Origin of the sequence: Pseudomonas sp. BGI-2 (assembly GCF_004310295.1) — a bacterium.
GTDB lineage: Bacteria > Pseudomonadota > Gammaproteobacteria > Pseudomonadales > Pseudomonadaceae > Aquipseudomonas.
Genome location: NZ_SISB01000001.1, coordinates 230,686 through 283,866, shown reverse-complemented (window position 1 = coordinate 283,866; position 53,181 = coordinate 230,686). Strand labels below are relative to the sequence as shown.

Annotated in this window: 52 protein-coding genes and 3 tRNA genes (1 of these 55 only partly in view); 25 read left to right on the top strand and 30 right to left on the bottom strand. The window is 58.6% G+C overall.

The window, feature by feature from the left end:
* Nucleotides 1-192 precede the first annotated feature (192 nt).
* The 3 genes from EYC95_RS01280 to EYC95_RS01270 all read left to right on the top strand — a co-directional run bounded on the left by EYC95_RS01280 (nucleotide 193) and on the right by EYC95_RS01270 (nucleotide 3,302).
* Complete coding sequence (locus EYC95_RS01280) at nucleotides 193-957, top strand: IclR family transcriptional regulator (RefSeq protein WP_131058732.1); 765 nt, start codon at nucleotides 193-195, stop codon at nucleotides 955-957.
* Nucleotides 958-996: 39 nt separating this feature from the next.
* The gene (locus EYC95_RS01275; protein ID WP_131058731.1) at nucleotides 997-2,214 is read left to right on the top strand and encodes an amino acid deaminase; all 1,218 of its coding nucleotides are present in this window, start codon (nucleotides 997-999) and stop codon (nucleotides 2,212-2,214) included.
* A 152-nt stretch (nucleotides 2,215-2,366) separates the two neighbouring features.
* Entirely contained in the window at nucleotides 2,367-3,302 is a 936-nt protein-coding gene (locus EYC95_RS01270; protein WP_131058730.1) for a sugar kinase, read from the top strand.
* A 142-nt stretch (nucleotides 3,303-3,444) separates the two neighbouring features.
* Here the strand turns inward: EYC95_RS01270 and EYC95_RS01260 are convergent, their stop codons facing one another.
* Nucleotides 3,445-3,720 carry a peptidylprolyl isomerase gene (locus EYC95_RS01260; RefSeq protein ID WP_007898282.1) on the bottom strand — a complete coding sequence of 92 codons (276 nt, stop codon included), beginning with the start codon at nucleotides 3,718-3,720 and terminating at the stop codon, nucleotides 3,445-3,447.
* Between the two features lie 66 nt (nucleotides 3,721-3,786).
* On the bottom strand, nucleotides 3,787-6,324 hold the full coding sequence (locus EYC95_RS01255; RefSeq protein ID WP_131058729.1) for a PAS domain-containing protein: 2,538 nt from the start codon (nucleotides 6,322-6,324) through the stop codon (nucleotides 3,787-3,789).
* A gap of 120 nt (nucleotides 6,325-6,444) precedes the next feature.
* Here EYC95_RS01255 and EYC95_RS01250 point away from each other — a divergent pair, with 120 nt between their 5' ends.
* Complete coding sequence (locus tag EYC95_RS01250) at nucleotides 6,445-7,554, top strand: PilT/PilU family type 4a pilus ATPase (protein ID WP_131058743.1); 1,110 nt, start codon at nucleotides 6,445-6,447, stop codon at nucleotides 7,552-7,554.
* Between the two features lie 117 nt (nucleotides 7,555-7,671).
* Here EYC95_RS01250 and EYC95_RS01240 read toward each other — a convergent pair whose 3' ends face one another.
* The 11 genes from EYC95_RS01240 to EYC95_RS01190 form a co-directional block, all read right to left on the bottom strand.
* Complete coding sequence (locus EYC95_RS01240) at nucleotides 7,672-9,627, bottom strand: acetoacetate--CoA ligase (RefSeq protein ID WP_131058728.1); 1,956 nt, start codon at nucleotides 9,625-9,627, stop codon at nucleotides 7,672-7,674.
* Nucleotides 9,628-9,754: 127 nt separating this feature from the next.
* Nucleotides 9,755-10,540 (bottom strand): 3-hydroxybutyrate dehydrogenase, encoded by a 786-nt coding sequence (locus tag EYC95_RS01235; protein WP_131058727.1) that lies wholly within the window; start codon nucleotides 10,538-10,540, stop codon nucleotides 9,755-9,757.
* A 7-nt stretch (nucleotides 10,541-10,547) separates the two neighbouring features.
* Nucleotides 10,548-11,939, bottom strand: coding sequence for a GntP family permease (locus tag EYC95_RS01230; RefSeq protein WP_131058726.1), 1,392 nt, complete (start codon nucleotides 11,937-11,939; stop codon nucleotides 10,548-10,550).
* Nucleotides 11,940-12,236: 297 nt separating this feature from the next.
* Nucleotides 12,237-13,652, bottom strand: a complete 1,416-nt coding sequence (locus EYC95_RS01225; protein WP_131058725.1) for a sigma-54-dependent Fis family transcriptional regulator — start codon at nucleotides 13,650-13,652, stop codon at nucleotides 12,237-12,239.
* Between the two features lie 169 nt (nucleotides 13,653-13,821).
* Nucleotides 13,822-15,396 carry an ABC transporter ATP-binding protein gene (locus EYC95_RS01220; protein ID WP_131058724.1) on the bottom strand — a complete coding sequence of 525 codons (1,575 nt, stop codon included), beginning with the start codon at nucleotides 15,394-15,396 and terminating at the stop codon, nucleotides 13,822-13,824.
* A gap of 27 nt (nucleotides 15,397-15,423) precedes the next feature.
* Nucleotides 15,424-16,446, bottom strand: coding sequence for an ABC transporter permease (locus EYC95_RS01215; protein ID WP_131058723.1), 1,023 nt, complete (start codon nucleotides 16,444-16,446; stop codon nucleotides 15,424-15,426).
* Entirely contained in the window at nucleotides 16,446-17,507 is a 1,062-nt protein-coding gene (locus EYC95_RS01210; protein ID WP_131058722.1) for a microcin C ABC transporter permease YejB, read from the bottom strand. The genes EYC95_RS01215 and EYC95_RS01210 overlap by 1 nt, the downstream gene beginning before the upstream one ends.
* Nucleotides 17,507-19,375 (bottom strand): extracellular solute-binding protein, encoded by a 1,869-nt coding sequence (locus EYC95_RS01205; RefSeq protein ID WP_131058721.1) that lies wholly within the window; start codon nucleotides 19,373-19,375, stop codon nucleotides 17,507-17,509. Before EYC95_RS01205 ends, EYC95_RS01210 begins: the two co-directional genes overlap by 1 nt.
* 135 nt (nucleotides 19,376-19,510) lie before the next feature.
* The gene (locus tag EYC95_RS01200; protein WP_131058720.1) at nucleotides 19,511-19,792 is read right to left on the bottom strand and encodes a peptidylprolyl isomerase; all 282 of its coding nucleotides are present in this window, start codon (nucleotides 19,790-19,792) and stop codon (nucleotides 19,511-19,513) included.
* Nucleotides 19,793-19,875: 83 nt separating this feature from the next.
* Nucleotides 19,876-20,757, bottom strand: a complete 882-nt coding sequence (locus EYC95_RS01195; protein ID WP_131058719.1) for a triacylglycerol lipase — start codon at nucleotides 20,755-20,757, stop codon at nucleotides 19,876-19,878.
* Between the two features lie 289 nt (nucleotides 20,758-21,046).
* Nucleotides 21,047-22,135: a 3-deoxy-7-phosphoheptulonate synthase gene (locus EYC95_RS01190; RefSeq protein ID WP_131058718.1), complete on the bottom strand. Its 1,089-nt coding sequence runs from the start codon at nucleotides 22,133-22,135 to the stop codon at nucleotides 21,047-21,049.
* Between the two features lie 626 nt (nucleotides 22,136-22,761).
* Here EYC95_RS01190 and EYC95_RS01185 point away from each other — a divergent pair.
* From EYC95_RS01185 to EYC95_RS01150, 8 genes are all read left to right on the top strand, one after another.
* Entirely contained in the window at nucleotides 22,762-23,520 is a 759-nt protein-coding gene (locus EYC95_RS01185) for a carbon-nitrogen hydrolase family protein (protein ID WP_131058717.1), read from the top strand.
* Nucleotides 23,520-23,963, top strand: coding sequence for an N-acetyltransferase (locus EYC95_RS01180; protein ID WP_131058716.1), 444 nt, complete (start codon nucleotides 23,520-23,522; stop codon nucleotides 23,961-23,963). The genes EYC95_RS01185 and EYC95_RS01180 overlap by 1 nt, the downstream gene beginning before the upstream one ends.
* A gap of 127 nt (nucleotides 23,964-24,090) precedes the next feature.
* Nucleotides 24,091-24,732, top strand: a complete 642-nt coding sequence (gene uvrY / locus EYC95_RS01175; protein WP_008015884.1) for a UvrY/SirA/GacA family response regulator transcription factor — start codon at nucleotides 24,091-24,093, stop codon at nucleotides 24,730-24,732.
* Nucleotides 24,733-24,734: 2 nt separating this feature from the next.
* Entirely contained in the window at nucleotides 24,735-26,558 is a 1,824-nt protein-coding gene (gene uvrC, locus EYC95_RS01170) for an excinuclease ABC subunit UvrC (RefSeq protein WP_131058715.1), read from the top strand.
* A 32-nt stretch (nucleotides 26,559-26,590) separates the two neighbouring features.
* Nucleotides 26,591-27,151 carry a CDP-diacylglycerol--glycerol-3-phosphate 3-phosphatidyltransferase gene (pgsA, locus tag EYC95_RS01165; protein WP_109632018.1) on the top strand — a complete coding sequence of 187 codons (561 nt, stop codon included), beginning with the start codon at nucleotides 26,591-26,593 and terminating at the stop codon, nucleotides 27,149-27,151.
* A 63-nt stretch (nucleotides 27,152-27,214) separates the two neighbouring features.
* A tRNA-Gly gene (locus EYC95_RS01160) sits at nucleotides 27,215-27,290 on the top strand.
* Nucleotides 27,291-27,336: 46 nt separating this feature from the next.
* Nucleotides 27,337-27,410, top strand: a tRNA-Cys gene (locus EYC95_RS01155).
* A 162-nt stretch (nucleotides 27,411-27,572) separates the two neighbouring features.
* Nucleotides 27,573-27,659: transfer RNA gene (locus EYC95_RS01150), tRNA-Leu, on the top strand.
* 84 nt (nucleotides 27,660-27,743) lie between these two features.
* On the opposite strand, the gene EYC95_RS01145 is transcribed toward EYC95_RS01150, so the two are convergent.
* The gene (locus tag EYC95_RS01145) at nucleotides 27,744-28,580 is read right to left on the bottom strand and encodes an NAD(P)H-binding protein (RefSeq protein ID WP_131058714.1); all 837 of its coding nucleotides are present in this window, start codon (nucleotides 28,578-28,580) and stop codon (nucleotides 27,744-27,746) included.
* A gap of 179 nt (nucleotides 28,581-28,759) precedes the next feature.
* Here EYC95_RS01145 and EYC95_RS01140 point away from each other — a divergent pair, with 179 nt between their 5' ends.
* Nucleotides 28,760-29,425, top strand: a complete 666-nt coding sequence (locus tag EYC95_RS01140) for a TetR/AcrR family transcriptional regulator (RefSeq protein ID WP_131058713.1) — start codon at nucleotides 28,760-28,762, stop codon at nucleotides 29,423-29,425.
* Between the two features lie 150 nt (nucleotides 29,426-29,575).
* On the opposite strand, the gene EYC95_RS01135 is transcribed toward EYC95_RS01140, so the two are convergent.
* From EYC95_RS01135 to EYC95_RS01100, 8 genes are all read right to left on the bottom strand, one after another.
* A complete protein-coding gene (locus tag EYC95_RS01135) occupies nucleotides 29,576-29,860 on the bottom strand; it encodes a hypothetical protein (protein WP_131058712.1) in 285 nt (94 codons plus the stop codon).
* Between the two features lie 305 nt (nucleotides 29,861-30,165).
* Entirely contained in the window at nucleotides 30,166-30,396 is a 231-nt protein-coding gene (locus EYC95_RS01130; RefSeq protein WP_010460746.1) for a hypothetical protein, read from the bottom strand.
* 115 nt (nucleotides 30,397-30,511) lie between these two features.
* Nucleotides 30,512-30,733, bottom strand: a complete 222-nt coding sequence (locus EYC95_RS01125; RefSeq protein WP_131058711.1) for a hypothetical protein — start codon at nucleotides 30,731-30,733, stop codon at nucleotides 30,512-30,514.
* A gap of 74 nt (nucleotides 30,734-30,807) precedes the next feature.
* Nucleotides 30,808-31,848, bottom strand: coding sequence for a DNA topoisomerase IB (locus EYC95_RS01120; protein WP_131058710.1), 1,041 nt, complete (start codon nucleotides 31,846-31,848; stop codon nucleotides 30,808-30,810).
* 77 nt (nucleotides 31,849-31,925) lie between these two features.
* Nucleotides 31,926-33,005: a molybdenum ABC transporter ATP-binding protein gene (gene modC / locus EYC95_RS01115; RefSeq protein WP_131058709.1), complete on the bottom strand. Its 1,080-nt coding sequence runs from the start codon at nucleotides 33,003-33,005 to the stop codon at nucleotides 31,926-31,928.
* Nucleotides 33,006-33,008: 3 nt separating this feature from the next.
* Nucleotides 33,009-33,689 (bottom strand): molybdate ABC transporter permease subunit, encoded by a 681-nt coding sequence (gene modB, locus EYC95_RS01110; protein ID WP_131058708.1) that lies wholly within the window; start codon nucleotides 33,687-33,689, stop codon nucleotides 33,009-33,011.
* Complete coding sequence (gene modA, locus EYC95_RS01105) at nucleotides 33,690-34,457, bottom strand: molybdate ABC transporter substrate-binding protein (RefSeq protein ID WP_131058707.1); 768 nt, start codon at nucleotides 34,455-34,457, stop codon at nucleotides 33,690-33,692. It lies immediately after the preceding gene.
* A gap of 178 nt (nucleotides 34,458-34,635) precedes the next feature.
* Nucleotides 34,636-35,700 carry a nitronate monooxygenase family protein gene (locus EYC95_RS01100; RefSeq protein ID WP_131058706.1) on the bottom strand — a complete coding sequence of 355 codons (1,065 nt, stop codon included), beginning with the start codon at nucleotides 35,698-35,700 and terminating at the stop codon, nucleotides 34,636-34,638.
* Between the two features lie 240 nt (nucleotides 35,701-35,940).
* Here EYC95_RS01100 and EYC95_RS01095 point away from each other — a divergent pair, with 240 nt between their 5' ends.
* The gene (locus EYC95_RS01095) at nucleotides 35,941-36,924 is read left to right on the top strand and encodes an MDR family oxidoreductase (protein ID WP_131058705.1); all 984 of its coding nucleotides are present in this window, start codon (nucleotides 35,941-35,943) and stop codon (nucleotides 36,922-36,924) included.
* Here EYC95_RS01095 and ada read toward each other — a convergent pair whose 3' ends face one another.
* The 6 genes from ada to EYC95_RS01070 all read right to left on the bottom strand — a co-directional run bounded on the left by ada (nucleotide 36,925) and on the right by EYC95_RS01070 (nucleotide 40,594).
* Nucleotides 36,925-37,989, bottom strand: a complete 1,065-nt coding sequence (ada, locus tag EYC95_RS01090; RefSeq protein ID WP_131058704.1) for a bifunctional DNA-binding transcriptional regulator/O6-methylguanine-DNA methyltransferase Ada — start codon at nucleotides 37,987-37,989, stop codon at nucleotides 36,925-36,927.
* A gap of 87 nt (nucleotides 37,990-38,076) precedes the next feature.
* Nucleotides 38,077-38,757, bottom strand: a complete 681-nt coding sequence (gene alkB, locus EYC95_RS01085; protein WP_131058703.1) for a DNA oxidative demethylase AlkB — start codon at nucleotides 38,755-38,757, stop codon at nucleotides 38,077-38,079.
* The gene (locus EYC95_RS01080) at nucleotides 38,747-39,451 is read right to left on the bottom strand and encodes a 2OG-Fe(II) oxygenase (protein WP_131058702.1); all 705 of its coding nucleotides are present in this window, start codon (nucleotides 39,449-39,451) and stop codon (nucleotides 38,747-38,749) included. The genes alkB and EYC95_RS01080 overlap by 11 nt, the downstream gene beginning before the upstream one ends.
* Nucleotides 39,448-39,954: a methylated-DNA--[protein]-cysteine S-methyltransferase gene (locus EYC95_RS01075; RefSeq protein WP_131058701.1), complete on the bottom strand. Its 507-nt coding sequence runs from the start codon at nucleotides 39,952-39,954 to the stop codon at nucleotides 39,448-39,450. The genes EYC95_RS01080 and EYC95_RS01075 overlap by 4 nt, the downstream gene beginning before the upstream one ends.
* 131 nt (nucleotides 39,955-40,085) lie before the next feature.
* On the bottom strand, nucleotides 40,086-40,262 hold the full coding sequence (locus EYC95_RS30085) for a hypothetical protein (RefSeq protein ID WP_165557411.1): 177 nt from the start codon (nucleotides 40,260-40,262) through the stop codon (nucleotides 40,086-40,088).
* Between the two features lie 29 nt (nucleotides 40,263-40,291).
* Complete coding sequence (locus EYC95_RS01070; RefSeq protein ID WP_007946189.1) at nucleotides 40,292-40,594, bottom strand: DUF1883 domain-containing protein; 303 nt, start codon at nucleotides 40,592-40,594, stop codon at nucleotides 40,292-40,294.
* 212 nt (nucleotides 40,595-40,806) lie between these two features.
* Here EYC95_RS01070 and EYC95_RS01065 point away from each other — a divergent pair, with 212 nt between their 5' ends.
* Together EYC95_RS01065 and EYC95_RS01060 are read left to right on the top strand one after the other, a co-directional pair.
* Nucleotides 40,807-41,163 (top strand): hypothetical protein, encoded by a 357-nt coding sequence (locus EYC95_RS01065; RefSeq protein ID WP_131058700.1) that lies wholly within the window; start codon nucleotides 40,807-40,809, stop codon nucleotides 41,161-41,163.
* A 72-nt stretch (nucleotides 41,164-41,235) separates the two neighbouring features.
* Entirely contained in the window at nucleotides 41,236-41,466 is a 231-nt protein-coding gene (locus EYC95_RS01060; RefSeq protein ID WP_109631864.1) for a hypothetical protein, read from the top strand.
* 11 nt (nucleotides 41,467-41,477) lie between these two features.
* On the opposite strand, the gene EYC95_RS01055 is transcribed toward EYC95_RS01060, so the two are convergent.
* Together EYC95_RS01055 and EYC95_RS01050 are read right to left on the bottom strand one after the other, a co-directional pair.
* Nucleotides 41,478-41,759 carry a hypothetical protein gene (locus EYC95_RS01055; RefSeq protein WP_165557410.1) on the bottom strand — a complete coding sequence of 94 codons (282 nt, stop codon included), beginning with the start codon at nucleotides 41,757-41,759 and terminating at the stop codon, nucleotides 41,478-41,480.
* 145 nt (nucleotides 41,760-41,904) lie between these two features.
* Nucleotides 41,905-42,093 carry a hypothetical protein gene (locus EYC95_RS01050; protein ID WP_094467303.1) on the bottom strand — a complete coding sequence of 63 codons (189 nt, stop codon included), beginning with the start codon at nucleotides 42,091-42,093 and terminating at the stop codon, nucleotides 41,905-41,907.
* Nucleotides 42,094-42,351: 258 nt separating this feature from the next.
* Here EYC95_RS01050 and galU point away from each other — a divergent pair, with 258 nt between their 5' ends.
* From galU to gorA, 9 genes are all read left to right on the top strand, one after another.
* Nucleotides 42,352-43,191 carry a UTP--glucose-1-phosphate uridylyltransferase GalU gene (galU, locus tag EYC95_RS01045; RefSeq protein ID WP_010460715.1) on the top strand — a complete coding sequence of 280 codons (840 nt, stop codon included), beginning with the start codon at nucleotides 42,352-42,354 and terminating at the stop codon, nucleotides 43,189-43,191.
* 427 nt (nucleotides 43,192-43,618) lie between these two features.
* Nucleotides 43,619-45,052 carry an FAD-binding oxidoreductase gene (locus tag EYC95_RS01040; protein WP_131058698.1) on the top strand — a complete coding sequence of 478 codons (1,434 nt, stop codon included), beginning with the start codon at nucleotides 43,619-43,621 and terminating at the stop codon, nucleotides 45,050-45,052.
* Complete coding sequence (locus tag EYC95_RS01035) at nucleotides 45,049-45,900, top strand: HemK/PrmC family methyltransferase (RefSeq protein WP_131058697.1); 852 nt, start codon at nucleotides 45,049-45,051, stop codon at nucleotides 45,898-45,900. Before EYC95_RS01040 ends, EYC95_RS01035 begins: the two co-directional genes overlap by 4 nt.
* 22 nt (nucleotides 45,901-45,922) lie before the next feature.
* Nucleotides 45,923-47,188, top strand: coding sequence for an aminotransferase class I/II-fold pyridoxal phosphate-dependent enzyme (locus EYC95_RS01030; RefSeq protein ID WP_131058696.1), 1,266 nt, complete (start codon nucleotides 45,923-45,925; stop codon nucleotides 47,186-47,188).
* Nucleotides 47,189-47,236: 48 nt separating this feature from the next.
* Nucleotides 47,237-47,572 carry a chorismate mutase gene (locus EYC95_RS01025; protein WP_131058695.1) on the top strand — a complete coding sequence of 112 codons (336 nt, stop codon included), beginning with the start codon at nucleotides 47,237-47,239 and terminating at the stop codon, nucleotides 47,570-47,572.
* On the top strand, nucleotides 47,569-49,638 hold the full coding sequence (gene pabB / locus EYC95_RS01020) for an aminodeoxychorismate synthase component I (protein WP_131058694.1): 2,070 nt from the start codon (nucleotides 47,569-47,571) through the stop codon (nucleotides 49,636-49,638). Before EYC95_RS01025 ends, pabB begins: the two co-directional genes overlap by 4 nt.
* Complete coding sequence (locus EYC95_RS01015) at nucleotides 49,635-50,507, top strand: prephenate dehydrogenase dimerization domain-containing protein (RefSeq protein WP_131058693.1); 873 nt, start codon at nucleotides 49,635-49,637, stop codon at nucleotides 50,505-50,507. Before pabB ends, EYC95_RS01015 begins: the two co-directional genes overlap by 4 nt.
* A 91-nt stretch (nucleotides 50,508-50,598) precedes the next feature.
* Nucleotides 50,599-52,128, top strand: coding sequence for an MFS transporter (locus EYC95_RS01010; protein ID WP_131058692.1), 1,530 nt, complete (start codon nucleotides 50,599-50,601; stop codon nucleotides 52,126-52,128).
* A 107-nt stretch (nucleotides 52,129-52,235) separates the two neighbouring features.
* Nucleotides 52,236-53,181, top strand: partial view of a glutathione-disulfide reductase gene (gorA, locus tag EYC95_RS01005; protein ID WP_131058691.1) — the 5' portion only. It continues 413 nt past the right edge of the window; only the first 946 of its 1,359 coding nucleotides appear in the window; its start codon is at nucleotides 52,236-52,238; its stop codon lies beyond the right edge, outside the window.

Genomic DNA, 53,181 nt, shown 5'->3' with positions numbered 1-53,181 from the left:
GTGCTGGAAGACCAGTACCGTGTACGACGAAAAGGTTTATTTACAGGCCTTGCTCCGGCACGGCTCACCGTTGACCAGCGAGCTGGACACAGCAAAACCGCGTTGACGGAAAGGCTCAGGGCGTGATGGCGGCCTAACGGTCAACACAGCACTCTAGGTAAACTCCCGGCACTTTGTATGGGAACTACAGACATGACCGAAGACACTATCAAGCGCCGGGCTCGCGGTCTGGACCGGGCGTTCGATATCCTCGATTTCCTCAAGGAAGTCGGCAAACCGCTGCGCCCGAATGAAATCGCCAGCGGCATCGACAGCCCGAAATCCACGATCTACGAACTGGTCGCTTCCCTGCTGGAACGACGCATTCTCGAACCGGTGGGCAAGGACGGTCACGTCTACCTCGGCCGTCAGTTGTACTTTCTCGGGCAGGCGCACCTGCGCCATTTCGACCTGACCCGCGAGGCTGACCACGCCCTGCAGGAAATCGTCAGCCAGACCCAAGAAACCGCACAGATGTGCCTGCTCAACGGGCGCAAATACACCGTGGCATTGATGAGAGAGGGCGAGCGGCATTTCCGCATTTCCTCGGACATCGGCGAGAACGCGCCAATCCCCTGGACCGCGTCCGGGCGCCTGTTGCTGACGCATTTGAGCGACCAGCAAATCGTCGACCTGATCGACCACGACGACTTCATCCTGCCCGACGGCGAGCGCCTGCCGCTGGAGCAATTTCTCAAGGAAATCCGTCAGGCCGATATCGATGGCTTTTTCTCCTTCGATAGCGTTGCCGACACCTTCACCCATTGCTTCGCCGCCCCGGTCAAAGACCCTAGCGGTGTGGCGATTGCGACCCTGTGCATCGTCGCCCCACGGGACGACGCCAAGAACAATTACAACGACTATCGCCGGGTGCTGATCGACAGCGCCAACAGCCTGGCCCGGCGTATCAACGAATAACAGCGGCTGGCTGCAGCCGCGAATGTGAGGAGTTCGACCATGTCTTCTGCCCAACATACTGCCGCCGTGGAAAAGGGCTTTGCCCAGACCGGCGCCAACCTGGTACGCGACGTCAGCCTGCCTGCGCTGGTGCTGCACCGCGAAGCGCTGGAGCACAACATTCGCTGGATGCAGACGTTTGTCAGCAACAGCGGCGCCGAACTCGCGCCCCACGGCAAAACCAGCATGACGCCTGCGCTGTTCCGCCGCCAACTGGACGCCGGCGCCTGGGGCATCACCCTGGCCAGCGCCACACAAACCCGCGCGGCTTACGCCCATGGCGTGCGTCGGGTGTTGATGGCCAACCAATTGGTCGGTACGCCGAACATGGCCCTGATCGCCGACCTGCTGGCGGACCCGACCTTCGATTTCCATTGCATGGTCGATCACCCGGACAACGTCGCTGACCTGGGGGCGTATTTCGCCTCGCGTGGTGTGCGTCTGAACGTGATGATCGAGTACGGCGTGGTCGGCGGCCGTTGTGGTTGCCGCAGTGAAGAAGAAGTGGTCGCGCTGGCCAAAGCCATCAACGCCCAACCGGCGCTGGCGCTGACCGGCATCGAAGGCTATGAAGGCGTGATCCACGGTGATCATGCGGTCACCGGCATTCGTGAATTCGCCGCGTCCCTGGTGCGTCTGGCCGTGCAGTTGCAGGACAGTGGCGCCTTTGCGATCCCCAAGCCGATCATCACCGCCTCGGGTTCGGCCTGGTATGACTTGATCGCTGAGTCCTTCGAAGCGCAGAACGCCGGCGGACGTTTCCTCAGCGTGTTGCGCCCCGGCAGCTACGTGGCTCACGACCATGGTATCTACAAAGAAGCGCAATGCTGCGTGCTCGACCGTCGCAGTGACCTGCACGAGGGCCTGCGCCCGGCGCTGGAAGTCTGGGCGCATGTGCAGTCGTTGCCGGAGCCGGGTTTCGCGGTGATCGCCCTGGGTAAACGCGACGTGGCCTACGACGCGGGTTTACCGGTGCCGCTGCTGCGTTACAAGGCCGGCGTGGTGCCTGCAACCGGCGACGATGTCAGCGCCTGCAAGGTGACGGCCGTCATGGACCAGCACGCGTTCATGACGGTGGCACCGGGGGTTAAGTTGCGCGTGGGCGACATCATTTCGTTCGGCACTTCGCACCCGTGCCTGACGTTCGACAAGTGGCGCACGGGGTGTCTGGTGGATGAGCAACTGAACGTCATCGAAACCATGGAAACCTGTTTCTAAGGCTCGAGACCGAGGCGCGGCCTTCGCGGGCAAGCCTCGCTCCAAGTGCTGCGGTCGCCGCCGATTTCGCGTCCAACGCGAATCCTGTAGGAGCGAGGCTTGCCCGCGAAGACATCCTCCCAGACAACCGCAATACCAGAGACCCCACAACAATGAACACCATCAACACCCTCGGCCCCAATATTCCGCGCATCGCCCTGATCGGCGAGTGCATGATTGAGTTGCAACAACGCGCCGACGGCAGTCTGCAACAAAGCTTCGGCGGCGATACCCTCAACACCGCGGTCTACCTGTCCCGGGAACTGGGCACGGGCGGCGTCGTCGATTACGTCACGGCGCTGGGCGACGACAGTTTCAGCGATGCCATGTGCCAGACCTGGGCCAACGAAAACATCGGGCTGGGCATGGTCCAGCGCTTGCCCGGCCGACTGCCCGGTTTGTACTGCATCCAGACTGATGCTGCCGGCGAGCGACGTTTCCTGTATTGGCGCAACGAAGCGGCCGTCCGCGACTGCTTCACCACCCCGGCCGCCGCGCCGATCCTGGCCGCGCTGCCGGATTACGACGTGCTGTATTTCAGCGGCATCACCCTGGCGGTGCTCGGCGTACAGGGTCGGGAGAAGTTGCTGGAAACCCTGATCGAAGCCCGGCAGCGGGATGCGCGGATCGTGTTCGACAACAACTACCGGCCACGTTTGTGGGCATCAGTCGAAGAGGCGCGGGCGGCTTATCGCAGTGTCCTGCCCTATGTCGATCTGGCGTTGCTGACCGTCGATGACGAGCAAGCGCTGTTTCATTTTTCCGATTGCGAGGCAGTGTTTGCCGCTTACGAGCAGATTGGCACCCCTGAAGTGGTGCTCAAGCGCGGAGCCGAGGCGTGCTTGATTCGCTGTGATGGCGAGTCGTTCGAGGTGCCGGCACAGAAGGTCGAGCGGGTGGTGGACACGACGGCGGCGGGGGATTCGTTCAGTGCGGCGTATCTGGCCAGTCGGCTCAAAGGCGGGAGTGCGGTTGAGGCGGCTGAAGCGGGGCATCGGTTGGCGAGTCGGGTGATTCAGGTGCCGGGTGCGCTGATCCCCAAAACTTGAAATGCAACCCTGTGGCGAGGGGGTTTATCCCCGTTGGACTGCGCAGCAGTCCCATCTTTTGGGGCCGCTGCGCGACCCAACGGGGATAAATCCCCTCGCCACAAATAAATCCTTCACCTCTCGGGCCTTTAAGCCAACCCGATCAATCCCGGTAAAACACCTGCACCAGGTGATACCCAAACTTGCTCTTGATCGGCCCATGCACCACCCGCAGCGGTTTTTTGAAGATCACCGCGTCGATGACCCCGACCATTTGCCCAGGCCGCACTTCACCCAGGTCGCCGCCGCGCTTGCCGGACGGGCAGGTGGAGTACTTCTTGGCCAGCACATCAAAGGCTTCGCCCTTGGCGATGCGTTGTTTGAGCTGCTCGGCTTCTTCCGAGGTTTTCACCAGAATATGGCGGGCTTGAGCTTTCATTGGCAGTACCTTGCAACGGTGGTGGCTATGTTGATGCCAGCGTGAGGCGCGCGATTATGCCTCAACTCACTCCGGTTGGCCGATCATCGTGCGAATCTTGTTGGCCAGCAGGTCGATGGAAAAGGGTTTGGCGACCATGTCCATGCCTTCCTCCAGAAAGCCTTGGCGTTCGGCGGCTTTCTCCGCGTAACCGGTCATGAACAACACCTTGAGCTCAGGGCGGTGCTGACGAGCGATTTCCGCCAGTTGTCGTCCGTTCATCCCCGGCAGACCCACGTCAGTCACCAGCAGATCGACCCGCAAGTCGGACTCCAGCAAGGGCAGGGCGGCCTTTGCATCTTCGGCTTCGTGGGCGTGATAACCCAGCTCATTGAGCAGGTCGAGCACCAGCATGCGTACCGCCGGGTCGTCTTCCACCAGCACCACGGTCTCACCGGCAATTGCCGCCGGTGCCTCCCCCGTCAACGGCAGCAGCACGTTTTCCGGTTCCGTTGCGTACAACCGTGGCAAGTACAAGCGAACGCTGGTGCCCTTGTCCGGCAAACTGAACAGGCTGACGTGCCCGCCCGATTGCTGGGCGAACCCATAAATCATCGACAATCCCAGCCCGGTGCCCTGGCCAATGGGTTTGGTGGTGAAGAACGGGTCAAAAGCCTTAGCCAGCACCGACGGCGTCATGCCGCTGCCGTTATCGCTGACGGCAATCATCACGTAATCCCCGGCCTTGACCGGTTCCAGCGTCGTGATGTCGCTGCCGTCCAGGTAGACGTTGGCGGATTCGACCAGCAACTTGCCGCCATCGGGCATGGCGTCCCGGGCGTTGATCACCAGATTGAGCAAGGCGTTTTCCAGTTGGCTGACGTCGGTACTCACCCGCCAGACCTCGTCGGCCAGTAACAGTTTGAGCTCGATATGATCGCCCTTGGTGCGGCTGAACAAATCTTCAAGGGAGTGCACCAGGTCATTGGCGTTCAGCGGCTTGCGATCCAGCGACTGACGCCGGGAGAACGCCAGCAGGCGATGGGTCAGGGCGGCGGCGCGATTGGCCGAGGACACCGCGGCTTCGGTGAAGCGACCAATCTCGGCGGCGCGCCCGTCGGCGATATAGCGCTGCATCAGGTCGAGGCTGCCAATAATTCCGGTCAGCATATTGTTGAAATCGTGGGCGATGCCACCGGTGAGCTGCCCGACCGCTTCCATCTTCTGCGCATGGCGCAAGGCGTCTTCCGCGCGCTCCCGCTCGAACATCTCGTTTTGCAGCCGTTGGTTGGCTTCGGCTAGCTGCTGGGTGCGGGCGGCGACCCGTTCCTCAAGGGTTTCGTTGAGATTGCGCAGGGCTTCTTCGGTCTGTTTGCGCTCGGTTTCGTCGATTACGAAGATGTAGAAACCATTCACCGCGCCGTCCGGACCATGCCGTGGCAGGTAATTCATTAGCGCATGCCGAGTGCTGCCATCACGATGGGGAGCATCAATGCTGAAACAACAGGCCTTGCCGGTCAGCGCCTCGGCGATGGGCTCGGCGCGCAGGGCATAAGCGTCCGCGCCCAACACTTCTAGAATGGTTCGCCCGTACAGCTCCTGTGGCGTCAGGCCGTACCAGTCCAGGTACGCGGCGTTGTTGAGGCGAAAACGCTCTTCGCGGTCGACGTAACTGATCAGGATCGGCATGGCGTTGATGATCAGTTGCAGCTCGGTCTGACTCTGGCGCAAGGCCTGCTCGGTGTGCCTGCGCTCGGTGAGGTCCAGTGCGGCGCCGAGGAAACGGATCGGCCGGCCATGGTGGTCCTTGTAGCAACGGCCCCGGGCAAATAGCCAGCGCAGTTGGCCGTCGGGCTGCAGCAACCGATATTCCTCGACGTACTCGGTGCCGTGAGTGATGCAGTGTTTGATGCTGCGGGCGATCATCGCCCGGTCTTCCGGGTGCACGCCCTGGAGGTAATCGCTGATCGGTAACTGGCTGGCCATGGCTGGATCGATGCCGTGCATTTGCGCGAAATGCGCGTCGGCGATGAAGCGGTCTTCGCCGATGTCCCAATCCCAGGTGCCGACGGCGTCGGTGGCCGCCAGTGCCAGTTGCAGGCGCTGTTCGGTTTCGTGCTGAGCCTTGAGGCTGGCGGCCGAACGCTGTTCGAGTTCCAGCGCGATGCGCCGGCGTTCATTGGTTTCGATGGCGGTGACCAGAATGCCGGCGACCAGAGCATTTTCATCGCGGATCGGGCTGTAGGTCAGGTCCAGCCAGAAGTCGGAATCACCCTCGTCGCGCTGCAAGGTAAAGCGTTGTTCGCTGTAGGTTCGCACCTGTCCTTGTAGGACGGCGCTGTAAATGGGGTCGGTAAAGTCCTGGAGTTCTGGCCAGATCTGGTGCGTCGGTTGTCCGAAAGCGTGTGGATGCTTGCTGCCGGCGAGCAGGGCAAAGCCGTCGTTGTAGATCTGCGTGAGCTGCGGACCCCACAGCAACAGCATCGGCATCGGCGAATGAATCACGATGTCCACGGCGGTCCGCAGGCTCTGTGGCCAGGTACCGGCAGCGCCCAGCGGGTTGCGTGTCCAGTCCAGTCTGGCAATCAAGGCCTGGGCATCGCTGCCCGTCGGTGATGCGTTCATCAAGTTGTCCTGCGCTTAAGTCGGTGTGGCGGCGTCTACTATCCTTGCAGGGCGGTAGACGCTGGATGACCCGGCATGGGTCATTTTTTTTCATTGAATGCTTCGCGGGTGCTTTTTGCCATGGAAATCGATGCACTGTTGCAGATACTGGCTAACCAGAATGGATCCGATCTCTATCTCTCTACCGGCGCGCCACCCAGTGCGCGGTTCGACGGCGTGCTCAAACCGCTGAGCGATCAGCCGTTCAAACCGGGAGAAGTCGCGGCCATTGCCGGGTCCATCATGGACGCCGAACAACGTCTGGAGTTCGATCGCGAACTGGAGATGAACCTGGCGATCTCCTTGGCGGGTGTCGGGCGCTTTCGGGTCAACATCTTCAAGCAACGCAACGACGTGTCAATCGTGGCACGCAACATCAAGCTCGACATCCCGCGTTTCGAGGACCTCAAGCTACCGGCGGTGCTGCTCGAAACCGTGATGCTCAAACAAGGGCTGATGCTGTTCGTCGGCGCCACCGATTCCGGCAAGTCGACCTCCCTCGCGGCGCTGATCGATTACCGCAATCGCCACAGCACCGGCCACATCGTCACCATCGAAGACCCCATCGAGTACATTCATCGGCACAAGCAATCGATCATCAACCAGCGCGAGGTCGGCGTCGATACCCGCAGTTTTCATGCCGCGTTGAAAAATACCCTGCGCCAGGCACCGGACGTGGTGCTGATCGGTGAGATCCGCGATCGCGAAACCATGGAGCACGCGCTGGCGTTTGCCGACACAGGCCATTTGGTGATCTCTACGTTGCACGCGCACAACGCCAATCAGGCGCTGGATCGCATCATCAATTTCTTCCCGGAAGAGCGGCGGACGCAGTTGCTGCATGACCTGGGCAACGATCTCAAGGCATTCGTGTCGCAACGGTTGGTGCGTACCGTCGATGGGCAGCGCCGGGCGGCGGTGGAGGTGATGCTGGGAACACCGACCATCAGCGACCTGATCCGGCGCAATGAGTTTGCCGAACTGAAGGGGATCATGGAGAAATCGCTGGAATCGGGGATGCAAACGTTTGACGGTGCGTTGTACGCATTGGTTGTCGAAGGGGCGATCACTGAGGAAGAGGCGTTGAAGCATGCGGATTCGGTGAACAATTTGCGTTTGCGGCTGAAGTTGCACAACGATGCGGTACCGCCCACTCAACCTCCCACTGGAGAATGGGGCTTGATGGACTGACACCGCGCCGGCCCACTGTGGGAGCGAGCTTGCTCGCGATAGCGGTGTTTCAGTCAACATCAATATTGGCTGACCTACCGCTATCGCGAGCAAGCTCGCTCCCACAGGAGATTTTCTTCAGTCGTTGAGTTCGGGGCGGTTTCTGAATTGTTCCAGCGCCTCGGGATTGGCCAGCGCATCGGTGTTCTTCACCTTCTGCCCATGCACTGCATTGCGCACGGCCAGCTCAACCACCTTGCCGCTGAGGGTCCGCGGAATATCGCTCACCGCGACAATCTTCGCCGGTACATGCCGGGGCGTGGTGTTGGCGCGGATGACCTGGCGAATCTGCTGCTGCAATGCCTCATCCAGTTCGACGCCGTCGCGCAACTTCACGAACAGCACCACCCGCACGTCATCCTGCCATTGCTGACCAATGGCCACGCTGTCCACCACCTGCTGCACCTTTTCCACCTGACGATAGATTTCCGCCGTGCCGATGCGCACGCCGCCGGGGTTGAGCACTGCGTCCGAGCGGCCGTGGATCATCATCGCGCCGTGGGGCAGTTGTTCGGCGTAATCGCCCTGGGCCCACACGCCGGGGAACTGACTGAAATACGCGGCGCGCAGCGTTTCCTGCTGAGGGTCGTTCCAGAAACCTATCGGCATCGCCGGGAAGTGCCGGGTACAGACCAGCTCACCTTTCTCGCCCACCACCGGTTTACCGTCGTCGTTCCAGACTTCGACCGCCATGCCCAGGCTCTTGCCCTGGATTTCGCCACGGCGCACGGGTTCAAACGGGTTGCTGTTCACAAAGCACGAAACGATGTCGGTACCGCCAGACATCGAGGCCAGGCACAAGTCGCTCTTGAAGTCGCGATAAACGTAATCGTAACTTTGCGGCGACAACGCGGAACCGGTGCAGAGCAGGGTTTTCAGGCTGCTCAGGTCATGGCTCTCGCACGGTTTGATGCCGTTGGTTTCCAGGGTCGCGAGGAATTTGGGGCTGGTGCCGAAGACGCTGATGCGTTCATCGTCGATCAGGTCGATCAAGCGTTCGGGGGCTGGATGGAATGGCGAGCCGTCGTACATTACTACCGCGCTGCCCACGGCCAAGGCCGAGACCAGCCAGTTCCACATCATCCAGCCGCAGGTGGTGTAGTAGAACAACCGGTCGCCGGGGCCGAGATCGCAATGCAGTCCGTGTTCCTTGACGTGTTGCAGCAGCACGCCGCCGGTGCTGTGGATGATGCATTTCGGCACGCCGGTGGTGCCGCTGGAATAGAGGATGTACAGCGGATGGTCGAAAGGCACCGGGACGAAATCCGGCTCGCCGCCGATGTCGTAGAAATCATCCCAGAGCGTCACGTTGGCCCGGGCGTGGAACTGTTCGATGTGCGCCTGTGGCCGGGCATACGGCACCACGATCAACTGTTGCAAGGACGGCAGGCGTTCAAGGATTTCATTGACCTTGGCGGTCTGGTCGATGTCCTTGCCGGCATAACGGTAGCCGGCGCAGGTGATGAGCACTTTCGGTTCGATTTGGCCGAAGCGGTCGATCACGCCCTGGGTGCCGAAGTCCGGTGACGAACAGGACCAGATCGCCCCCAGGCTGGTGGTGCCGAGCATGGCCACCAGGGTTTGCCAGGTGTTGGGCATGCACGCGGCGATGCGGTCGCCGAGGCCGACACCGGCGGCGATCAAACTGTGTTGGAAACCGGCAACATGCTCAGCCAGTTCAGCCCAGGTCAAGTGTTCACGCTGGCCGTTCTCGCCAATGGAAATGACCGCGATGGCATCGTCGCGACGGCGCAGCAGGTGTTCGGCGAAGTTCAGGGTGGCGCCAGGGAACCACTGGGCGCTGGGCATGTGCGGGCCTTCCACCAGCACTGCGTCCGGTTGATTGTGGAAGCGGATGTCGAAGCAATCGACGATTGCCTGCCAGAAAGCTTCGCGCTGATCGATGGACCACTGGTGCAGCGCGGGGTAGTCGTCGAGGTGGATGTTGTGCCGCTCGATGATGAAGCGCCGGAAAGCCTCCATGCGGGTTTTGTTGATGCGATTGGCGCTGGGTTGCCAGAGGATGTCGGACATGGCTTGCCTCTCTCGTTCCCACGCTCCGCGTGGGAATGCCTCAACGGACGCTCCGCGTTCGGCTCTTGGGACGCGGAGCGTCCTGGGCTGCATTCCCACGCGGAGCGTGGGAACGATCATCTGTGGGTTACTGCGCCAACCACCCACCATCAATGTTCCACGCCGCGCCACGCACTTGGCTACCGGCTTCACTGCACAAGAACAACACCAACTCACCCAATTGCGGCGGCGTGACGAACTCCAGCGACGGCTGCTTTTCTGCCAGCAAATCATGCTGCGCCTGTTGCGGCTCGATCCCGATGGCAATGCGATCATCAATCTGCTTCTGCACCAGCGGCGTCAACACCCAACCTGGACAAATGGCGTTGCAGGTGACGTTCGTCGTTGCCGTTTCCAGCCCGACTACCTTGGTCAGGCCGATCACGCCATGCTTGGCCGCGACGTACGCGGCTTTACCCACCGAGCCCACCTGGCCATGCACCGAGGCGATGTTGATGATCCGCCCCCACCCTTTGGCACGCATGCCCGGCAGGCTCAAACGGGTGCTGTGGAACACCGACGACAGGTTGATCGCGATGATCGAGTCCCAGCGCTCCACGGGAAAATCTTCTACCGGCGCCACGTGCTGGATGCCGGCGTTGTTCACCAGAATGTCCACGCCGCCGAACTCACGCTCGGCGTAGGCGATCATGTCGGCGATCTGCGCCGGGTCGCTGACGTCGGCCGGATGATGGCCGATCTTGCCACCGCTTTTTTTACTGAGCTGCTCGACCTCGGCAATCACCTTGGACGCATCGCCGAAACCGTTGAGAATCAGATTGGCGCCGGCCTTGGCCAGGCTGAGGGCTATCCCCAGGCCAATGCCGCTGGTGGAACCGGTGACCAGTGCAGTCTTGCCCGAAAGAGTCGTCATGAATACCTCACACAATGCCAGTGGCGTAGAAAGTACCGATCACCACAAAGACCGCCAGGGTCTTGATCAGCGTAATACAAAAAATGTCTTTATAGGCTTCGCGGTGGGTCAGGCCGGTGACCGCCAGCAAGGTAATCACTGCGCCGTTGTGCGGCAGGGTGTCCATGCCGCCACTGGCCATCGCAGCCACCCGGTGCAGCACTTCCAGCGGGATGTTGGCGGCATGGGCCGCGGCGATGAAGTCATTGGCCATGGCCGCCAGCGCAATGCTCATGCCGCCCGACGCCGAACCGGTGATGCCGGCCAGCAGGGTCACGGTTATCGCTTCGTTGACCAGCGGATTGGGAATGCTCTTGAGCCAGTCGGCCAGCACCAGGAAGCCCGGTAGCGAGGCAATCACTGCACCAAAACCGTATTCAGAAGCGGTGTTCATCGCCGCCAGCAATGAACCGCCGACCGCACTGCGACTGCCTTCGGCCAGCTTGCCGCGAATCGCCTGGAGGCCGAACACCAGCACCATGATGATGCCCACCAGCAGGGCGGCCTGCACCGCCCAGATCGCGGTGAGCTTGGCGATTTCGGTGGTCACCGGCGCGGCCATGCCCGGCAACGCCAGGCTATGGGTCTTGCCGTACCACTGTGGAATCCACTGGGTAAACAGCAGGTTCATGATGCCGACGGCCAGCAGCGGCGACAGGGCGATCCAAGGGTTTGGCAGTTTGATGTCAGTCGCGGTTTCCGGCTCGTTGCGTAGATCAGTGCCATAGCCTTCACCGGCGGCCTGAGCCTTGTTGCGTTGGCGCTGGAGAAACAGCATGCCGGCGCTAAACACGAAGATCGCGCCGATCACACCCAGCCACGGCGCCGCCCACGCGGTGGTGTTGAAGAAGGTGCTGGGGATGATGTTCTGGATCTGCGGGGTGCCGGGCAGGGCGTCCATGGTGAACGAGAACGCACCGAGGGCGATGGTGGCCGGGATCAGTCGCTTGGGGATGTTGCTCTGGCGGAACATTTCAGCGGCAAACGGATAGACCGCAAACACCACCACAAACAGCGACACGCCGCCGTAAGTGAGCAGGGCGCAGACCAGCACGATCACCAGCATGGCTTGACGGGTGCCGAGCAGCCGAATCGCTGCCGCGACGATGGAGCGCGAAAAGCCCGACAGCTCGATCAGCTTGCCGAACACTGCACCGAGCAGGAACACCGGGAAATACAGTTTGATGAAGCCGACCATTTTTTCCATGAACACCCCGGTGAAGGCAGGGGCGACGGCGGAAGGGTCGGTGAACAAGACGGCGCCAAGGGCGGCAATCGGGGCGAAGAGAATAACGCTGTAGCCACGGTAAGCAGCCAGCATCAGCAGCGCGAGGGCTGCCAAGGCAATGATCACACTCATGGTGTGTCTCCTGGATTGTTATTTTTGTAGGGTGGATCTTTTGTGGGAGAGGGCTTTAGCGAGATTCGTGCCAGGCGTGCAACATGTTGAAATATAAGGATATTTGTTTATAGAAGAGGCAATTTTGAATTATTTGTCTCTGTTTTGGGACTCTTGAGACTGTCCGGATGCCTTCGCGGGCAAGCCTCGCTCCTACAGGTTTTGTGGTTGCCGCTGTATTTCGGCCCGACGCAAACCCTGTAGGAGCGAGGCTTGCCCGCGAAGAGGTCGTATCTACCAACAGAGATTTATGTCTCTTTATGGAGACTCAACAATCCCCAACGCCACCATCTTCTTATACAAAGTAGACCGCCCCAGCCCCAACCGCGCCGCCGCTTCAATCACCTTGCCCCCGCATTGCGCCAGGGCCGATTCAATCAACTGTCGGTCAAACCGTTCCCGCGCCTCACTGAACGTCTCATGCGCAACCGCCTCGATCACCCTCGGCGCCACACGCTCCACCGGCGTAAATGTACCAATCGCCGCGCGGATTTCTCCTGCATTCAACACCAGGTCATCACTGAGCAGCGCCGCGCGTTCCAGTACATTGCGCAGTTCGCGGATATTCCCCGGCCAGGCGTGCTGCCCCAGCAGCTCCAAGGCTTCGGTGTTCAGCTCATGCTGACTGCGCAGTTCCTCAAGGATTGCTTCACTGAGCGCCGGCAAGTCGTCGAGACGATCGCGCAGGGGCGGCACGTTGATGGGCAGGACGTTGAGTCGGTAATACAAATCGGCGCGAAATTCGCCGCGCTTGATCGCCGCGTCCAGATCCGTGGAGGTGGCCGCGATCACCCGCACATCGCTCTGGATCACTTCATTGGAACCTACCGGCTCGAACTCCTTTTCCTGCAACACGCGCAGCAACTTGCTTTGCAGCGGCAGCGGCATGTCGCCGATTTCATCGAGAAACAGCGTGCCGCCCTGAGCGATCTGCAACTTGCCAGCCCGGCCCTTGCGATCAGCGCCGGTAAACGCGCCGGGCGCGGTGCCGAAGAATTCGGCTTCCAGCAACGCCTCGGGAATCGCCGCGCTGTTGATGCTGACGAACGCTTTGTGTGCGCGCGGCGAAGCGCCGTGGATCGCCTGGGCCAGCAACTCCTTGCCGGTGCCGGTTTCGCCGAGCAACAGCACCGGTGACTCGGCACTGGCACTGCGCCGGGCGCGGCGTTTGACTTCCAGGCTGGCGGCGCTGGTCCCGATGAAGTGGGCGAAGTTGTACTTGGTCTGCCGCGCCCGCAGCAACGAGCGGGTCGAGGCCAGTTCTTCCTGCATGCTCAGGTAGCGTTTAAGCATTGGCGACAGGCTGTGCAATTCGTCGAACAGCGCAAAACCAATGGCGCCGATTACGGCACCCGCATCGTCGTGGATTGGCAGGCGCATCACCACCAGCGGTTCTTTGGGTGTGTCTTGCATGTCCAGCAGGATCGGCCGGCCCGTGCGCACGACTTCGCGTAACAGGCTGCCCGGGATCACGCTTTCGCAGGCCTTGCCGATGGCCACTTCGGCTGACTCCAGGCCGAATCGCCGGGCATAGCGCTCGTTCATCCAGACGATGTTCGCATCGCGGTCAACAATCACCGTGCCCTCGCTGGACTGCTCGATGATCTCGAACAACGAACGGATCGCCAGCAGGCGAACGCGCTGGTAGTCCTTGAGGCTTTCGGTGGTGTTCATAGGGGCATGTCCAGAATATGTGTTGTCTTGGCGGGCCTCTTCGCGGGCAAGCCTCGCTCCTACAGGGTTTGTGTCGAGCCACACATTCAACGGTAACCACAAAACCTGTAGGAGCGAGGCTTGCCCGCGAAGGCCGCGACGCGGTCATATTGCACGACGCAGATTATGCCTACCGCGGATGCGCCGCAGCCAACAGCTCTTTGGTATACGGATGCTGCGGCGAATCGAACACGTCATGGCTGGCGCCGCTTTCCACCACTTTGCCGTCCTTGATCACGATCATGTCGTGGGCCAGGGCGCGCACCACCGCCAGGTCATGGCTAATGAACAGGTAGGTCAGGCCATGTTTTTCCTGAAGCTGGCGGAGCAGGGCGACCACTTGTTTTTGCACCGTGCGATCCAGCGCCGAGGTCGGTTCGTCCAGCAGGATCAGTGCCGGTTTCAGCACCAGCGCCCGGGCGATGGCGATGCGTTGGCGTTGGCCGCCGGAAAACTCGTGCGGGTAGCGATGACGGCTTTGCGGATCAAGTCCGACTTCCACCAATGCCCGAATCACTTCGGCTTTGCATTCTTCAGCCGTCAACTGGCTATGCACTTCAAGCCCTTCGCTGATGATCTGCGCCACGGACATTCGCGGGCTGAGGCTGCCGAAGGTATCCTGGAACACCACCTGCATCTTCTTGCGCCATGGCCGCAGCTGCTTTTGCGTCAGGCCGTCCAGCGCCTCGCCCTGAAAGCGAATGCTGCCTTCTGAATCGAGCAAGCGCAGGATCGCCTGGCCCAGGGTCGACTTGCCCGAGCCGGACTCGCCAACGATACCCAGGGTTTTACCGCGCTGAATGTTGAGGCTGATGCCGTCCACCGCTTTCAAGTAAGTCTTGCGCTGGAACAACCCGCCACTGAGGGCAAACTGCACGCTCAAATTGTCCACTTCCAGCACGTTCTCGCGTTCGTCCCGGGGCAGGGCTTCGCCTTCCGGTTCGGCGTTCAGCAGCACGCAACTGTAGGGGTGTTTCGGCTCGGTGAAGATCGTCTCGCACGTGGCCTCTTCGACGATTTCCCCAGCCTTCATCACGCACACGCGCTGGGCGATGCTGCGCACCAGATTGAGGTCGTGGCTGATCAACAGCAGCGACATGCCGAGCCGCTGTTGCAGGGACTTGAGCAGAATCAGGATTTTGCGCTGCACCGTCACGTCCAGCGCCGTGGTGGGTTCATCGGCGATCAGCAACTGCGGCTCGCAGGCCAGGGCCATGGCGATCATCACCCGTTGCCGCTGGCCACCGGACAGTTGATGGGGATAGGCCTTGAGCCGCTCTTTGGGTTTCTGGATACCCACCAGTTGCAGCAACTCCAGAATCCGCGCTTGGGCCATTTTGCCCGTCAGGCCCTTATGCACCAGCAGGGTTTCGCCGATCTGCTTTTCGATGCTGTGCAACGGATTGAGCGAGGTCATCGGTTCCTGAAAGATCATCGCGATCCGGTTGCCGCGTAACTCACGCAACACCTGGGGCGAGGCGCCGAGCAGCTCCTTGCCGCGATAGCGAATGCTGCCAGTGGTTTGGGTACCTATCTCGGGCAGCAATTGCAGGATCGAGTGCGCCGTCACCGATTTGCCGGAGCCCGATTCACCCACCAACGCCAGGCATTCGCCGGGACGGATGTCCAGGCACAGGTTGCGTACCACCGTCTGGCCATTGAAGGCCACGCTGAGGTCACGGATTTCGATCAGGTTGTTACTCATATCAACATTCCGCGTCAGGATCGGGGTTCAAGACCGAGGGTCGAAGGCATCGCGCAACGCCTCGCCGATAAACACCAATAAGGAAAGAATCAGCGCCAGGGTGAAAAACGCGGTCAACCCCAGCCACGGCGCTTGCAGGTTCTGCTTGCCTTGCCCGATCAACTCGCCCAGCGATGCGCTGCCAGCTGGCATGCCGAAGCCGAGGAAATCCAGGGCCGTCAGGGTGGAGATGGCCCCGGTGAGAATGAACGGCAGGTAGCTCAAGGTCGCGTTCATAGCGTTGGGCAGGATATGCCGGACAATCACTTTTCGATCCGTGAGACCCAGCGCACGGGCGGCCTTGACGTATTCCAGGTTGCGCCCACGCAGGAACTCGGCGCGCACCACGTCGACCAGCGCCAACCAGGAAAACAGCGCCATGATCCCCAGCAGCCACCAGAAATTCGGCTCGACAAAACCCGACAGAATGATCAACAGGTACAGCACCGGGAGCCCGGACCAGACCTCCAGCAAACGTTGACCGATCAGGTCGACCCAGCCGCCGTAATAGCCTTGCAGCGCCCCGGCGGCGATCCCGATCAACGCACTGACAAAGGTCAGCATCAACGCAAACAGGATCGACACCCGCGCACCGAAAATCACCCGGGCCATGACGTCCCGGGACTGATCGTCGGTGCCCAGCCAGTTAACACTTGAGGGAGGGCTCGGCGCCGGTTTATTGAGTTCATAGTTGGGCGTGTCATCGCTGAACGGGATCGGCGGGAACAGCATCCAGCCGCCGTCCTTGTTAATCAGCTTCTGCACGTAGTCGCTGCGATAGTCGGCTTGAAACGGCAGTTGCCCGCCGAACTCCTGCTCGGTGTGACGTTTGAACACCGGGAAGTACCATTGGCCCTGATAACTGACCATCAGTGGTTTGTCGTTGGCGATCAACTCGCCGCCCAACGTCAGCAGAAACAGGCCAATGAACAACCACAGCGACCACCAGCCCCGGCGGTTTTTCTTGAAACGCTCAAAGCGGCGACGGCCTAACGGAGAGAGCTTGAACATCAGGCATTCCTCGCGGCGAAGTCGATACGCGGGTCAACCAAGGTGTAGCAGAGGTCACCGATCAGTTTTATCAGCAGTCCGAACAGCGTGAAGATAAACAGCGAGCCGAACACCACCGGGTAGTCCCGCGACACGGCGGCCTCATAACTCATGCGCCCAAGGCCATCGAGGGAGAAAATCACCTCGATCAGCAGCGAGCCGGCGAAGAATACGCTGATGAACGCCTGGGGAATCCCGGACACCACCAGCAGCATCGCATTGCGAAACACGTGACCGTAAAGCACGCGTCGTTCGCTCAAGCCTTTGGCCCGTGCAGTGACCACGTACTGGCGCGTGATCTCATTGAGGAACGAGTTCTTGGTGAGAATCGTCAGGGTGGCGAAACCGCCGATCACCAGCGCCGTCACCGGCAGCACGAGGTGCCAGAAGTAGTCGGCGATCTTGCCCACGGTCGATAGCGATTCGAAGTTGTCCGAGACCAGCCCGCGCACCGGGAACCAGTTCAGCGAGGTGCCGCCGGCAAAGACCACGATCAGGAACATCGCGAACAGGAACGCCGGCATCGCGTAACCGATGATGATCGCGGTGCTGCTCCAGATATCGAAATGGCTGCCATGATGAACGGCCTTGCGGATGCCCAGCGGGATCGAAACCAGGTATGTGATCAGCGTCGCCCAGAGCCCGAGGGAAATGGTCACCGGCATTTTTTCCAGGATCAGGTCGGTGACGGTCGCACCGCGGAAAAAGCTCTTGCCGAAGTCCAGGCGCGCGTAGCTGGTGAGCATCAGCCACAGACGTTCGTGCGCGGGCTTGTCGAAGCCGTATTGCTTTTCGATGTCCTTTATCAATTGCGGGTCGAGGCCGCGACTGGCCCGGGAGGTGCCAGACAGGGTTTCACCGGAGCCGCCGCCGACACTCGCGCCGCCGATACCTTGCAAGTGAGCGATGGCCTGTTCCACCGGACCGCCCGGCGCGGCCTGGACGATGATGAAGTTGACCAGAAGAATGATCACCAGCGTCGGGATGATCAGCAGCAGACGCCGCAGTATATAAGCCCACATCAATGCGGCCCTCCGGGTGTGCCACGGCGGATTTTCTCGGCAGTCATCTGCTGGTTGGTCAGCGGCGTGGCGCTCACTTCCCACCAGCTCTCAATGGCTTCGTCGTTACTGGCCTGCTCGTTGGGCATGCCGAACCGGTTCCACCACACCGTCGAAGTGCCCGGCGGGTAATAGTTGGGAATCCAGTAGTAGTTCCATTGCAGCACCCGGTCCAGCGCGTGGGCGTAACGCAGCATTTCCGGTTGGGTGTTGGCGCGGACCAGCCCGTTGATCAGGGTGTCGACCGCCGGGTTCTTCAGCACCATGTAGTTATTGGCGCCGGGGTCGTTGGCCGAGATCGAGCCAAAGTAGTTGAGTAGCTCGCCACCCGGTGAAGTGGTGACCGGGTAGCCGGTGACGATCATGTCGTAGTCACGGCTCATCAGGCGATTCACGTACTGGGACGAGTCGATGCGGCGAATGTTCAGGTCGATGCCGATCTGCTTCAAGGTGCGCTTATACGGCAGCAGCAATCGGTCCATGCCGTTCTGGCTGACCAGAAAGGTGAAACTCAGCGGCGTGCCTTCAGCGTTGACCAGCTGATCGCCATCGGGTTTCCAGCCCGCCTGCTCAAGCAGGTCCAGCGCTTGCAGCTGTTTGTCGCGAATCAAGCCGCTGCCATCGGTTTTCGGCGCTTCGAAGACTTTGGTGAACACCTCGTCGGGAATCTGCCCGCGCAGCGGTTCGAGGATGGCCAGCTCGCCCGCATCCGGCAGTTGGCGGGCGGCGAGGTCGGTGTTGGAAAAGAAACTCTGCTGGCGGATGTACATGTCTCGCATCATCTGCCGATTGCTCCACTCGAAATCCCACAGCATCGCCAGGGCCTGGCGCACTCGGCGGTCCTGGAATATCGGGTTTTGCAGATTGAAGACAAAACCCTGGGCCGATTGCGGTGCTTGCGTTGCCAGATGCGCTTTTTGCAGGCGACCGTCGCTTAGGGCCGGGCTCTCGTAGCCGATGGAATAGCCGGTCGCGGAGAATTCGCGGTTGTAGTCGTAGGCGCCGCCACGCAGGACTTGGCGCGCGACGTCGGTATCGCCGAAGTACTCGATGCTGAAGCGATCGAAGTTGTAGAGGCCGCGGCTGACCGGTAAATCCTTGCCCCACCAGGCGGCGTTGCGCTCGAAGGTGATGCTGCGACCGGAATCGACCTTTCCTACCTTGTAAGGACCGCTACCCAGTGGCGCCTCGTAACCACCGCCATTGGCGAAGTCGCGAGTCTTCCACCAGTGCTCCGGAAAGACCGGCAAGGTGGCAATGTCGAGGGGCAGGGTGCGGTTTTCGTTGCTTTTAAAGTCGAACCGAACCGTCAGGGGCGCTTCGACTTCGACGTCTTTGACGTCGGCGAACTGGGTGCGATAGCGCAGGCTGCCCTGGGTCATCAGCAGGTCGAAGGTGTAGCGCACGTCTTGGGCGGTGATCGGTGTGCCGTCGGCGAAACGCGCCTTCGGGTTCAAATAGAAGCGCAGGGACATGCCGTCGTCCGAGCGTTCCATCTTTTGCGCCACCAGGCCGTACACGGTGTAGGGTTCATCCAGCGAACGCTGGGCCAGAGGAGAGTAGAGCAAACCGTCGATTTGCGTGACGCCAATGCCCTTGTCGATGTACGGCAAGATATGGTCGAAATGACCGATTTCGATGGCCGAGCGACGCATCGTGCCGCCCTTGGGGGCTTGCGGGTTGGCGTAGGTTAAATGACTGAAGCCGGCGGGATACTTCGCCGGTTCGCCGTACACGGTCAACGCATGTTGCGGTGCTGCATTCACACCAGCGGCACTTAATAGCAGGGCCACGGCAGTGAACAACAAAGTAGGGAACGCCAGTCGCATTGTCAGCCTTAGAGCCGGGTGGTCGATAACCGCAATTTGTACGCTAGCGGCGCGTCCCTCGCCAGCCGTATCACGTATCCGAAACACAACGGCCCACCAAAAGGCGGGCCGTCATGCACAAAACCAGGGTGTCGATCAGTCCTGGCGGCTGGTCACTTCCAGCAAGTGATAGCCAAACTGGGTCTTGACCGGGCCTTGCACCACGTTGATCGGTGCGCTGAAGACAACGGCGTCGAACTCCTTGACCATCTGGCCTGGACCGAACGAACCCAGGTCACCGCCCTGGCGGCTGGATGGGCAAGTCGAGTTGTCTTTGGCAACTTGGGCGAAATCAGCGCCGCCTTCGATCTGGGCTTTTAGTTCGTTGCACTTGGCTTCCGAGGCAACCAGGATGTGACGGGCAGTGGCTTTAGCCATGGAAAAATACTCCTTTCAATGTTCAGTAAAGTGCGGAGCCTACCGGATTCAGTGGTCTATTTCTCGTCAAAGTTCCGGACGGATTATAGGCCGGCATTTCTCAGGCGCTCGGCATGCTGCACATACAAGGCAATCGGGTCGATGCCCTTGCCCAGTGGTCCGGCGGTTTGACTGAGGCTGTCCAAATGATCCAGCGGATAGTCGGAACGGATAACTTTGCCTAAATGGGAGCTGTAGCGGCCAACCATGCCGTCATTCTGCTCTGCTTCGGTGGTGAAGTAGCGGGAAAAGGCCTGGAGGAAACCGTGCAGCGGATTGACTGCATTCAGGCCTTTGTCGAGGAGGTCGCCCTGCAATGTCCCACTCCAGGAGTAATAGCGCACGCCGTTAACCAGTTCACGGCCCTTTCCACCCCAGGTCTTCGGCAATCCTTGCGGGAACTTGTCGTTGAAAGCGCCTACACCTTCGGTGGTCAATGCGTTGAGCGCGGCAATGGCATTCTGCGGCAGGTGCTGGTGACCGCTGAGCAACGACAGAAAGTCGGCAAACAGCGTGGCAATCGTTGCCGCGACGTGCTCCGGCAGGCGTCCGGGCGTCATGGCCTTGCGCAGAAAGTCGGCCAGCTCCGAGCCGTGATTCGGGCCGCTGACCGAAGTTACCGACGCAATGATCTCTGGTGCGATTGCCGCGGCGTAACGTGCCGCGAGAGCACCTTGGCTGTGACCGATCAGGTTGACCTGTTGGGCGCCGGTTCCTTCCAGCACCCGTTCGATCTGTGCCAACAGTTGGTCGCCGCGCACTTCGTTGCTTTGGGTAGCCGAGAGGTGGGGGATAAACACTCTTGCGCCGGCACTTCTGAGGGCCTGCTTGACGTCATGGAAGAGTTCGACTTTGCCAATGCGATCAAAGCCGAAGAGCCCGTGGATCAGCAGGATTGGATACTGAGTGGTTGCATTCCGTAGCATGTTCATTCCTTTTTTGCGGTGGTTCAGAGGTGTGGATATGGGCTCACTCTAAAGCACACCGGCAGCTCGGCGGTGTATGAGGAATCCGCTGTAAGCTGATGAAAAAGGTATAGAGAATGTAGGAAAGTTCGAAAGAGAATGAGGTCCTGTTCGGAATATTTGGACATCTTTTTGTCGTTTGCGGAGCGCATCGTTGCAACGGCCTACTATGCGAACGCCGTTTACCTGTAAACCGATTCACTTTTTTCAAACGCCAGCCCTCGATCGAGGGCTGGAAGGTCGGCAGTGGTTATGCCGGTCGTTGAACGCTGTTCTGTGATCGCAGCCGGTCGGCAGCCTGGCGCAACAGTTGTTCGGTTCCGGTCCAGCCAAGGCAGCCATCTGTTACCGATACGCCGTAGCGCAACGATGGGCTCAAGGGCTGGCAGCCTTCGAACAAATGGCTCTCGATCATCATGCCGATCAGCGATCTATTACCTTGCAGGCGTTGCTCAAGCACATCGTTGAACACGGCCGGCTGTCGTGCCGGGTCTTTGCCGCTGTTGGCGTGGCTGCAGTCGACCATGATCCGGGCCGGGATCTTGAGTCGGGTCAAGTCGCTGTTCACCTGGGCGACGCTGTCGCGATCGTAGTTCGGTCCGCGATGACCGCCGCGCAAAACCAGATGGGTGTCGGGATTGCCCGGGGTTTGAATCACCGCAGGATGCCCCTGGCTGTCGACACCGAAATGGCGATGCGGGTGGGCGGCCGAACGCATGGCGTCGCTGGCGACGGCGACACCGCCATCGGTGCCGTTCTTGAAACCGACCGGCATGCTCAAGCCACTGGCCATTTCCCGGTGAATTTGCGACTCGGTGGTGCGGGCGCCGATGGCGACCCAGCTCAACAGATCGTCGAAGTAGCCCGCCGCCATGGGTTGCAGCAGTTCGGTGGCAATCGGCAAGCCGAGGCGCAGCATTTCGCGCATCAGTTCGCGCGACAGCGTCAAACCGCCGGCCATGTCATCGCTGCCGTCAAGCCGCGGGTCGTAGGCCAGGCCTTTCCAGCCGACCGTGGTGCGGGGTTTTTCGACGTAGGCGCGCATTACCAGCAACATTTCATCGCTGACTTCGGTGGCGAGGCGAGCGAGATTGGCGGCGTATTCGAGGGCGGACTGGGGATCGTGTATCGAGCAAGGGCCGACGATGACCAGCAGACGGGAATCTTCACCGTTGAGGATCGCGCGGACCGCGTCGCGGTGAGCGGCGACTTGCCGGGTCAGGGCATTGTCGAGGGGCAGTTGCTGTTTGAGCTGCAATGAGCTGGGCAGACGCAGGGTCAGCGCTTCATTGGCGGGGCTCAAGGTGGACAGCGGCAGAGCAGAGACGGACGAGTTCATAGTCAGGCTTCCTGGGCTGGCGGCGGGTTCGTTCCCGCGTGCTCGGCCCTACTGGGGTGTTCGACAATTGGCCGGATTGGCTGCGTGTGTGTGCTTGCCACCTGTGGGTGACCGATCGGAGGCGGCAGGCTGTCCCGAGCGGAGGCTGGTAAATCGCCAGGCGGTAAAACTGTCGTAACGGCAATAAGTGGCGTAGTTCATTTTCTGAATCCTCAAGTTGTCTGGTGTGTCGCTAAAAATTGGGGGCTGAAAAAAACAAAACCCCCGGTCGGGAGGCCGACCGGGGGTTGAGAATTCTCTGGTGGCGACCCGTTTAAAGTGGGCGCCGTGTGGGTATCAGGCGCGCCAGTGGCTAAACCAATACCCAAAATAAAAGCTGACCGGAGCACAAACGTCAGGCGCCCGGGCAGCCAAAACCGAGCGCGAGGCGCTGGCGGTACGAAGCTGTGAGAGGGCGTTGAACATGGTCTGTCTCCGATGAATGCGCCGAGCTTACTAGAGGCCGGTGCGCGGTTTCAATCAGAAAATGCTATCGGTCACTGGTGACGTTTTCTATCGCTTGAGTGCGTCAGGGTTTATGACACACTTCGCGTTCCGCTTAACCAGTCACATCACAAGGACGAAACATGACGACACTGACCATCGCCGCTGCTCAATCGATCTCCATTGCGGGTGATCTGGCCGCCAATATCGCCTGGCATCAGCGCTTCATGCAGGTTGCCGCGGAGCAGGGCGTCCAGTTGCTTGTCTTTCCTGAATTGTCGCTGACCGGGTACGAGCGCGGGTTGGCGGCTGAGCTGGCAATTGACCCGAATGACGAGGTGCTGCGACCGCTGCGAGATTTCGCGCGGGAACTGGGCGTGACGAGTGTGGTCGGAATGCCGATTCGTCTGTCGGACGATTCGCCGGTACTGATCGGTGCGTTGGTTCTGGGCGCCGATGGTTCGCTCGGGGTGTACAGCAAGCAGCATCTGCATCCGGGCGAGGAGGTGGCGTTTGCGCCGGGAACGGGTGGTTCGACGTTGAAGATTGGTACTGAAACGATCGCGTTGGCGGTGTGCGCCGATTTTTCTCACGCCAGCCACGCAGCAGCGGCGGCAGAACAGCGCGCCGCCCTTTATGCCGCCGGGGTACTGATCACCGAAGAAGGCTATGCGCCGGATACTGCCCTCTTGCAAGGTTATGCTTGCACCCATTCGATGGCAGTGCTGATGGCTAACCATGGCGGGGTGACGGGAGGTTGGGAATCGGCTGGGCGCAGTGCAATCTGGGCGGCGGACGGATCGCTTATTTCCGCAGCCCCCGGCACGGGCAAGCTGCTGGTCGTTGCTCGCCGGGACGCTGACGGCTGGAACGGGCAAATCGTCAATGTCGCGGAGGCTTGATGGGCTTCGAACTACGTCCGGCAACCGCCCAGGATCTGGATTTCGCTCGCGAGCTGACCTGTCGAACCATGCTCAGCTACTACATTCAGCATGATTTGTTATGGCAGGACGAAGCCTTCGATGTTGCCTGGGCCGGGCGCGAGAACTGGTTGATCGTCCGTGACGATGTCTTGCAGGGTTATGTGAGCCTCAGTCGCGACCCGAGAGCTTTATATATCCGCGAGTTGCACGTGCTCGAAGCGTTTCAGGGGCAGGGTGCCGGTTCCTGGGCGGTCGATCAGGTATTTGCCATGGCGTGCAAGGAGCGGCGTCCGGCGCTACGCCTGACAGTTTTTGAAACGAATCCGGCCAAAGCACTGTACGAGAGAAAAGGGCTGAAGGTGGTCGGTCAAGACGAGTGTTTCCTGAGAATGCAGCGCGATGTCGATGAGCCGCATCGCTGAAACACGCTTGCGACAGGCCTTTCAAGATGTAATGAAACTTTTTATATAGCGCTTGCCGCTAGGTCTGCCAGTCGCTTTTTGCTAAGGTGTCCGGCAACCCAATAAGACCATATCGCGAGGTGTCTGCTTGATTAGGGTGCTAGTAGTCGATGACCATGATCTCGTTCGTACAGGCATTACACGAATGCTGGCTGACATCGATGGCCTGCAAGTAGTCGGCCAGGCTGAGTCGGGGGAGGAATCCCTGCTTAAAGCGCGTGAGTTGAAACCCGATGTGGTGCTGATGGACGTCAAGATGCCCGGGATCGGCGGTCTTGAAGCCACGCGCAAGTTATTGCGCAGTCATCCGGACATCAAAGTCGTCGCGGTCACCGTGTGCGAGGAAGATCCGTTTCCTACGCGGCTGTTGCAGGCCGGTGCCGCGGGTTATCTGACCAAGGGCGCCGGTTTGCCGGAAATGGTCCAGGCAATTCGCCTGGTATTTGCCGGGCAACGCTACATCAGCCCGCAGATTGCACAGCAACTGGCGATCAAATCCTTTCAGCCAACCAACGACTCGCCCTTCGACGCGCTGTCGGAACGCGAGATCCAGATCGCACTGATGATTGTCGGGTGTCAGAAAGTCCAGATCATTTCCGACAAGCTCTGCCTGTCGCCAAAAACGGTCAACACGTACCGTTACCGCATTTTCGAGAAGCTTTCGATCAGCAGTGATGTCGAGCTGACGCTGTTGGCGGTGCGTCACGGCATGGTCGATGCCAGCCTCTGAAAATGACTGAAGTCTTCGATCCAGGCGCTTTTCTGTCGACCGTCAGTGGGCGCCCTGGCGTCTACCGCATGTTCGACAGCGATGCACGCCTGCTGTACGTCGGCAAAGCCAAGAATCTGAAAAAGCGTTTGGCCAGCTACTTCCGCAAAACCGGTCTTGCGCCCAAGACCGCGGCGCTGGTGGGGCGCATCGCGCAGGTCGAAACCACCATCACGGCCAACGAAACGGAAGCTTTGTTACTTGAACAGACGCTGATCAAGGAATGGCGCCCGCCGTATAACATTCTGCTGCGCGACGACAAATCCTACCCATACGTCTTTCTCTCGGATGGGCAGTTTCCTCGCTTGAGCATCCATCGCGGCGCGAAGAAGGCCAAGGGCAAGTATTTCGGTCCGTATCCCAGCGCGGGCGCCATTCGCGAAAGCCTGAGCCTGCTGCAAAAGACCTTTTTTGTTCGCCAGTGCGAAGAGAGCTATTACAAGAATCGTACGCGCCCTTGTCTGCAATACCAGATCAAACGCTGCAAGGCCCCGTGCGTCGGGCTGGTGGAGCCCGAGGTATATGCCGAGGACGTTCGCCACTCGGTCATGTTCCTTGAAGGCCGCAGCAATGCGCTGACGGACGAGTTGTCCGCCGGCATGGAAGAGGCGGCGATCAACCTCGAGTTCGAGCGCGCCGCCGAGTTGCGTGACCAGATATCGTTGCTGCGCCGGGTACAGGACCAGCAAAGCATGGAAGGCGGTACGGGCGATATCGATGTGATCGCCGCGTTCGTCAATCCGGGCGGCGCCTGTGTTCACTTGATCAGCGTGCGCGGTGGGCGGGTGCTGGGTAGCAAGAACTTCTTCCCTCAGGTCGGAATCGACGAAGACGTTTCCGAGGTCATGGCTGCATTTCTTGGTCAGTATTTCATTACCAGTCCCGAGCGCGACCTGCCGAGCGAGCTGATCGTCAACGTGGTTCACGAAGACTTTCCGACCCTGATTACGGCCATTGAAGAGCTGCGCGGTCGCGAGTTGACCATCAGCCATCGAGTACGCGGCACGCGAGCGCGCTGGCAACAACTGGCGGTCACCAATGCCGAGCAGGCGTTGGGCGCGAGGCTGGCCAACCGTCAACACGTCGCCGCACGTTTCGAGGCCCTGGCAGAAGTGTTGAACTTGGACGAGTCGCCGCAGCGTCTTGAGTGCTACGACATCAGCCATTCCAGCGGCGAAGCCACCGTTGCCTCTTGCGTGGTGTTCGGTCCGGAAGGCCCGATCAAGTCCGACTATCGTCGTTACAACATCGAAGGCGTCACTCCGGGCGACGACTATGCGGCCATGCACCAGGCCCTGACCCGACGCTTCAGCAAATTGAAAGACGGGGAGGGCAAGCTGCCGGACATTCTGTTGGTGGACGGCGGCAAGGGGCAGCTGTCGATGGCCCGCGACGTGCTCAATGAACTGGCGGTCCCTGACCTGATTCTGCTGGGCGTGGCCAAGGGCGCGACACGCAAGGCCGGTTTTGAAACCCTGTACCTCAATGACGCAGCCCACGAATTTACGTTGCGTGGCGATTCCCCCGCGCTGCATCTGATTCAACAGATACGCGATGAAGCCCACCGTTTTGCAATTACCGGGCACCGCGCGCGCCGTGGCAAAACCCGGCGCACATCGACGCTTGAGGGCGTTGCGGGCGTCGGACCGACACGTCGGCGCGATTTGTTAAAACATTTTGGTGGATTGCAGGAGCTGTCTCGTGCCAGCATCGAAGAGATCGCCAAAGCACCCGGGATCAGTAAAAAGCTCGCAGAGTTGATTTATGCAAATCTGCACAGCGAGTAGAATGCCACCTCACCTCGTAGCCAGTTGTGCCGATGAATATCCCTAATCTGATTACCGTTCTACGCGTCCTGCTCATCCCGATCTTCATTTTACTGTTCTACCTGCCTTACCAATGGAGCTACCTGGCCTCCGCCTCGGTCTTCGCATTTGCCGCCGCCACTGACTGGCTGGACGGTTATCTGGCCCGTCGTCTGGAACAAAGCACGCCGTTCGGGGCTTTTCTCGATCCCGTGGCGGACAAGCTGATGGTTGCCGTGGCGCTGGTATTGCTGGTGCAAGAGCACGGTAATCTGTGGCTCACACTGCCTGCCGCAGTCATCATCGGTCGCGAGATTGTCGTCTCGGCACTGCGCGAGTGGATGGCCGAACTCGGCGCCCGCGCTCACGTCGCCGTGTCGAACCTGGGTAAATGGAAAACCGCCGCGCAAATGCTCGCGCTGGTGATCCTGCTGGCCAATCCCTCGGACTTCACCTTCTGGGTCTTGATCGGTTACGCCTTGTTGCTGGTGTCTGCCGGCCTGACATTGTGGTCGATGGTCCAATACCTGCGGGCTGCCTGGCCGCATCTGAAGACCGACGTGGAAAAGAAATAAAACTTTTTTGAATCAAAGGGTTGACGGGGCTTCTGGATTCTATAGAATGCGCCACACCAAGACGCGGGAATAGCTCAGTTGGTAGAGCACGACCTTGCCAAGGTCGGGGTCGCGAGTTCGAGTCTCGTTTCCCGCTCCAAGTTTGTACACATTTGATGTTGCGCTACATGACAGCAAATGTTTGAGGCCGAGTAGCAAAATGGTTATGCAGTGGATTGCAAATCCACCTACGCCGGTTCGATTCCGACCTCGGCCTCCACTATAAACAAGCTCCGTAGATCTATGATTTACGGAGCTTTTTTATTTCCGCAGCCTTGCAAGATTTTGTCTTGAAAAGGGTATCTGCGAACTTGCTTCACCGGGACGGGATGTATATATTTCGTCCTCTGTTGCACAAGCCAGACAGCTTCACCGCGCTACCGCCCGAATGGCGAAACTGGTAGACGCATGGGACTTAAAATCCCCCGCTCGTAAGGGCGTGCCGGTTCGATTCCGGCTTCGGGCACCATATATATCAAAGGCCTGCATGAGGAAACTCATGCAGGCCTTTGTCGTTTCTGCTCCGCAATTTGGCAGACGATCCTCGTCGACCTCAACCCTGGTTCTGCCAGACCCCCGCAGCAACCGTACGCCGAACATAATCGCTGAAGTCTCGCGCGGGCCGACCTAGTGCACGCTGAACGCCATCAGTCAGTGGCGTGTTGCGACCATCGAGCACCGTTGTGAAGAGATACAGCACCAGGTCGATAAACTCGGCAGGAAGTTGTGCCTGTTCCAGCGCCTGACGATAGTCTTCCGATGGCACGGCAGTGAAACGGATATCGCGCCCGGTCCCCTTGGCGATCTCCTCGACCGCTTCGGCAAACGTCAGCGCCCGTGGCCCGGTCAATTCATAGAGTTGGCGTGAATGGCCGGGTTGGGTCAGCGCCTCAACGGCGATTTCGGCAATGTCCTCCGCATCGACGAAGGGCTCCGCGATACTGCCGACGGGGAGGGCCAGTTCTCCCTGAGCAATGGGCTCCAGAAAATGCGCTTCGCTGAAGTTCTGGAAGAACCAACTGGCCCGCAGGATCGTCCAGTCAACGCCGCTGTTCTGTATGACGCGTTCGGCTTGTTCCGCTTCGATCTCGCCGCGCCCGGACAGCAGCACCAGTTTGCTGACGCCACTTTTGACGGCCAGGTCGGTAAACGCCTGAACTGTCTCGAGGGCGCCCGGTACGGCAAGGTCCGGTTGATAGGAAATATATACGGCGTGAACGCCATCAAGCGCTGCATCCCAGGTCGTCCGGTCTTCCCAGTCAAAGAGTGGATTCGCCTCGCGCGATCCAAGGCGCACAGGCAATCCCGCCGCTTTGAGATGTTGAGTGATCCAGCGCCCTGTTTTTCCGGTCGCACCGAGAACGAGGAAAGTGTCTTGAGCGGTTTTCATCGCGTTCATCTCCATCGGGTTATGTGAGTGATGCTCACGTTTAAAAGATGATAAACGCTCATGTTGTGCCGTCAACCAACGTAGTGACGGAAACCGACGTACGGACGCAACCTCTTGGGGGCGTACGTTGGGGGTGCTAAGGTGAGTGCTTGTCATGTTACTAATCGGGAACCACTCCAGTGCGAAAGAAGGCCGCCGCCGGGCTAGAGCAACCTGTTTCAGAGCCGAGCCGACGCAATCCCACGCAACAGCGCAGTCGCGAGCGGCAGGAGCGAATTCTTGCCGTGGCGACTCAGCTGATCGCGACCAAGGGCAGCGATCAGGTCAAGATGAGCGAAATCGCTGAGCGCTCTGAGATCTCGATCGGGTCGCTTTATCAATACTTCCCAGACAAGAGTTCAGTCATTCGCACGCTGGCCGAGCGCTATAACGCTGCAAGCCGTCGTTGTATCGAAGAGGCTCTGGTCGCGGTGCAGGATGCCCAAGGGTTGGCTGATGCCTATTCGGACTTGCTGGATCAGTATTACGAGATCGTTCAGGCCGAGCCTGCGATGCGCGATATCTGGTCGGGCATGCAGGTAGACAAGCAGCTGCTGGCGTTGGAGCTGGAGGAGAGTCGTGTGGCGGGCGGGTTACTGGCCGATGCGATGCTTCGGGTGTATCCAGGCAGCGATACGCAGCGGGTTGCTGATTCTGCCTTTCTGATCTGGCAGCTCGGTGAGGCAACCATGCGGCTGGCCACTTCTTGTGCGCCCGAAGAGGGGCGGCGGTTGTTTGAAGCGTTCAAGCGCATGTCGCTCGCGGAGATCATGGAGCCCATGTGCATGAAAGCGTCCGAGTCATGACAGGAACGGGTTGAGCTGAGCAAGTCGCCCCAAACGCAATCCACTGTGGGAGCGAGCCTGCTCGCGATGGCTGAGTATCAGTCAAATCAATGTTGAATGTACCGCCCTCATCGCGAGCAGGCTCGCCCCCGCATTGGCTCTTCATCGCCTTTAAACAAAAGGCTGACCGGTAAAGCCACGAGGTAGTCTTTGCAACCCGGCCATGGCAGTAAGCCGTTCTACCCAGGCTGCGCGCCAGTCATTGGCGGTGTGGGTGACTTTGGCCTTGCGTGCGGCACGGCGTGATGCGTTGCGTTCGGCTTTTCGCGCGTCCTTGAATGCGTCGGTGTTTCGGCAGCTTCTGCACTTTACGCGGGTCAATTCGGTGCTTGAGGTGAGATTGCTGCCTTTGTGGCCGCAGGCCAGATGCCCGCTGACTTTGAAGTGAGTGACCATGGAACGTCTCCTTCGCGACGTGTGATCGTTTGACCTCCCAAGAGCGATGGCGTTCGCTGGCTGCCTGGCGGGCAAAAAAAAGGCCTGCATGCGGGCAGGCCAGGGGTGTTTCTCAAAGGAGTGACTCACTGTAAGGCGTGGGTTGTGAACGTTACGTGAAAAGAGGGCGACAAAAAAAGCCCAGCGCCAGGCCGGGTGGGTGTGTAACGCAAGATAATCAGACAGGCACGGGCGCGGTGACGATGGAGTCGCCGTTCATGCGTCCTGAATCAGGCCCTGTTCTCGAATCGCGCGTCCAGATTGGATCATCTGAACCGCGGAAGAGGCGGGTCGACAGGTTTTAACGAAGACAGGGTGTTTCGAATCAGTGGCGCGTCTTTCTCGATGTCGTTCAGGCGGTCACGGATTCTGAGGGCTGTCGGGTGCCCTCCTTGATGATCTACCCAGTCGGCAATCTCCTTGCACGCAGCGGCAAGTCGAGCCTGGCGGGAGTCGAGCAGGGTGAGCAGGGTGGTGATGGACTCTTTTTCGGACATGGCAAACACCTCCGTTCAAGAAACCTGACAAATAGCAGCAAAAAGCCCGCGTGGTGCGAGCTTTCTGCCGATGGGGTCGCTGGTCCTTCAGCTGTTTTCAGTATAGACCCGGACTTCAGGCTTGTCGGGCCGTCACTTGTGAGGTGAGATTGAGCCGCAGGCATTCACGCTGGGCATCTTCTTCAAGATCATAACCGTCACCGATGAAACCATGGGTGCGGGTATCGAAGATTCGATACCAGACTTCGGCTTCAGGTGGCGGGTGACTAACTTCTCCGGCCCGACGGCCATGAATGATGATCTTGTTGCAACGTTGCACAACGAAAATGTCTTCCATGGCGTCACCGCGGCTGATTCATGTCCACATCAACTATAGAAGTTCTTTGTGATCGTGCAAAAAAAATGGACGGGTCATTTCGTCGATTCGGCCGCCGCGATCATTTTCTCCAGATACATGGCGAGCCCGACTTCCTCTGCCCTGAGCCCTTTACGCAGCCTCGGCCGAGGCAATTGGGCCAAGGCGCCGAGCATGAAGCCTTCAAGCACCGCCGGGTGGATGTAGCACTTGCGGCACACCGCCGGGGTGTTGCCGAGTTGCCTGGCGACGTTCTTGACCATCTCCACCACATGCCGTTTCGCATCCGACTCCGGTTCCCACTGCAATTCGCGCAGCACCGACAACGCCAGAGCGCTACCCGCCCAGGTGCGGTAATCCTTGGCCGTGAAGTCGGCGCCGGTGAGGGTTTGCAGGTAGGCATTGACGTCTGAGGAGCTGACGGTGTGCCGCTCGCCATTTTCGTCCAGGTACTGAAAGAGGTCTTGTCCGGGAATCTCCAGGCAGCGCTTGATGATTCGCGCCAGGCGTCGGTCTTTTACGGTGATCTGGTGTTCGACACCACTCTTGCCGCGGAACTGGAACAGGATCGCACTGCCGTTGACCTCTACGTGACGGCTGCGCAGAGTCGTCAGGCCGTACGAGCGATTTTCCCGCGCGTATTGAGTGTTGCCGACCCGGATCAGCGTTGCATCGAGCAAGGTAATGACGGTGGCCATGACTTTGTCTCGGCTGAACCCCGGAGCGTCCAGCAGTGCTTCAAGCTGTTTGCGCAGTTTCGGCAGTGCCAGGCCAAAGTCCCGCAGCCGCGAGTATTTGTCGGCATCGCGTACTTCGCGCCAGCGCACGTGGTAGCGATATTGTTTGCGACCGCGAGCGTCACGTCCGGTGGCTTGCAAATGGCCGCGCGGGTCGGCGCAGATCCACACATTCGTATAGGCCGGCGGCACCGCAAGGGCGTTGAGGCGTTTGATTTCGTCGGGATCGGTAATGCGCTGGCCCGCGGGATCGAAGTAGCAGAATTTGCCACGCAATAGTTTGCGGGTGATTCCAGGCTGCGTGTCATCGACATAATGCAGGTCGGGTGGCAGCACATCGGGCAGCGCGGAGTCGGACATGGCGAAAATCCTTGGCGATCAAGTCAGGGGGCCTGTACAGCCATTGACCGCGGCCATTCGCCGTGGTGCCGGCGAATTTACGCCAGAACGGCCACCGCTTTGATCTGCGCCCAGAGTTGCTGGCCGGGGTGCACACCCAGTTGATCCCGGGAGTAGCGGGTGATGCGTGCCAGCAGCGGCGTGCCGGCAGCATTCAGGCGGATCAGCACGTGGGCGGCGTTATCGGCGCCAATTTCACTGATCACCGTCACCGGCAAGCGATTGAGAATGCTGCTTTGCTCCACGCCTTGCAGACTCAGGCTGACATCACGTGCCTGGACCTTGCAGCGCAGCGCCTGGCCTTGGGTCATCGGAGCGTGCGCCACGCGAATGCTCAGGTCGGTATCGGGCAGTTGCAACGTCAGCAATTGATAGTGGGAGTCGTAGGCGCTGACCTGTCCTTCAATCACCACGCCGGCATCGTCGCCCAGCGCCAGGGGCAAGTCGAGACGCGCCAGCGTTTCGCCGATAGGGCCGCTGGCCAGCGCCTTGCCGTTGCTGAGCAGGACGATGTGGTCGGCCAGACGGGCAACCTCATCCTGAGAGTGGCTGACGTACAGCACCGGGATGTCGAGTTCATCGTGCAGGCGTTGCAGGTAAGGCAGGATTTCGTTTTTGCGCTGGCTATCCAGCGCCGCCAGCGGTTCGTCCATCAGCAACAGCTTCGGGCTGGTGAGCAGCGCACGCGCGATGCCGATTCGCTGCCGTTCGCCGCCGGAGAGGTGCTGCGGATGACGGTCCAGCAGATGACCAATGCCCAGCAACTCAGTGGCATGCGCCATGTCGACCCGTCGTTGCTGCTTGGGAATGCGCTTCAGGCCGAATTCCAGGTTGGCCAGCACCGACAGATGGGGAAACAGACTCGCTTCCTGGAAGACGTAACCCAGCGCGCGTTTATGCGGGGGAACGAAAATCTTCTTGTCGCTGTCCTGCCAGACTTCATCGTTGACCTGAATAAAGCCCTGTTCGGCCTGTTCCAGACCGGCAATACAGCGCAGGCATGTGGTCTTGCCTGAACCGGAATGACCATAGAGTGCGGTGACCCCACGGCCGGGCAATTGCAGATCCACCTCCAGGGCGAATCCCGAATAACGCAGTTTCAGACGCGTATGAATCATTGATCAGCTCCAGCCCGCTTTGGTTTTACGGCTGGAGTAGAGCGCCAGCAACACGACGAAGGAGAACACCAGCATCGCCCCGGCCAGCCAATGGGCCTGGGCGTATTCCATGGCTTCAACATGATCGTAGATCTGCACCGAGACCACGCGGGTCTTGTCGGGAATGTTGCCGCCGATCATCAGCACTACGCCGAACTCGCCGACAGTGTGGGCAAAACCGAGAATGGCAGCGGTGATGAAGCCGGGTCGAGCCAGCGGCAGGATAACGCTGAAAAACGTGTCCCAGGGATTGGCGCGCAAGGTAGCGGCCACTTCCAGTGGGCGAGTGCCAATGGCGGAAAAAGCGTTTTGCAGTGGCTGAACCACGAACGGCATCGAGTACAGCACCGAGCCTATTACCAGCCCGGCAAAACTGAATGTGAGCGTGCCGAGCCCCAGTGACTGGGTGAAATGGCCGATAAAGCCGTTAGGGCCGAGCGCCAGCAACAAATAAAAACCGATCACCGTGGGTGGCAAGACCAAGGGCAGGGCGACGATCGCCCCGACCGGGCCGCGCAACCAGGATTGGGTGCGCGACAGCCATAACGCAATCGGAGTGCCGATGATCAGCAGGATAACCGTCGTCAGGGACGCCAGTTTCAGGGTCAGCCAGATGGCGGAAAAGTCGGCACTCGTCAGCGACATTTAGAGTTGGTAACCGTAGGATTTGATAACAGCGGCGGCTTTCGGCCCCTTGAGGTAGTCGACCAGCGCCTTGGCAGCCGGGTTGTCCTTGCCCTTGTTGAGGATCACCGCGTCTTGTTTGATCGGGTCGTGCATGTCGGCCGGAACGATCCAGGCCGAACCGCCGGTGACTTTGCCGTCTTTGTAGATCTGCGACAAGGCCACGAAGCCCAGTTCGGCATTGCCAGTGGAAACGAATTGATAGGCCTGGGTGATGTTCTGGCCTTCAACGATCTTGTCTTTGACCTTGTCGGTCAGGTCCAGCTTGGCCAGCACTTGAGTGGCGGCCAGGCCATAAGGTGCGGCCTTCGGGTTGGCGATGGAGAGATGCTTGTAATCGTTGTTTTTCAGCACATCGCCCTTGGCATCAACGTAACCCTCCTTGGCTGACCACAGCGCCAGCGTGCCGATGGCGTAGGTGAAGCGCGACCCCTTGACGGTCTCGCCTTCGGCTTCGAGTTTTTGCGGGGTGGTGTCGTCCGCCGAGAGGAACACTTCGAACGGCGCGCCATTCTTGATCTGGGTGTAGAACTGGCCCGTCGCACCAGACGAAGTGACCAGTTTATGCCCGGTGTCTTTCTCGAAAGCTGCAGCGATGGCCTGAATCGGCGCGGTGAAGTTAGCGGCAACAGCGACCTGGACTTCGTCCGCCTGAGCGGACCCGAAAGCGAACACAGCGAGAAGACTTGCGAGGCAAGTGGGGGCAAAACGTGAGGCACGAATGGTCATGAAACGGCTCCGTTATAGGCAAATGCAACGAGGGGGGAAACGCTATATATCGGAATATATAGCGAAATGCCTGCAAACGGAATGTGTTGGTACTGGGTTTGCGCACGGCCTGTAGCAGCTGCCTTGTGGCGAGGGGATAAATCCCCTCGCCACAAGGCAGCTGCTACAAAAGCGTGCGTTAGCGACGGAGCAACTTGGCCAAACCTTCCTCCGCCAAGCGCCGAGTCAACTCCGCCGTGGTCATTTCAGCGCCCAGCGTGAACGCCTGCCCAGCCCAAAGATTGCTGAAATCCGCTTCGCCCTTGGCGCGCAACGGCATCAACGCACCGCCGGCCAATGGGAAGGCCGGGGCTTTATCGCTCATGGGCCCGAGTTCACGCATCACCCGATTGAGAATCCCCCGCGCCGGGCGGCCGGTGAAAAGGTTGGTCACCGCGGTCTCGCTTTCCTTGGCCGTGCGCAACGCTTTGTGGTGAGACGCGCTGACCTTGGCTTCCGGCGTGAACAGGTAAGCCGTCCCCACCTGCACCGCCGAAGCGCCCAGCAGAAAGGCCGCCGCAACGCCCCGGGCATCACTGATCCCGCCCGCTGCAATCACCGGCACTTTCACCGCATCCACGATTTGCGGCACGAGGGCGAATGTGCCCACCTGGCTGCTCAAGTCATCGCTGAGAAACATCCCGCGATGGCCGCCCGCCTCGTAGCCCATGGCGATGATCGCGTCGCAGCCATGTTGTTCCAGCCAGATGGCTTCTTCGACCGTGGTCGCCGAGGAGAGAATTTTCGCCCCGGTGGCTTTTACTCGATCCAGCAGCGATTTTTCCGGCAGGCCGAAGTGAAAGCTCACGACTTCTGGGTGAAATTCTTCGAGCACTTCGCAGGCGGCGTTATCGAAAGGCGCGCGATTGGACACCAGCGTGGGCGCCTCGAAATCGACACCCAGTTCCCGGTAGTACGGCTCCAGCAAATTCTTCCAGTCCCGAGCGCGTTGCTCATCGGCGGCCGGTGCCTGATGGCAAAAATAGTTGATGTTGAACGGACGCCGGCTGTGTTGACGGATCGTCTTCAGCTCTTCGCGCAACTGTTCGATGCTCAGCATTGCGGCGGGCATCGAGCCCAGGCCGCCGGCGTTACTCGCCGCGATGACCATGGCCGAGCCGGTCGCGCCGGCCATGGGAGCCTGGATGATCGGCAATTCGATGCCGAACAGGTCAAGAATGCGGGTGTCTGGCCATTGGCTCATTTGAATGATTCTCCGACGGGTAGAACCGGTTTTTTACCAGCAATGGCTGCCGCATGGCCAGCCGACTTTTGTATCCGGGACGTTTTCCAGTGTTCCAGAAACGCGAAAAAAAAAGCGTAGCCGCACATCATGGAAACGCTCGGCGCTTTGGCGGATTAGCTTAAAGTCTTGTACGGCGAGATGTTTCTTTGTGGTATTTCAATAGCCCCACCACGTGATTGATTCCATTGAGAGGCAATGATGTTCAAAGGTATTTTGATCGACAAAGACGACAGCGGTTACCGGGCCACACTGCGAGAGATCAATGACGATCAACTGCCTGAGGGCGATGTGACGGTGCGCGTGGCGTACAGCACGCTGAACTTCAAGGATGGCCTGGCGATCACCGGCAGCAGCCCGGTGGTCAGGAAATTCCCGATGGTGCCGGGGATCGATCTGGCCGGTACGGTCGAAGTCAGCGGTCATCCGGACTATAAGGTCGGTGACCAGGTTCTGCTCAATGGCTGGGGCGTGGGCGAAGGCCATTGGGGCGGACTGGCGCAAAAAGCGCGCCTCAATGGCGACTGGCTGATCCCGCTACCCAAGGAATTCACCGCGGCCCAGGCCATGGCAATCGGCACCGCCGGTTACACGGCAATGCTGTGCATCCTGGCGCTGGAACATAACGGCGTAACGCCTGAGCAGGGCGAAGTCCTGGTCACCGGTGCCAATGGCGGTGTAGGCAGTTTCGCCATCGCGCTTTTGAGCAAACTCGGCTATCGAGTCGTGACGTCCACGGGCCGTACCACCGAGCACGATTACCTAAAACAACTGGGTGCCAGCGAGATCATCGATCGCGCCACGCTTTCCGAGCCGGGCAAACCGTTGGCCAAGGAACGCTGGGCAGCGGTGATCGACTCGGTCGGCAGCCACACGTTGGCCAACGCCTGCGCCAGCACCAAGGCCAATGGCACGGTTGCCGCGTGCGGTCTGGCACAAGGCATGGACTTTCCGGCCTCCGTCGCGCCGTTCATTTTGCGCGGCGTGACATTGGCCGGGATCAACAGCGTGACCCAGCCCAAAGCCAAACGGGTACAGGCCTGGAGTCGCCTGGCCAAGGATCTGGACTTCGCGTTGCTGCCGTTGATCAGCCATGAAATCGGCTTGAGCGAAGCCATCGACGCTGCGCCGCGTTTGCTTGCCGGGCAATTGCGCGGGCGGGTTGTGGTCGATGTGAATCGCTGATTAGCGAGTCTCGCGCTCCAACAACTGGCGCTTGCGCTCCACCCCCCAGCGATAGCCCGAAAGGTTGCCGTCGCTGCGCACCACGCGGTGGCACGGAATCGCCACCGCAATACTGTTCGCGCCGCAGGCCTGGGCCACGGCGCGCACGGCTTTGGGAGCGCCGATACGCAGAGCGATATCGGCGTAGCTCGCGGTACTGCCCGCAGGAATCTCCCGCAGCGCCTGCCAGACCCGTTCCTGAAACGCCGTGCCGCGCACGTCCAGCGGTAAATCCAGGCCAATCGCGGGGGCTTCGATAAAACCCACAACCTTGGCAATCAACTGTTCGAACTCGTGATCGGCGCCAATCAGATTGGCGCGCCGAAACTTGTCCTGCAGATCACAGACCAGTTGATGCGGATCATCCCCCAACAGAATCGCGCAAACGCCGCGCTCACTTTGCGCCACCAGAATCGCCCCCAGGGAACACTGGCCGACGGCAAAACGGATGTCGTTGTTCTGGCCCGCCGCGCGGTAATCGCCAGGCTTCATGCCCAGCAACTGATCGGCCGATTCATAGAAGCGACTGTTGGAGTTGAAGCCAGCGTTGTACAGGGCGTCGGTGACCGAGGCGCCATCGGCCAGGCGTTCGCGAACCTTGCGTGATCGATGGGCGCTGGCGTAACCCTTGGGTGTCAGCCCGGTCACGGCTTTGAACACTCGATGAAAGTGGAAGCTGCTCAGGCCCGCAGCGTCTGCCAGTTCGGTCAAAGCAGGTAGATTTTCGGCGGACTCAATGTAACGGCAAGCGGCGGCCACGGTTGCCGCGTGCTGTGCGGCGACGTCGCTTTGATCCTTTGTGGCCCGTTTGCTCGGACGATAACCCGCCGCCTCGGCTTGTTCTTCTGTGTCGAAAAATTCGACATTCTGCGGGTTCGGCAGACGCGCCAGGCTACTGGGGCGGCAATAAATTCCGGTGGTTTTCACGGCATAGACAAACTGCCCGTCGGCGCCGGGATCCCGTGCAACGACGGCGGCCCAGCGAGGATCGTTCTCGGTGGCAAGTTTTGTCGAATGAGTTGTCATGGCTTCATGTCCGTTGGACCGTTTCCTTCAGATTAACCAGCCCGCAAACCCGCTGCACCCCGAGTCTTGCGGTTGAATTCGAGGGCTTCATCCGGCGGTTCGAAAGGTGAAGTTGATCCGTTGTTCGCCCAGGCGCGGGTGATGGCCGTCCTTGATTGGCAAGACGCCGTGATAACGCAAGCGATCAACGCCGCCCCAGACCACGATATCGCCATGTAGCAGCGGTACGCGTTGGCTTTTATCGCTTCGTTCAAAACCGCCGAACAGGAAGATGGCAGGCAACCCAAGCGACACCGAAACGATCGGTGCTGCGTAGGAACCTTCGTCCTTGTCCTGGTGCAATGACATTTTGGCCCTGGGGATATAGCGGTTGATCAGGCAGGAATCCGGAACAAAATCCGCAAATCCTGCTTCCTGTGCCGCCGCCTGTGCCAGTTCGAAAAACACCTGGGGCATTTCGGGCCAGGGTTGCCCGGTCTGTGGGTCGTTGCGCGTGTACTTGTAGCCGCTGCGGTCAGTGGTCCAGCCCCAGGTGCCGCAACTGCTCAAGGCCACCGACATGGTGAAGCCGCCGGGCGTGATCATCTGCCGAAACGGCGCGGCCGTCAGAACCGCTTCCAGTGCGGGCAGCAACTGATCCAGCCGGGGCAGGGCAAAGCCGCGCAAGACGTAGGACTGTTCGCCGATCTGCTCGCGCCTGGGCGCTTGCTCGGGCTCGGCGTCGGCAAACAGATCGAAGGGGATCGGGCTCATGGGGTCATAACGCATCGTGAAAGATGATTCCAAGGGTATGCCGTTTTCCGCTGTGCAGGCGACTCACGCCATGACGCATCGTCACTCGGTAATAGCCGCGAACGCCTCTGACCGGGCGTTGGCTGACCGCAAAGATCAAGCCATCACCTTTTTTCAGGCCGACAACCTGAGGGCGTGACTGCATCCGCGGGCGTTGTTCAGTCAACACAAACTCGCCGCCGGTGAAATCTTCGTCCGGTTCTGACAGAAGAATCGCCACTTGCAGCGGGAACACGTGTTCGCCGTACAGGTCCTGATGCAAGCAGTTGTAGTCCTGCGGGCCATATTGCAGCAATAACGGAGTCGGGCGCTCCTGACCAGCGGCATGGCAGCGTTGCAGAAACGCTTCATGGGTGTCGGGGAAACGGGTCGGCATGTCCATGCATTCGTACCAGCGATTGGCGATCGGCACCAGGCGAGGGTAGAGCGCGCTGCGCAAACGGGCGACCGGTTCAGGCAACGGGTATTTAAAGTACTTGTACTCGCCACGGCCAAAACCGTGACGCGCCATCAGCACTTGAGATCGAAAGGGCGCTGGCTGGGCGTAGAGGGCGCTGAGTTCGTCGCACGCCTCCACGCTTAACAGCGACCTGATGACGGCGCAGCCATCCTGATCGAGCTTTTGTTCCAGGGTTGCCCAGTCCAGCGCGTCGAAGGTTTGCTCGCTCATCGTTGAACCTCACGATCCAGCAACTGCCGTTTGCGCTCCAATCCCCACCGATAACCGCCAAGGCTGCCGTCCTGTCGCAGCACCCGATGGCAAGGCACGACAACGGCCACCGGATTGGCACCACAGGCATTCGCCACCGCCCGAAAAGCGCTGGGCTGACCGAGGCGTTGGGCGATATCGCGGTAACTGGCGGTTTCGCCGACGGGGATTTGCCGCAGGACTTCCCAGACCCGCCGTTGAAATACGCTGGCGGTCAAATCCAGTGGCAGATCGAGCGCGGTGTTCGGGTCTTCGAGGTGGCGCAGTGTTTGCTCCAGGGCCGGCATCAAACCTTCATCGCGCTGCCGGGTGGGTTGGCCAGGGAAACGCCGTGCCAGATCCCGCTCGAGCGTGATCAAGTCGTCACCGAGCAGCAACGCGCACACGCCCTCGGCGCTGAACGCCAGCATCAAGACGCCAAGGCTGGAAGTGCCGCTGATGTAGCGAATCGGGGAAGTAAGCATGTTCTGACTCCTTAACCAAAGGTCGAGGTGGCCAGTCTAGGTAGCGCCAAGGGAGTGAACACTCCGGCGCTTGCGGTCGAACTCAAATCGGGCGCGGAGCATGACGTCCTTGTTGTCGCTCCGGGTCGCGTTTACAGCGCTTTGCTGACACTGATTTCGCTGATGACGTCTTCACTCGTACCATGAATGGCGTCCAGCGCGGCTTTGGCTTCTTCTTCGGTGCCTTTTTCGAGCTGGGCAAATTCGAAGCGGCGTTCGCCGTTGAGTTTGTATTTGATGACGTACTTGGTCGTCTGGGCCACGGTCATACCTGCCTTTCTTGGTGTGGGAAGGTCACTCAGCTCAGTTTCGTGCTGGAGCGACGGATGATCTTGATCGAGTGCGTCAGGGTCGGTTTGCGGGTCACGCTGATCGGCCGGCGGTTGACCGTGTCGATGGTGATGTTCCAGAAACCGGTGCTTGGCGCAGTGATCCGGGCCGGGAAGGTGTCGAAAGCACCGCCGTGATAAGTGTGACGGCCGCCGTTCTTGAAGCTGCGGAAGTTGGCGTCGTTCATCAAGCGGATGTTGCACGTTTGGGAGCACTGGATGACGACGATGTCGTCTTCGTTGAGGTGCTCGCGCTGGTGGATAAATTTCATGAGGCGCCTCCAGAAGGGCTTTTTCTACAAAATCAAAACGATAGCATGGGCGATTGGCGCAGTTTATCAGCCCGAACAGGTTATTATCCGGTCGTCGGGGTTCGCTTTGACAATTAAAAACAGTTATTCGGAATTCTATGAGCGATAAACGCAGTGAGCCTCGGAGAAAATTGGCATTTGTGCTGTCCGAGGGTCTTTATCGGAGGTTTTATATGAAGTGGGGTTCGTTGGTCTTGCCGTTGGCATTGGTAGTGAGTGGTTGTGCGAGTGTCTCGGAGATTAACGAGACGCTGCCTACCATGAACGTGATCTCAGGCAAAAAGCCCAATGAGTACGCGCAATGCCTGGTTGAAAAACTGGCCGACAGTCGTGGTGCCCTGCAAGTGGAGTCGCACAAGGACGGGATGCGCGTGATCGTGCCGGCAAAATTCTCGACGGCCCCGGCAGCCGTGTTCGACATCGAAGATCGCTCGGGTGGCAGCGGTATCAAGCTGCATGAGCGTATGTCCAATGTGCCGGTCCGTCCAAAGGACGTACAGAAAGCCGCCAATGCGTGCATTTCCGGCTGATAGGCTGGCCACCGTTCATACCGATGCCGTCAAAGTCATGCTTTGGCGGCATTGTCATTTCTGGAGTCGAGCATGAAGCGAGAGCAGGTACGGGAACGCCATGCAGAGGGTCTGATCTCTGCCACCCACGTCATTCAAAATCCGGCGAACCCCGGGGAATGGATTGTGTTTTTCAAGAAAAGCGCCGGGCGCAGTTATTTCCTGGTGGATGATAATGACGAGGTCGAATCGTTTGGTCGTCTCGACGATTTGATCGAGACCGTGCGCGGCCTCGGGATCAAATTCGCGGAAATTCACATGTAGGGCAGGGCGTATTACTTGCAGACCACCACGACGCTGCGGTTCTTGAAGTTGCCGACATCGACGCCTAGGGTCTTGTCGCTTTCCTTGGTGGAAGGCGTGCCGTCGGTGCCAACGATCCGGTAGCCGGTGCCGGCGCAAGAGGCATCGGCTTTTTCATAGCACGTAGCCCAGGAGTTGGCTTCGCCGGAGCAATCGATCGCCAGGCCTTGTTCGCCGTTGTTCAGGACCGTCTTTTCGGAAGTGGCGCAGCCGCTCAGGGCCAGGATCGCAATCAGGGGCAAAAATCTGTTCATGTTCATAGTGTCGTCTTCAGCGAGGGGGGGGGCTAGACGCTCTGACAGCGCCAGTGTGAAAAGGTTATAGCGATTGGCCACTTGTTTGCACCCGACCACAAAAAAGCCCTGCTCGATGGCAGGGCTCTGCGAGTGCCGCAGGAGATCAGTCCTGACTCTTGCCGCGTCGCTTCGGCGCGGGAGGTGTGTAGTCGAGCACCGACGCCACTTCAATCGCCATCGCTTCGCTGGGTAACGGCCCGGAAACATCTTCGCCATTGGCGGCGGTAATGTGCCACTGGCCATCTTTTCCTTTGTCGACCGTGTACCCGTTGATGATTTTTGCTACGGTCATCTATCTGTCTCGTTCACTGGTTCAAAGTCGCCATGATACCGGCAAATGCTCGCATCGGGGGACGATAAGCGTATGGTAGTCCAGTTTGCCGGCCTCTTTGAGCTACGCTGATTTGACCGCGCAAAAATGCGGATGGAACTATCCGCGGGAATATTTCTCTATGATGGCATCGGTTAGCCAGCGCGGGGCATTGTAAGGTGCACGCCGCCTGATTAGACTGCGCCGAAACTCGTACACACAGCCCTTTCAAGGACTTATATGATCAAGAAATGCTTGTTCCCAGCAGCCGGTTACGGTACTCGCTTCCTGCCAGCGACTAAAGCCATGCCCAAAGAAATGCTGCCGGTGGTAAACAAGCCACTGATCCAGTACGGCGTCGAAGAAGCACTGGACGCTGGTTTGACTGAAATCTCCATCGTCACCGGCCGTGGTAAACGCGCCCTGGAAGACCACTTCGACATCAGCTACGAGCTGGAAAACCAGATCAAAGGCACCGACAAAGAGAAGTACCTGGTCGGTATTCGCAAGCTGCTCGACAACTGCTCGTTTTCCTACACCCGCCAGACCGAGATGAAAGGCCTGGGCCACGCAATTCTGACCGGTCGCCCACTGATCGGTGACGAACCGTTCGCCGTGGTACTGGCGGATGACTTGTGCGTCAACCTCGAAGGCGACGGCGTACTGACCCAGATGGTCAAGCTGTACAAGCAGTTCCGCTGCTCAATCGTTGCCATCCAGGAGGTCGATCCGCAAGAAACTCACAAGTACGGCGTTATTGCCGGTGAGATGATCCGCGACGACATCTACCGCGTTCACAGCATGGTCGAGAAGCCAAAGCCAGAAGATGCACCGTCTAACCTGGCGATTATCGGCCGTTACATCCTGACCCCGGACATCTTCGACCTGATCGAACAAACCGAGCCAGGCAAGGGTGGTGAAATCCAGATCACCGACGCCCTGATGAAACAAGCCCAAAACGGCTGCGTCATGGCCTACAAGTTCAAAGGCAAGCGGTTCGACTGCGGTGGCGCTGAAGGCTACATCGATGCGACCAACTTCTGCTTCGAGAACTTCTACAAGACTGGCAAGGCTTACTGATAGCGCTTGACCCGGTTGTAGGTTCGTCACACGGGCCAAATCGTGTGACGCCAAAAAACAAACGCCCCGACTTGCTCGGGGCGTTTGCGTTTGTGCAAAAAGGAAAATTATTTTCAATTTTTTCTATCTAAGGGCAGTCGCCGCTAATTGCTAGTTCTTCCTCGATAATTTGTAACTTGAAATTTTATTTGATTATTTTGCGCCAAGTTTTTTGATCTCAGTAACGAGAGTTAACCGATTAGTTAGTGCCAGTGTTTGTTGGTCTGCGTTGCGTTTTGGTCGGCTGAATGTGTGAAAGTATTTCAAAGATACAATATGAAACACATGCTCTGTTGAACAGCAATGTAACGAAATTATAGAAATGTTTTGTTTTTAAAAGGTGGGAATTCAATTCTCTTAGGTCGTATGTATATCTTGAGGTCAAGACATGGAGTTCGACGTCATTGTTGTAGGTGCTGGCGCTGTTGGCGGTTCAATCGCGTATGAGTTGTCATCGCGAGGTTTAAATGTCTGTCGGGTCGGTGAAACGGATCGTGCAAACGCAGCGTCAAGGGCTGCCGGTGCAATGAACGGATGTTTTGGTGAAGTCACCAGCGGATTACTGGCAAGCGACTTTGGCCGACTGAAGCTGGATATGGATCGACAGGCCCAGCAATTATGGCCAAGTTGGGCAGAGCGTCTGGCTACTTCTTCTGGCAACGCGACATCCCTGTTCACCGCGATGGGGACTCATGTTCTGCTCAATACGGCGGGCATGGACGAAGTTGACAGCGTCAACTACGACACCATCGAAAACACCCTGAGTGAGTACGGTGAACCGTACGAAGTCATTGATCCACGCAAGATGGAGTGGATCAAGCCCAATCATCTCGTTCGTCCTCTGCGAGGGTTGTACATACCGAACGAACATTCAGTGAATTCCCATCTGTTGCTGGAAAAACTAGATGCTGCTTTTGTCGCTGAAGGGGGCACTCTGAAAAATGAGAATGCCCTGCGAGTACTGGCTGAGGGTGGTGTAGCTACGGGCGTAGAGTTGAGCAGTGGGGAGGTGCTCTGGGCCCGGAAAGTGATTGTCGCCGCAGGCGTCCATTCTCTGGATCTGCTGAGCGATTTCGACGATGTGGTAAAGAAGATTCCACCGTTGTTCAGTGGCTATGGCGTGTCCATCCTGGTGAAAATGCCTGAAGGGAGCGAGCTGCCTAGCTCAGTCATTCGCACCCCGAACCGTGCGTTTGCCTGTGGCCTGCACTGTGTCCCTCGTGGCGATGGGATTTTATACCTAGGCGCGACCAATATTATCTCCGAGCAGCCGAAGAAATATGCACTGATTTCGGACGTGCAGTTCTTGCTTGATTGCGCAGTTGATCAGTTGAGTCTGGATCTGCATGGCGCCGACGTCATTTCTATCCAGGTCGGTAACAGGCCGATCCCCGCAGACGGTTTCCCATTGATTGGTGAGTGCGGCATAGAGGGGCTCTGGCTCGCAACAGGCACTTATCGGGACGGGTTACATCAGTCTCCACTATTGGCAGGCTATATAGCTGATTGCTTGACCGGCCTGAAACATATCGGTCTTGATCTCAGTCCTTTTACGCCGGTGCGCGCTCCGCTGACCGGATTTACTCGAGAAAACACTGTAAAAGAAACCGTGCAGCAAATGTTTGCCACGGGCTATGAGTATCGCTGGGATATAAAACCTTATTGGTTTCCGCTGTTGGATGAGGGGTTGTCGCGCAACTATCAACAGTTGATAGATGGTTTGCACCCGACGTTTACTCCGCCACCGGAATTAGTGGCGTTCTCTTATCTGTACGAGTCAATCCTGAATAGACTTTCTCAGTATTATCGGGAGTGGTCATGAGTCTTACTGATCGCGATTACCTCGCTATTAATCAGGCGCGAGCTATGTTGCAAGAGTCCGGAGTCTGGAGTCTCGAAGATGACTTAAATTGCCTTGTGGATCGCTTTATCGAGCGGGCGGATAAGGGGCGAGCGCTGGAAGAGTTCATGTTGGCCGTCCAGGAGCGATGCAACCGAATTCCGCTCGGGCATATCGTCGGTACGGTCGACTTTGACGATATGCCACTGGTCGTCGGTAGCGGGGTATTTATTCCGCGTCCCCACAGCAGGGTCATTCACAAATGGATCGAGAGCAGTGCAGAGCTGCGGCCGGGCTCAAAGGTGCTGGATCTGTGTGCGGGCAGTGGCGCGATCGGTCTGGCGATTGCGCGACGCAGGCCTGATCTCAACGTCACTTGTGTAGAGTTTGATCCGATAGCCGTTCAGTACCTCAAGCGCAACATCGATCGACTTTCCTGTAAGGGCGTACAGGCTAGTCACTTGCAGGCAGATATTCGCGACGAACAGGCGTTTGCGCATTTCGCTCATCAGATCGACCTGATTGTTGCTAACCCTCCCTACGTTCCGCAGGCTCAGGAGCTGTTGCCTGAATGGGGTGAGCACCATCCTCAAGCGTCTGTTTACTCCGGGGCCGATGGTCTTGAGCTGATCAGGCAGATTATTTCTCTCGCCGATCAGATGCTCGTTCGCGATGGATGGTTGGTCATGGAACACGGCGAAGACCAGGCCGAAGCGGTGCGAGAACTGTTCAGGCGCAATGACTTGACTGACATACAAACAGTGATCGACAAGGACGAGTCCGATGCGTCGGGCAGCTCGGTAATGACAATTGGCCGCAAACCTCAATGATTTCTGGACGGGAGCTTTAGCAATGGATGTGCGAGTCAAGCAAGACTGGATGAGCATTCGCCGTGACAACACCACCGGTGCTCTGACAACCGCTTATGAGGAAGGGCTGACAGGTTTTACCGTTGCGAGTCGTGTAGGCAAGCAGATCGCCCTGCAGGAAGGAGGTGTGTACACCGAATTTGTGTCCTGCTCGTATTTGGGGTTGGAAACCCATCCTGCACTGATCGATGCTGCGCATCGGGCTCTCGACACTTGCGGACTGCATCTGTCTTCTTCTCGAAGTGCGATGCGCCCAGTTTACCTGCCGCAACTGGAGGACCTGCTAGGCCAAGTTTATAGAGGTAGCGCGGTTGCAGTGTTCACCTCCACCAGCAGTGTTCATCTAGGTGTTTTGCCCTTGCTGGGCAGTGGATCACTGCCAGGTTATCCCGTTAGAAAGAGAGTGCATTGGCTGATGGATAAAACCGCCCATGCTTCGATGCAGGTTCTAAGGGGGATTCTGGAGCAGTTCGGGTCTGTTTCCAGGGTCGAGTCGACGGACTCGGAGTCGATGGCCGTTACGCTGAAAGAGTGCTCGAATAGGGGTGAAACCCCAGTGCTCTTGATTGACGGCATTGGCTCGATGAGTGGCTTGGTGCCCATCGCCGAGCTTTCCCAGCAGTTGGAGTCTGCGCAGGGATATCTGTATGTAGACGATGCGCACGGTATTTCGATTGTCGGCCGACATGGCGCGGGTTATGCGTTTTCTGCGGTAGATCATTCGTTGCCGGCAAACGTCATTTTGGCCGGGTCACTTTCCAAAGCCTTTGGCGGCGCGGGTGGTTTTGTTGTGGTGTCGGATCCACAGGATGTAGGGATCATTCAGACGTCGGCGAATCCTTTGATATTCGGCCACTCGATTATGTTGCCGATGCTCGCGGCGAACGTTGCCTCTGCGCAAATTCATCTCAGTGAAGAAATTGATGTGCTGCAACGGCGCCTCTGGAAAAACGTCAGCCTTTTAGACGCGGTTACCGACAACCAGCTGCTTAACGCAGGTATCCAGTCGCCAGTCCGGGGAGCCTTCTTTGAAACGGAGGAAGCCGGATTGCAGGCTGCGAGAGCCCTGCGCGACCAAGGCATGCTGCTGTTCCCGGTTTTCTATCCAATCATCGCCAAAGGCAAGGCAATGCTGCGTTTTGCAGTTTCGGCCGACCACAGTGAACAAGACATCAGGTTGTTAGGGGCTGCCCTGCAAGCGTTGTCGAGAAACGGGACATGGACACCCACTATCAGTGAGCCGGCTTAAGTCTGACTATCGAATACCTTGCAGAAATTGGCTAATGGAGATGCATGAATGCAACAACATGGACAGTTAACACAGGCAGGATCGTCAAACATTTTGCAACCGCTGCGAGAAAGGCTCGACTCGATAAATCTGCAGGTTGTCGATCTGCTTTCGGAGCGTATGAAGGTGTGCATGGGCATTGCCGAGCTTAAAGCCGCACATGGTATTGCCATGATGCAGCCCGGGAGAGTTTCCTATGTGCTGGAAATGATTAAGGAAAGATCACAGGCTTCAGGGCTAAGGCCGGAATACACCGAGTCGATATTCAAGCTGATTATTGCGGAGACCTGTAGCCAGGAAGACCTGTTGATCAATCAGCGTCTGAGTCGGGGCCTTTCCTCATGAAGATACTGCTGATTGATAACTTCGACTCCTTTACCCAGAACATTGCTCAATATCTGTTCGAGGTCACCGGGGTGTGCGCAGACATCGTTAAAAACTCTGTTTCGTACAGTGAACTCGGCATCGAAAAGTATGACGCAGTGGTGCTGTCGCCCGGGCCGGGACATCCCGCTGAAGAGGACGATTTCGGTGTCTGTGGCAACGTCATTTTGCATTCTCCTGTGCCAATACTCGGCATCTGCCTGGGGCATCAGGGCATTGCGCAATTTCTTGGCGGGTCAGTGGGGCATGCTCCCAGCCCTGTGCATGGCTATCGCAGCCGCATCACGCATTCAGGCAGAGGGCTTTTCCGCGACTTGCCAGAGCAGTTCGAGGTGGTCAGATACCACTCGTTGATGTGCACGAGCCTGCCGGCAGAGCTTCAATGTACGGCCTGGACGTCCGAAGGTGTGGTTATGGCAATCGAGCACGTTGCCAGACCGATCTGGGGCGTTCAATTCCACCCGGAGTCCATCGATTCGGAATATGGGCATGCGTTGCTGAGCAACTTCATACGCATGGCACTTGAACACAATGTGAGTGTGAGAAGCCGACTGGAGTCGGGTGCAGAGTGCGCATCGTCAAAAAGCGCCTATGTAGCAGTGGGCGGCGAGCTGAACATGCAACTCGCCTACCGTGAACTCCCCAAAGACCTGGATCCTCAGGCGGTATTTTCATCTCTTTATGCAGGCGACCGCTTCGCTTTCTGGCTCGACAGCGAAAAGTCGGAAAGACCGAATGCGCGTTACTCGATCATGGGCAGTGGGGTGACTCATGGAGCCATCAGGTTTGAGTACGATGTCACTGATGAATGCCTGACGCTTGAAGGACCGAAGGGCACAAAAAGCATCAAAGGTGACTTCTTTACTCTGCTTGCACAGATCTTCGAAGCGGTTCAGGTCGCAACTCCACAGTACTTGCCGTTCGGTTTCAAGGGCGGTTTCGTCGGTTACCTGGGGTATGAGTTAAAAGGATTGACCGGAGGGCATAAGGCATATCGGTCGGGTTATCCGGATGCGGCATTCATGTTCGCACCGCATTTTTTGGTCTTTGATCATCAGGAAGCTAAAGCTTATCAGTGCATGATCACTGCCACCGGAGAAGCGGCCGTTTGGTCGTCTCTACCCGACGTTACTGAGCTTGAAGATAAGCCCACGCTACATGACAGAGTCTTTGTTCCAGGTGCTGTAGATCAATTGAGCTTATCGCTTGAAGATGGGCCGGATGAGTACATCACCAAGATCAACCGGTCTCTGAAGTACATTACTGATGGGGAGTCTTATGAGATTTGCCTGACCAACCGGGCAAAAATGACGTACGACGGTGCGCCGTTGAGTGCATACAAGCGGATGCGTCGGGCCAGTCCGGTACCTTATGGTGCCTATCTTTCATTTGCGCAGTTCTCGGTGCTCAGTGCATCGCCGGAGACTTTTCTCAGGATCGATGACAGCGGAATGATCGAGTCCCGGCCGATCAAAGGAACGAGGCCGCGCAGCAAGCAGATTTCTGAAGACCAGATGCTGCGCGATGAGCTTCTGGTTTCAGCCAAGGACAGAGCCGAGAACCTGATGATCGTCGATCTGGTCCGTCATGATTTGAATCAGGTGTGTCGTCCGGGGAGCGTACATGTTCCCCAGATTTTCTCGGTCGAGAGTTTCTCGTCGGTACATCAACTTGTTTCCACCGTTCGCGGGCACCTTCGCTCTGAAGTGGCAACGCTTGAGGCCATTCGCGCCTGTTTTCCAGGTGGCTCCATGACCGGGGCACCCAAGAAGCGCACGATGGAAATTATTGACGTATTGGAATCCTCGGCACGAGGTATCTATTCTGGCGCTTTGGGTTGGTTATCTTTCAGTGGTGCGGCAGAGCTGAGTATTGTCATACGCACAGCTGTTCTCCAGGACGGCGAGGCGACGTTTGGCATCGGCGGCGCGATCGTTGCGCACTCTGATCCTCAGCAGGAACTTGAAGAGACATTGGTGAAGGCAAGCGTGCCTTATTACAGTTTTGTCGCAGGGAGCGAAGCATGATGGGTAACACGGTAGTCGTGTTGGGCGGAGCGGGGCTGGTGGGGTCCCTCATCACCCGCATACTTGTCCAATACGGATGTAATGTCCGTGTTGTGGATCGCAGGCCTCCAGAGCAGCAATGTAGTTTTCATGAGGTCGATGTCACCAGCCCGTTCAGCAATACCGGACACATTTTTCAAGGGGCGACGGCGATTGTTTTTGCTCTGCCGGAAAGTGTCGCGATTCGGGCAATCCCGTGGGTGCTTGGGGCTGTTTCGGACAAGACTGTATTTATTCCGACCTGCTCTGTTCAAGAGCCGTTTTACCGAGCATTGAAGAATGCTTCATCCCGCCAGCCTTTTGTCGGGATCAACCCTATGTTTTCGCCCAAGCTTTCTGTTCAAGGACGTACCGTTGCTGTTTGCCTGGACGAGGAGGATTCACCTTCAACCTTTATCGAGCAATACCTGCTCGGTGCAGGAATGAAGATTAAGCGAATGACGCCTGTTGCCCACGACGAGCTGATGGCTCTTTGTCAGGCATTGCCTCATGCCGCCATTCTCGGCTTCGGCCTGGCGCTGGCGAAGTGCTCACTGGATCTTGAAAGCGCACTCGAAGTGATGCCGCCGCCAATGCGCACGATGATGGCGTTATTGTCTCGCGTTCTGGTGAATCCGCCTGAAGTCTATTGGGATATTCAGCTGGAGAACGACCACTCCTTCAAACAGCGCGAGGCACTGGCGGAAGGAATGAAGCGTTTGACGGAGAGTGTTCGCAGCCAGGATTACGACGGGTTTCGCAGTGATCTCCAAGGTGTTTCAAATGCATTGGGCCGCCGTTTAAATTCGGGGGCAGTCGATTGTCAGCATGTGTTTTCACTGTTGAACTGATCCATACACGCCAGGGAAGTGCGTAGGAAAATGATTCGCGGGGACATGAAAAATGCCCCGTGGAATTATCTCTGTATAAGGAGCTTTATTCATGGCTTTAACAATTGAGGCTGCCCGCCGCAAAGCTGCTTCAAGACGCTGGTTCGGCCTCGGCGTGTTGATGTTGCCAGTGCTGCTGGTAACGGTTGATAACACCGTGCTTGGTTTCGCATTACCTAAAATCGCGGAAGCCTTGCGTCCGACTGCCAGCCAACAACTGTGGATGATCGACGCCTATTCGTTGGTTCTTGCGGGGCTGTTGGTGTCGATGGGTAGCCTGGGTGATCGGGTCGGGCACCGTAAGTTGTTGCTTATCGGGTCGCTCGGTTTTGCTGTGGTATCGGTGTTGACCGCGTACTCCGAGACGGCCATGCAGCTGATTATTGGGCGGGCTTGTATGGGGATTTTCGGTGCGATGCTGATGCCTTCCACATTGGCATTGATACGTTCGGTATTTGAGGATCGAGAAGAGCGCAGGCTGGCGATTGCGATCTGGGCAACGACGTTGACCGTCGGTTCGGCACTGGGGCCTTTGGTGGGTGGGGTGTTGCTGCAGTTCTTTGATTGGGGCGCGATTTTTCTGTTGGCGGTACCAGTCCTGATTCCGTTGTTGGTATTGGGGCCGCTATTGCTCCCGGAATCGGAGCGTGATGCGTCGGGTCCGCTGGATCCGATCAGCATTCTCCAGTCGATGGTCGCACTGGGTGGCATCATTTACGGTATCAAACATGGCGCCAGTGAGGGTGTTGACGGGGTCGTGCTGGGCACTTTTTTGGTCGGTGCATTGGCGGGCTGGATGTTCGTGCGGCGGCAGTTGCGTCTTCCTGTACCCCTGATGGATATGACCCTGTTTCGCAACGGCACCTTCAGCGGGTCTGTTCTGATCAACCTGATGAGTCTTGCGTTCCTAGTCGGCTTCGTTTTCTTCACCACTCAGTTCTTGCAGATTGTCCTTCAGATGTCGCCCTTGAGTGCGAGTCTGGCGTTGGTGCCGGGGCAAATCATGGCGATCGTGGTCGGGATGGCGGTCGTGCCGGTCGCGCAGCGGGTACCCGTGCATGTGTTGATACCGATTCTGATGGCCTTTGCCGGCGCGGCGTTTTTGCTGGTGGCCAGCTTGGGCAGCAGCCTCGCGGTGTTGGTAGCGGCGTTCGCCTTGCTGAACATCGGAGTAGGCGCTATCGCGACGGTTTCCAATGACGTGATCTTGTCGGCAGCGCCGCCGGCAAAGGCGGGCGCCGCTTCCGCCATTAGTGAAACCGCTTATGAAGTAGGCGTGGTGCTGGGAACGACCGTGCTTGGCGGTCTGGTCACAGCCTACTACCGCGCAGGTCTGCAGCTTCCGGCGTTTTTGAGCGACATTCAGACGACGCTGGCAAGTGAGACGCTGTCTGGTGCTCATCATGTGGCCTTAGGTCTGGCGGGTGATGAGGCACAACAGTTGATGCAGCAGGCAGGAGGTGCATTTGAAGGTGGAATCGCTTTAGTTTCGTGGGTCGCTTTTGGCCTGGCGTTCATGGCGATTCTGATCGCCTGGCGCACGCTGCGGTTACCAAAAGCTCAGTCGGCAGAATGTCATTGATCGAAAGCGTAAGGCTGGGACGCTTGGTGTTGTCCATCTGCATATCGGCAGATGCTTGCTCAATAAGCGTCTGCAGGTATGCTGGTTGCCTGCCGAGGAGATTGAAAATGGCCTACGATTTTGACCTTTATGTGATTGGCGCCGGTTCCGGCGGTGTGCGAGCTGCGCGTTTTGCTGCCGGTTATGGCGCGAAAGTGGCGGTGGCCGAAAGCCGTTACCTGGGCGGTACGTGTGTGAACGTCGGCTGCGTGCCGAAGAAGTTGCTGGTCTATGGCGCGCACTTCGCCGAAGACTTCGAGCAGGCTTCGGGCTTTGGTTGGACACTGGGCGAAGCGAAGTTTGATTGGGCAACGCTGATCGCCAACAAGGATCGCGAGATCAATCGACTGAACGGTATTTACCGCAACCTGCTGGTCAACAGCGGTGTAACCCTGCATGAAGGTCATGCCAAAATCGTCGACCCGAACACGGTCGAGATCAATGGTGAGCGCTACACCGCCAAGAACATCCTGATTGCTACCGGTGGCTGGCCGCAGATCCCGGAGATTCCGGGGCACGAGCACGCGATCAGTTCCAACCAGGCGTTCTTCCTAAAAGAACTGCCGAAGCGCGTTGTGGTTGTGGGCGGTGGTTACATCGCTGTCGAATTTGCCGGGATCTTCCACGGGGTGGGTGCCGAGACCACATTGTTGTATCGCGGTGAGTTGTTCCTGCGCGGCTTCGACGGTGCAGTGCGCAAGCATTTGCAGGAAGAGCTGACCAAGCGCGGCATGAACCTGCAGTTCAACGCCGACATCGAGCGCATCGACAAGCAGTCCGATGGCGGCCTGAAGGTGACGCTCAAGGACGGTCGCGAGCTGGAGGCGGATTGTGTGTTCTACGCCACCGGTCGCCGTCCGATGCTCGACAATCTCGGGCTGGAAAACACCGGCGTCAAACTCGACAAGAAAGGTTTCGTCGAGGTCGATGACCAATATCAGACCGCAGAGCCGTCGATCCTGGCGCTTGGCGATGTGATCGGCCGTGTTCAGCTGACCCCCGTCGCCCTGGCTG

Coding starts and splice junctions, on each gene's coding strand:
- EYC95_RS01120 (WP_131058710.1), bottom strand. CDS start 31,848: ATGTCCGACTCCGCGCTGCCCGATGTGCTGCCACCCGACCTGCATTAT.
- EYC95_RS01015 (WP_131058693.1), top strand. CDS start 49,635: ATGATGGGTAACACGGTAGTCGTGTTGGGCGGAGCGGGGCTGGTGGGG.
- EYC95_RS01065 (WP_131058700.1), top strand. CDS start 40,807: ATGAAGTGGGGTTCGTTGGTCTTGCCGTTGGCATTGGTAGTGAGTGGT.
- uvrC (WP_131058715.1), top strand. CDS start 24,735: ATGACTGAAGTCTTCGATCCAGGCGCTTTTCTGTCGACCGTCAGTGGG.
- EYC95_RS01135 (WP_131058712.1), bottom strand. CDS start 29,860: ATGGTCACTCACTTCAAAGTCAGCGGGCATCTGGCCTGCGGCCACAAA.
- EYC95_RS01225 (WP_131058725.1), bottom strand. CDS start 13,652: ATGAACACCACCGAAAGCCTCAAGGACTACCAGCGCGTTCGCCTGCTG.
- pabB (WP_131058694.1), top strand. CDS start 47,569: ATGAAGATACTGCTGATTGATAACTTCGACTCCTTTACCCAGAACATT.
- EYC95_RS01060 (WP_109631864.1), top strand. CDS start 41,236: ATGAAGCGAGAGCAGGTACGGGAACGCCATGCAGAGGGTCTGATCTCT.
- EYC95_RS01030 (WP_131058696.1), top strand. CDS start 45,923: ATGGATGTGCGAGTCAAGCAAGACTGGATGAGCATTCGCCGTGACAAC.
- EYC95_RS01215 (WP_131058723.1), bottom strand. CDS start 16,446: ATGTTCAAGCTCTCTCCGTTAGGCCGTCGCCGCTTTGAGCGTTTCAAG.
- pgsA (WP_109632018.1), top strand. CDS start 26,591: ATGAATATCCCTAATCTGATTACCGTTCTACGCGTCCTGCTCATCCCG.
- EYC95_RS01190 (WP_131058718.1), bottom strand. CDS start 22,135: ATGAACTCGTCCGTCTCTGCTCTGCCGCTGTCCACCTTGAGCCCCGCC.
- EYC95_RS01125 (WP_131058711.1), bottom strand. CDS start 30,733: ATGGAAGACATTTTCGTTGTGCAACGTTGCAACAAGATCATCATTCAT.
- ada (WP_131058704.1), bottom strand. CDS start 37,989: ATGACAACTCATTCGACAAAACTTGCCACCGAGAACGATCCTCGCTGG.
- EYC95_RS01055 (WP_165557410.1), bottom strand. CDS start 41,759: ATGAACAGATTTTTGCCCCTGATTGCGATCCTGGCCCTGAGCGGCTGC.
- modA (WP_131058707.1), bottom strand. CDS start 34,457: ATGACCATTCGTGCCTCACGTTTTGCCCCCACTTGCCTCGCAAGTCTT.
- EYC95_RS01050 (WP_094467303.1), bottom strand. CDS start 42,093: ATGACCGTAGCAAAAATCATCAACGGGTACACGGTCGACAAAGGAAAA.
- EYC95_RS01025 (WP_131058695.1), top strand. CDS start 47,237: ATGCAACAACATGGACAGTTAACACAGGCAGGATCGTCAAACATTTTG.
- EYC95_RS01075 (WP_131058701.1), bottom strand. CDS start 39,954: ATGCTTACTTCCCCGATTCGCTACATCAGCGGCACTTCCAGCCTTGGC.
- galU (WP_010460715.1), top strand. CDS start 42,352: ATGATCAAGAAATGCTTGTTCCCAGCAGCCGGTTACGGTACTCGCTTC.
- EYC95_RS01185 (WP_131058717.1), top strand. CDS start 22,762: ATGACGACACTGACCATCGCCGCTGCTCAATCGATCTCCATTGCGGGT.
- EYC95_RS01270 (WP_131058730.1), top strand. CDS start 2,367: ATGAACACCATCAACACCCTCGGCCCCAATATTCCGCGCATCGCCCTG.
- EYC95_RS01275 (WP_131058731.1), top strand. CDS start 997: ATGTCTTCTGCCCAACATACTGCCGCCGTGGAAAAGGGCTTTGCCCAG.
- EYC95_RS01100 (WP_131058706.1), bottom strand. CDS start 35,700: ATGAGCCAATGGCCAGACACCCGCATTCTTGACCTGTTCGGCATCGAA.
- EYC95_RS01255 (WP_131058729.1), bottom strand. CDS start 6,324: ATGAACGCATCACCGACGGGCAGCGATGCCCAGGCCTTGATTGCCAGA.
- EYC95_RS01250 (WP_131058743.1), top strand. CDS start 6,445: ATGGAAATCGATGCACTGTTGCAGATACTGGCTAACCAGAATGGATCC.
- EYC95_RS01200 (WP_131058720.1), bottom strand. CDS start 19,792: ATGGCTAAAGCCACTGCCCGTCACATCCTGGTTGCCTCGGAAGCCAAG.
- EYC95_RS01130 (WP_010460746.1), bottom strand. CDS start 30,396: ATGTCCGAAAAAGAGTCCATCACCACCCTGCTCACCCTGCTCGACTCC.
- EYC95_RS01070 (WP_007946189.1), bottom strand. CDS start 40,594: ATGAAATTTATCCACCAGCGCGAGCACCTCAACGAAGACGACATCGTC.
- modB (WP_131058708.1), bottom strand. CDS start 33,689: ATGTCGCTGACGAGTGCCGACTTTTCCGCCATCTGGCTGACCCTGAAA.
- EYC95_RS01235 (WP_131058727.1), bottom strand. CDS start 10,540: ATGACGACTCTTTCGGGCAAGACTGCACTGGTCACCGGTTCCACCAGC.
- alkB (WP_131058703.1), bottom strand. CDS start 38,757: ATGCGTTATGACCCCATGAGCCCGATCCCCTTCGATCTGTTTGCCGAC.
- modC (WP_131058709.1), bottom strand. CDS start 33,005: ATGATTCATACGCGTCTGAAACTGCGTTATTCGGGATTCGCCCTGGAG.
- EYC95_RS01240 (WP_131058728.1), bottom strand. CDS start 9,627: ATGTCCGACATCCTCTGGCAACCCAGCGCCAATCGCATCAACAAAACC.
- EYC95_RS01280 (WP_131058732.1), top strand. CDS start 193: ATGACCGAAGACACTATCAAGCGCCGGGCTCGCGGTCTGGACCGGGCG.
- EYC95_RS01260 (WP_007898282.1), bottom strand. CDS start 3,720: ATGAAAGCTCAAGCCCGCCATATTCTGGTGAAAACCTCGGAAGAAGCC.
- EYC95_RS01080 (WP_131058702.1), bottom strand. CDS start 39,451: ATGAGCGAGCAAACCTTCGACGCGCTGGACTGGGCAACCCTGGAACAA.
- EYC95_RS01180 (WP_131058716.1), top strand. CDS start 23,520: ATGGGCTTCGAACTACGTCCGGCAACCGCCCAGGATCTGGATTTCGCT.
- EYC95_RS01205 (WP_131058721.1), bottom strand. CDS start 19,375: ATGCGACTGGCGTTCCCTACTTTGTTGTTCACTGCCGTGGCCCTGCTA.
- EYC95_RS01220 (WP_131058724.1), bottom strand. CDS start 15,396: ATGAGTAACAACCTGATCGAAATCCGTGACCTCAGCGTGGCCTTCAAT.
- EYC95_RS01230 (WP_131058726.1), bottom strand. CDS start 11,939: ATGAGTGTGATCATTGCCTTGGCAGCCCTCGCGCTGCTGATGCTGGCT.
- EYC95_RS01035 (WP_131058697.1), top strand. CDS start 45,049: ATGAGTCTTACTGATCGCGATTACCTCGCTATTAATCAGGCGCGAGCT.
- EYC95_RS01040 (WP_131058698.1), top strand. CDS start 43,619: ATGGAGTTCGACGTCATTGTTGTAGGTGCTGGCGCTGTTGGCGGTTCA.
- EYC95_RS01195 (WP_131058719.1), bottom strand. CDS start 20,757: ATGCTACGGAATGCAACCACTCAGTATCCAATCCTGCTGATCCACGGG.
- EYC95_RS01095 (WP_131058705.1), top strand. CDS start 35,941: ATGTTCAAAGGTATTTTGATCGACAAAGACGACAGCGGTTACCGGGCC.
- EYC95_RS30085 (WP_165557411.1), bottom strand. CDS start 40,262: ATGACCGTGGCCCAGACGACCAAGTACGTCATCAAATACAAACTCAAC.
- EYC95_RS01145 (WP_131058714.1), bottom strand. CDS start 28,580: ATGAAAACCGCTCAAGACACTTTCCTCGTTCTCGGTGCGACCGGAAAA.
- EYC95_RS01210 (WP_131058722.1), bottom strand. CDS start 17,507: ATGTGGGCTTATATACTGCGGCGTCTGCTGCTGATCATCCCGACGCTG.
- EYC95_RS01010 (WP_131058692.1), top strand. CDS start 50,599: ATGGCTTTAACAATTGAGGCTGCCCGCCGCAAAGCTGCTTCAAGACGC.